This is a genomic window from Roseivirga pacifica, assembly GCF_900111145.1.
GTDB classification, from domain to species: Bacteria; Bacteroidota; Bacteroidia; order Cytophagales; family Cyclobacteriaceae; genus Roseivirga; species Roseivirga pacifica.
Genome location: NZ_FOIR01000002.1, coordinates 749,729 through 807,399 on the forward strand (window position 1 = coordinate 749,729; position 57,671 = coordinate 807,399).

At 42.5% G+C, this 57,671-nt stretch carries 53 protein-coding genes and 3 tRNA genes (2 of these 56 running past the window's edge); 48 read left to right on the forward strand and 8 right to left on the reverse strand.

Annotated features, from left to right (window positions below; all coding sequences use genetic code 11):
- Both BMW98_RS12040 and BMW98_RS12045 read left to right on the forward strand, forming a co-directional pair.
- A protein-coding gene (locus BMW98_RS12040; protein WP_090258835.1) for a DEAD/DEAH box helicase family protein crosses the window boundary here: on the forward strand, positions 1–1,776 show its 3' portion. The gene continues 756 nt to the left of window position 1, outside the view; only the last 1,776 of its 2,532 coding nucleotides appear in the window; the start codon falls outside the window, past its left edge; its stop codon occupies positions 1,774–1,776.
- Positions 1,777–2,045: 269 nt separating this feature from the next.
- The gene (locus BMW98_RS12045; protein ID WP_090258836.1) at positions 2,046–2,513 is read left to right on the forward strand and encodes a DinB family protein; all 468 of its coding nucleotides are present in this window, start codon (positions 2,046–2,048) and stop codon (positions 2,511–2,513) included.
- 102 nt (positions 2,514–2,615) lie between these two features.
- Here BMW98_RS12045 and BMW98_RS12050 read toward each other — a convergent pair whose 3' ends face one another.
- Together BMW98_RS12050 and BMW98_RS12055 are read right to left on the reverse strand one after the other, a co-directional pair.
- Positions 2,616–5,018 (reverse strand): ABC transporter permease, encoded by a 2,403-nt coding sequence (locus BMW98_RS12050; RefSeq protein WP_090258837.1) that lies wholly within the window; start codon positions 5,016–5,018, stop codon positions 2,616–2,618.
- Positions 5,019–5,040: 22 nt separating this feature from the next.
- Complete coding sequence (locus BMW98_RS12055; RefSeq protein ID WP_090258838.1) at positions 5,041–7,455, reverse strand: ABC transporter permease; 2,415 nt, start codon at positions 7,453–7,455, stop codon at positions 5,041–5,043.
- Between the two features lie 173 nt (positions 7,456–7,628).
- Here BMW98_RS12055 and BMW98_RS12060 point away from each other — a divergent pair, with 173 nt between their 5' ends.
- The 10 genes from BMW98_RS12060 (at position 7,629) to BMW98_RS12105 (ending at position 15,455) form a co-directional block, all read left to right on the forward strand.
- Entirely contained in the window at positions 7,629–8,999 is a 1,371-nt protein-coding gene (locus tag BMW98_RS12060) for a sigma-54-dependent transcriptional regulator (RefSeq protein WP_090258839.1), read from the forward strand.
- A complete protein-coding gene (locus tag BMW98_RS12065) occupies positions 8,989–10,320 on the forward strand; it encodes a sensor histidine kinase (RefSeq protein ID WP_090258840.1) in 1,332 nt (443 codons plus the stop codon). The genes BMW98_RS12060 and BMW98_RS12065 overlap by 11 nt, the downstream gene beginning before the upstream one ends.
- Before the next feature lie 66 nt (positions 10,321–10,386).
- Complete coding sequence (locus BMW98_RS12070; protein ID WP_090258841.1) at positions 10,387–10,635, forward strand: hypothetical protein; 249 nt, start codon at positions 10,387–10,389, stop codon at positions 10,633–10,635.
- On the forward strand, positions 10,635–10,940 hold the full coding sequence (locus BMW98_RS20710; protein ID WP_090258842.1) for a type II toxin-antitoxin system RelE/ParE family toxin: 306 nt from the start codon (positions 10,635–10,637) through the stop codon (positions 10,938–10,940). The genes BMW98_RS12070 and BMW98_RS20710 overlap by 1 nt, the downstream gene beginning before the upstream one ends.
- 103 nt (positions 10,941–11,043) lie before the next feature.
- A complete protein-coding gene (gene lspA / locus BMW98_RS12080; RefSeq protein ID WP_090258843.1) occupies positions 11,044–11,550 on the forward strand; it encodes a signal peptidase II in 507 nt (168 codons plus the stop codon).
- A 155-nt stretch (positions 11,551–11,705) separates the two neighbouring features.
- Positions 11,706–12,077 (forward strand): DUF6265 family protein, encoded by a 372-nt coding sequence (locus tag BMW98_RS12085; protein ID WP_262501605.1) that lies wholly within the window; start codon positions 11,706–11,708, stop codon positions 12,075–12,077.
- Between the two features lie 231 nt (positions 12,078–12,308).
- A complete protein-coding gene (locus BMW98_RS12090) occupies positions 12,309–12,929 on the forward strand; it encodes a DUF4136 domain-containing protein (protein WP_090258845.1) in 621 nt (206 codons plus the stop codon).
- An 87-nt stretch (positions 12,930–13,016) separates the two neighbouring features.
- Positions 13,017–13,382, forward strand: a complete 366-nt coding sequence (locus tag BMW98_RS12095) for a VOC family protein (protein WP_090258846.1) — start codon at positions 13,017–13,019, stop codon at positions 13,380–13,382.
- Between the two features lies 1 nt (position 13,383).
- Positions 13,384–13,842, forward strand: a complete 459-nt coding sequence (locus BMW98_RS12100; RefSeq protein WP_090258847.1) for a nuclear transport factor 2 family protein — start codon at positions 13,384–13,386, stop codon at positions 13,840–13,842.
- Positions 13,843–13,910: 68 nt separating this feature from the next.
- Positions 13,911–15,455: a M20/M25/M40 family metallo-hydrolase gene (locus BMW98_RS12105; protein ID WP_090258848.1), complete on the forward strand. Its 1,545-nt coding sequence runs from the start codon at positions 13,911–13,913 to the stop codon at positions 15,453–15,455.
- A gap of 73 nt (positions 15,456–15,528) precedes the next feature.
- Here BMW98_RS12105 and arfB read toward each other — a convergent pair whose 3' ends face one another.
- Both arfB and yaaA read right to left on the reverse strand, forming a co-directional pair.
- A complete protein-coding gene (arfB, locus tag BMW98_RS12110) occupies positions 15,529–15,951 on the reverse strand; it encodes an alternative ribosome rescue aminoacyl-tRNA hydrolase ArfB (protein ID WP_090258849.1) in 423 nt (140 codons plus the stop codon).
- 10 nt (positions 15,952–15,961) lie between these two features.
- Positions 15,962–16,738 carry a peroxide stress protein YaaA gene (gene yaaA, locus BMW98_RS12115; RefSeq protein ID WP_090258850.1) on the reverse strand — a complete coding sequence of 259 codons (777 nt, stop codon included), beginning with the start codon at positions 16,736–16,738 and terminating at the stop codon, positions 15,962–15,964.
- Positions 16,739–16,917: 179 nt separating this feature from the next.
- On the opposite strand from yaaA, the gene hrpB reads away from it, so the two are divergent.
- The 24 genes from hrpB (at position 16,918) to BMW98_RS12235 (ending at position 45,948) form a co-directional block, all read left to right on the forward strand.
- Positions 16,918–19,401, forward strand: a complete 2,484-nt coding sequence (gene hrpB, locus BMW98_RS12120) for an ATP-dependent helicase HrpB (RefSeq protein ID WP_090258851.1) — start codon at positions 16,918–16,920, stop codon at positions 19,399–19,401.
- Between the two features lie 113 nt (positions 19,402–19,514).
- Complete coding sequence (locus BMW98_RS12125) at positions 19,515–20,126, forward strand: hypothetical protein (protein ID WP_090258852.1); 612 nt, start codon at positions 19,515–19,517, stop codon at positions 20,124–20,126.
- An 88-nt stretch (positions 20,127–20,214) separates the two neighbouring features.
- Positions 20,215–21,135: a cell division protein FtsX gene (locus BMW98_RS12130; RefSeq protein WP_245733572.1), complete on the forward strand. Its 921-nt coding sequence runs from the start codon at positions 20,215–20,217 to the stop codon at positions 21,133–21,135.
- A gap of 3 nt (positions 21,136–21,138) precedes the next feature.
- A complete protein-coding gene (locus BMW98_RS12135) occupies positions 21,139–21,357 on the forward strand; it encodes a DUF3098 domain-containing protein (RefSeq protein ID WP_090258853.1) in 219 nt (72 codons plus the stop codon).
- Entirely contained in the window at positions 21,357–22,151 is a 795-nt protein-coding gene (locus tag BMW98_RS12140) for an undecaprenyl-diphosphate phosphatase (RefSeq protein WP_090258854.1), read from the forward strand. Before BMW98_RS12135 ends, BMW98_RS12140 begins: the two co-directional genes overlap by 1 nt.
- Positions 22,151–22,870, forward strand: coding sequence for a tRNA pseudouridine(55) synthase TruB (truB, locus tag BMW98_RS12145; RefSeq protein WP_090258855.1), 720 nt, complete (start codon positions 22,151–22,153; stop codon positions 22,868–22,870). Before BMW98_RS12140 ends, truB begins: the two co-directional genes overlap by 1 nt.
- Positions 22,848–23,780 carry a bifunctional riboflavin kinase/FAD synthetase gene (locus BMW98_RS12150; protein ID WP_090258856.1) on the forward strand — a complete coding sequence of 311 codons (933 nt, stop codon included), beginning with the start codon at positions 22,848–22,850 and terminating at the stop codon, positions 23,778–23,780. The genes truB and BMW98_RS12150 overlap by 23 nt, the downstream gene beginning before the upstream one ends.
- Before the next feature lie 9 nt (positions 23,781–23,789).
- The gene (locus tag BMW98_RS12155) at positions 23,790–24,488 is read left to right on the forward strand and encodes a CoA transferase subunit A (protein ID WP_090258857.1); all 699 of its coding nucleotides are present in this window, start codon (positions 23,790–23,792) and stop codon (positions 24,486–24,488) included.
- Positions 24,489–24,490: 2 nt separating this feature from the next.
- Complete coding sequence (locus BMW98_RS12160; protein ID WP_090258858.1) at positions 24,491–25,153, forward strand: 3-oxoacid CoA-transferase subunit B; 663 nt, start codon at positions 24,491–24,493, stop codon at positions 25,151–25,153.
- Between the two features lie 30 nt (positions 25,154–25,183).
- Complete coding sequence (gene gldC / locus BMW98_RS12165) at positions 25,184–25,534, forward strand: gliding motility protein GldC (RefSeq protein WP_090258859.1); 351 nt, start codon at positions 25,184–25,186, stop codon at positions 25,532–25,534.
- Between the two features lie 239 nt (positions 25,535–25,773).
- On the forward strand, positions 25,774–28,512 hold the full coding sequence (locus BMW98_RS12170; protein WP_245733574.1) for a TonB-dependent receptor: 2,739 nt from the start codon (positions 25,774–25,776) through the stop codon (positions 28,510–28,512).
- 11 nt (positions 28,513–28,523) lie between these two features.
- Positions 28,524–30,191: an SGNH/GDSL hydrolase family protein gene (locus tag BMW98_RS12175; protein ID WP_090258861.1), complete on the forward strand. Its 1,668-nt coding sequence runs from the start codon at positions 28,524–28,526 to the stop codon at positions 30,189–30,191.
- A gap of 379 nt (positions 30,192–30,570) precedes the next feature.
- The gene (locus BMW98_RS12180) at positions 30,571–31,764 is read left to right on the forward strand and encodes a DegT/DnrJ/EryC1/StrS family aminotransferase (protein WP_090258862.1); all 1,194 of its coding nucleotides are present in this window, start codon (positions 30,571–30,573) and stop codon (positions 31,762–31,764) included.
- Entirely contained in the window at positions 31,761–32,495 is a 735-nt protein-coding gene (locus BMW98_RS12185; protein WP_090258863.1) for a 3-deoxy-manno-octulosonate cytidylyltransferase, read from the forward strand. Before BMW98_RS12180 ends, BMW98_RS12185 begins: the two co-directional genes overlap by 4 nt.
- Positions 32,495–33,574, forward strand: a complete 1,080-nt coding sequence (locus tag BMW98_RS12190; RefSeq protein ID WP_245733576.1) for an iron-containing alcohol dehydrogenase family protein — start codon at positions 32,495–32,497, stop codon at positions 33,572–33,574. Before BMW98_RS12185 ends, BMW98_RS12190 begins: the two co-directional genes overlap by 1 nt.
- A gap of 6 nt (positions 33,575–33,580) precedes the next feature.
- Positions 33,581–35,422: a sialate O-acetylesterase gene (locus BMW98_RS12195; protein ID WP_090258864.1), complete on the forward strand. Its 1,842-nt coding sequence runs from the start codon at positions 33,581–33,583 to the stop codon at positions 35,420–35,422.
- Positions 35,423–35,593: 171 nt separating this feature from the next.
- Entirely contained in the window at positions 35,594–36,478 is an 885-nt protein-coding gene (locus BMW98_RS12200) for a sugar phosphate isomerase/epimerase family protein (RefSeq protein ID WP_090258865.1), read from the forward strand.
- A gap of 133 nt (positions 36,479–36,611) precedes the next feature.
- Positions 36,612–37,955 (forward strand): sugar porter family MFS transporter, encoded by a 1,344-nt coding sequence (locus BMW98_RS12205; protein ID WP_090258866.1) that lies wholly within the window; start codon positions 36,612–36,614, stop codon positions 37,953–37,955.
- Between the two features lie 7 nt (positions 37,956–37,962).
- Positions 37,963–39,519: a glycoside hydrolase family 32 protein gene (locus BMW98_RS12210; RefSeq protein WP_090258867.1), complete on the forward strand. Its 1,557-nt coding sequence runs from the start codon at positions 37,963–37,965 to the stop codon at positions 39,517–39,519.
- A gap of 84 nt (positions 39,520–39,603) precedes the next feature.
- Positions 39,604–41,559: a hypothetical protein gene (locus BMW98_RS12215; RefSeq protein WP_245733578.1), complete on the forward strand. Its 1,956-nt coding sequence runs from the start codon at positions 39,604–39,606 to the stop codon at positions 41,557–41,559.
- Positions 41,560–41,652: 93 nt separating this feature from the next.
- Positions 41,653–42,816: a YncE family protein gene (locus BMW98_RS12220; protein ID WP_090258868.1), complete on the forward strand. Its 1,164-nt coding sequence runs from the start codon at positions 41,653–41,655 to the stop codon at positions 42,814–42,816.
- Between the two features lie 78 nt (positions 42,817–42,894).
- Positions 42,895–42,967 (forward strand) — tRNA-Gln (locus BMW98_RS12225).
- Between the two features lie 229 nt (positions 42,968–43,196).
- Positions 43,197–44,819 (forward strand): M1 family metallopeptidase, encoded by a 1,623-nt coding sequence (locus BMW98_RS12230; RefSeq protein ID WP_090258869.1) that lies wholly within the window; start codon positions 43,197–43,199, stop codon positions 44,817–44,819.
- Positions 44,820–44,898: 79 nt separating this feature from the next.
- A complete protein-coding gene (locus tag BMW98_RS12235; protein WP_090258870.1) occupies positions 44,899–45,948 on the forward strand; it encodes a BamA/TamA family outer membrane protein in 1,050 nt (349 codons plus the stop codon).
- Positions 45,949–45,950: 2 nt separating this feature from the next.
- Here the strand turns inward: BMW98_RS12235 and BMW98_RS12240 are convergent, their stop codons facing one another.
- The gene (locus tag BMW98_RS12240) at positions 45,951–46,217 is read right to left on the reverse strand and encodes a DUF202 domain-containing protein (protein ID WP_090258871.1); all 267 of its coding nucleotides are present in this window, start codon (positions 46,215–46,217) and stop codon (positions 45,951–45,953) included.
- A 180-nt stretch (positions 46,218–46,397) separates the two neighbouring features.
- On the opposite strand from BMW98_RS12240, the gene BMW98_RS12245 reads away from it, so the two are divergent.
- The 9 genes from BMW98_RS12245 to BMW98_RS12275 all read left to right on the forward strand — a co-directional run bounded on the left by BMW98_RS12245 (position 46,398) and on the right by BMW98_RS12275 (position 53,399).
- A complete protein-coding gene (locus tag BMW98_RS12245) occupies positions 46,398–47,339 on the forward strand; it encodes a ribose-phosphate pyrophosphokinase (protein WP_090258872.1) in 942 nt (313 codons plus the stop codon).
- Positions 47,340–47,351: 12 nt separating this feature from the next.
- The gene (locus BMW98_RS12250; RefSeq protein ID WP_090258873.1) at positions 47,352–47,954 is read left to right on the forward strand and encodes a 50S ribosomal protein L25/general stress protein Ctc; all 603 of its coding nucleotides are present in this window, start codon (positions 47,352–47,354) and stop codon (positions 47,952–47,954) included.
- A gap of 63 nt (positions 47,955–48,017) precedes the next feature.
- Positions 48,018–48,578 (forward strand): aminoacyl-tRNA hydrolase, encoded by a 561-nt coding sequence (pth, locus tag BMW98_RS12255; protein ID WP_090258874.1) that lies wholly within the window; start codon positions 48,018–48,020, stop codon positions 48,576–48,578.
- Positions 48,579–49,113: 535 nt separating this feature from the next.
- Positions 49,114–49,183, forward strand: a tRNA-Cys gene (locus tag BMW98_RS12260).
- Between the two features lie 232 nt (positions 49,184–49,415).
- A tRNA-Tyr gene (locus BMW98_RS20475) sits at positions 49,416–49,498 on the forward strand.
- A gap of 146 nt (positions 49,499–49,644) precedes the next feature.
- The gene (locus BMW98_RS20480; protein ID WP_162844731.1) at positions 49,645–49,800 is read left to right on the forward strand and encodes a hypothetical protein; all 156 of its coding nucleotides are present in this window, start codon (positions 49,645–49,647) and stop codon (positions 49,798–49,800) included.
- A gap of 261 nt (positions 49,801–50,061) precedes the next feature.
- Entirely contained in the window at positions 50,062–51,156 is a 1,095-nt protein-coding gene (locus BMW98_RS12265) for a slipin family protein (RefSeq protein WP_090258875.1), read from the forward strand.
- A gap of 315 nt (positions 51,157–51,471) precedes the next feature.
- Positions 51,472–51,996, forward strand: coding sequence for a tetratricopeptide repeat protein (locus BMW98_RS12270; RefSeq protein ID WP_090258876.1), 525 nt, complete (start codon positions 51,472–51,474; stop codon positions 51,994–51,996).
- On the forward strand, positions 51,978–53,399 hold the full coding sequence (locus BMW98_RS12275; RefSeq protein WP_090258877.1) for an RtcB family protein: 1,422 nt from the start codon (positions 51,978–51,980) through the stop codon (positions 53,397–53,399). Before BMW98_RS12270 ends, BMW98_RS12275 begins: the two co-directional genes overlap by 19 nt.
- A 65-nt stretch (positions 53,400–53,464) precedes the next feature.
- On the opposite strand, the gene BMW98_RS12280 is transcribed toward BMW98_RS12275, so the two are convergent.
- Positions 53,465–54,871, reverse strand: a complete 1,407-nt coding sequence (locus BMW98_RS12280) for an MBL fold metallo-hydrolase (protein ID WP_090258878.1) — start codon at positions 54,869–54,871, stop codon at positions 53,465–53,467.
- A 236-nt stretch (positions 54,872–55,107) separates the two neighbouring features.
- On the opposite strand from BMW98_RS12280, the gene BMW98_RS12285 reads away from it, so the two are divergent.
- A complete protein-coding gene (locus BMW98_RS12285) occupies positions 55,108–55,422 on the forward strand; it encodes a hypothetical protein (protein WP_139177538.1) in 315 nt (104 codons plus the stop codon).
- 194 nt (positions 55,423–55,616) lie between these two features.
- Here BMW98_RS12285 and BMW98_RS12290 read toward each other — a convergent pair whose 3' ends face one another.
- Positions 55,617–55,883: a TIGR03643 family protein gene (locus tag BMW98_RS12290; RefSeq protein ID WP_090259453.1), complete on the reverse strand. Its 267-nt coding sequence runs from the start codon at positions 55,881–55,883 to the stop codon at positions 55,617–55,619.
- A gap of 69 nt (positions 55,884–55,952) precedes the next feature.
- Between BMW98_RS12290 and BMW98_RS12295 the strand changes: the two genes are divergently transcribed.
- Positions 55,953–56,519 carry a PhnA domain-containing protein gene (locus BMW98_RS12295; protein WP_090258880.1) on the forward strand — a complete coding sequence of 189 codons (567 nt, stop codon included), beginning with the start codon at positions 55,953–55,955 and terminating at the stop codon, positions 56,517–56,519.
- Position 56,520: 1 nt separating this feature from the next.
- Here the strand turns inward: BMW98_RS12295 and BMW98_RS12300 are convergent, their stop codons facing one another.
- Complete coding sequence (locus BMW98_RS12300) at positions 56,521–57,126, reverse strand: MiaE family protein (RefSeq protein WP_090258881.1); 606 nt, start codon at positions 57,124–57,126, stop codon at positions 56,521–56,523.
- Positions 57,127–57,244: 118 nt separating this feature from the next.
- Between BMW98_RS12300 and BMW98_RS12305 the strand changes: the two genes are divergently transcribed.
- Positions 57,245–57,671 carry the start of a DUF3078 domain-containing protein gene (locus BMW98_RS12305; RefSeq protein ID WP_090258882.1) on the forward strand. 476 nt of this gene lie beyond the right edge of the window, so the window shows 427 of its 903 coding nt (coding positions 1–427); its start codon is at positions 57,245–57,247; its stop codon lies beyond the right edge, outside the window.

Sequence of the window (57,671 nt, forward strand, 5' to 3'; positions counted from 1 at the left end):
ATTCGCTCGCTTTATGATGAGCAGGAACGGATTATCCAAGCCTTAATACTTAATCTTTATCGACAGGAATTAGCTACATCACACAATGTGAATCTTAAGCCTGTTATTCTCTTTAAGGCAAAGCGAACCATAGCGGAATCAGAACAGAACAAAGCCAATTTTCACAAGCTTATTGAGAACTTCTCAGAAGGTCAGATCGAAAAAATTCAGAAAACTTCAACAGTCGGTATCGTTCAAAAGGCGTTTGAGTTTTTCGAACAAAACGGAATATCAAACACGGAAATCGTAAAGCGCATCCAATCTAATTTCAGAGAAGAAAATTGTCTAAGCGCCAACAATGATAAAGAAGCGGAGAAAAACCAAATCCTACTGAATACGCTTGAAGATGAAAACAATCCGATACGAGCCATTTTTGCAGTTCAAAAGCTCAACGAAGGTTGGGACGTACTCAACCTCTTCGATATTGTTCGCCTTTATGATGGCCGTGACGGTCGTGCAGGAAACCCAGGGAAAACCACTTTATCGGAAGCTCAATTAATTGGTCGTGGAGCACGGTATTATCCATTCACCATTGAAGACGGTCAGGACAAGTTTACCCGAAAATTTGATGATGACGTTTCCAATGACTTAAAAACGTTGGAAGAACTCTACTATCACACCAAAGAAGACAGCAAATACATTTCTGAATTGAAGAAAGCCCTTGTTGATTCAGGTATTTATGAAGATGATGAGAATTTGGTGAAGAAGCAACTCACCTTGAAATTTGAGTTTAAGGAAACCGACTTTTATCGAGATGGTCAGGTTTTCTTCAATAAGAAAATACCCAAGAGTTTTGACAACGTAAAGTCATTTGCAGATTTAGGAGTAGCTAAACAAAACCATCGTCACACACTTTCATCAGGTGTTGGTAGTATGTCTCGTGGTTTTGGAGATAGTGATACTTCTTCTTCGGTAGAAGCTTCTATTAAACCAATTGATGTAAAACTTGTGGATATTCCAAAACATACAATTCGATTCGCATTAAGTCGGTTTCCGTTTTTCCATTTTGACCATTTGACCAAATTTTTCCCAAACATTGAGTCGCTATCCGACTTCATAGACGGGGAAGACTATTTAGCAGGATTAGAGATAACTTTCCGCGGAACACCTGATCGAGTAAAGACCATCAGCAATTTCGATTATTTGCAAGCTTTGAGCGGACTATTGCAAAGTATCGAATCGGAAATCAAGAATAGCTCTACCGAATACGAAGGTTCAAACTACATCAAAAAACCTGTTCACGAAGTATTCAAGGACAAAGAGATCAGAGTAAACAAATACGATGAACGTGCCAATGGACAAGAAGACTTAGTAGCAAATGAACCTTGGTATGTTTACAATGCCAACTACGGAACATCAGAAGAAAAGCAGTTCGTTGAACTCTTCTCTAGACGCTTTGAAGGACTGAATCAAAAGTTTGAGAATATCTATCTGATTCGCAACGAGCGAGAATTAAAAATCTTCGACAAGCAAGGCCGAGCCTTTGAACCTGACTTTCTATTGTTCTGTAAACAACGAGATGGCGATCAATTGACTTTTCAAGTCTTCATAGAACCAAAAGGAAACGGTTTTATCGCTAAAGACAAATGGAAAGAAGACTTTTTGGAAGAAATAAGGACTGAAAAGAAAACCATCGAAATACACACAGACAAGTATTTGATAACTGCGGTTCCGTTTTACAACTACGCGAATGAAAATGAATTCAAGACAACCTTGGAAAGCACATTAAACGAATAGAAATGTCAACACTTCAAAGCCGCTCAAGCCAACCGCACCAGCCAAAGCTTGTCAAAGAGTGTGTCTTTCCCTACGCACGAACGAAAGAAAATAAAGCACGATTGCCCAACAATGGCTATACGTAATGCGGGTTTAAGTGCTAATATGAAAGCAATTCCATTAAATAGACTAACTACTAAACGGAAAGTGAAGTGCCTTGAAATCCCGCACTACGCATAGCCGAGACCGTTGGCAATAATGTAAAAACGATATCATCGAAAACAAACAAAATGACTCAATCCGAACTCATAATTTTAAACTTTACAGAGATTAGGAGAAGAAGCATAAAACTTTGGAGTGGTCTTCCTGAGAGCTGTAATGATTGGAAACCTGATGAAAAAGCAATGACTGCCATAGAAATGGTAAGACATGTTTTGGAAGCTGACTATGGATGGAATTTGATAATCAATAATGGGAGCATTTCAAATTCTCAAACGCCCTGGAAAAACCGACCATTTATTAGCGTTACTGATGAACTTAAATTTGCTGCACCCTATAGAAATACGTTCTTAGAAAGCATTCGTCAGTTTTCGGATAAAGAATTAAACGAAAAAGAAATTATTCACCCCGGAAATGGAGAAAAAAAATTACTTGGAAAATATTTACTACGAATTGGGTATCATGAATCTGTTCATGCAGGGCAATTTCTTTCATATTTGAGAGCAATGAAAATTACTCCCCCAGCGATATGGGACTAAAAAACAAGAAACACTATGGCTAACATCGGCTATAGCAAAGGCCATTCCCCCATCCAAAACACCCTGCTGGCTATGCCAACAGGGTTTAAAAGTCAAACTATTCTACTCGCTCCTAAGAGAATTCACTGGGTTAGAGTTGGCAGCTTTTATAGAGCGGTAGCTTACCGTAATAATGGCAATCAGTAGTGTAGCCAAACCGGCTATTGCAAAGGCACCTACTCCCAAACCAACCCTATATTGAAAGTTCGCTAGCCAGCTTTGCATTACGTAATAGGCAATAGGGCAAGCCATTATGAATGCCACCAATACCTGTTTAGAAAACGAGCTAGAGAGCATATAGAACAATCGCCATTCGCTAGCGCCAAGCACTTTTCTTATGCCCAATTCCTTCACTCTGCGCTCTACCGTAAAAGATGCCAAGCCAAATAGCCCCAAACAAGCAATAAAAATACTCAGCCCTGCTCCTACCTTAAAAATCACGCTGGCTTGCTGCTCCGACTCATAATAAGTCTCCAGCATGGTGTCCAGAAAATGATACTCCATTACTGTGCGCCTATCGAATTTGGCATGCACGGCCCTAGCCTGCTCTATTACCTCGCTGGTATTGCCATTCACTTTTAAGATAAAATAATCGATAACCGAAGCGCGATTATTCCAAGCCCCTACAATCAGCGGCTCAATCTCCGCATGCAGCGACTGAAAGTTAAAGTCTTCAAACACGCCAATCACCGTGTATTTACCTTTCCCCTCACTTACTTGCAATTCTATCTGCTTGCCTACAGGGTTTTCCAGTCCAAACTCCTTTACAGCAGCCTGATTAAGTAAAATTTTTGTACTGTCAGACGCATCATTCCCTCCAAAAAATTCACCCTCGGCCAAGCTTAAGCCAAACGTGCTCAACATGGTCGGGTCAAAACTCATATAGTAAACCTCGGTAGAGTCGGTCGGTGCGCCAGCGGAATTGTACATATTCACCCCTACACGCGAAATGTTCTTCCATTCCCCAGGAATTCGCGAAGCCACAGCCACACTTTCCACTCCGGGAATTTGCGCAAACTCGTTCTTCATGGTTTTGAACACAGGACGCACATCCCCATTATTAATATCAATTACCAGCAGGTTCTCCTTATCGAAACCGAGGTTGCGTTCTTTGATGTAACTCATCTGGTTAGACACCACAAAAGTGGAGATCATCAGCACAGTGGAAAGTACAAACTGAAAAACCACTAATGCCTTGCGCACATTAAAACTACCACCTTTTACCTGCTCGCCTTTTAGCACGGCCACAGGTTTAAAGTTGGTCATAAATAGTGCTGGGTAAATGCCAGAAAGCAAGCCAATGGCCAACGTAATCAGCAGCAATGTATCGCTGTAAGTAAGCAAAGTAGCCCAGCTAAACTCGTAATTCCTGCCAGTCAAATCATTAAAAAACGGCATGGTAAGATCGGTAAGGCCGATTGAGATAAGCAGCGCTACAAATGCGATAATCAGCGATTCGGTTAAAAACTGAAAGATGAGCTGCTTGCGCACAGCGCCAACCACTTTTCTAATTCCAATTTCTTTGGCCCGAAAGACTGCTTTTGAGGTTGCCAAATTCATGTAATTCACCGCAGCAATGAGCACCAGAAATACGGCTATAAAAATGAATACCGTACTATACGTTTTATCGCTTTTAAATCTGGCTATATCCGATTCAATATGCGCAGAGTTAAAATGAATATCTTCCAATGCCTGCATTTCGAAACGAACCATTTGGGCAAAGTTTTCGGGCATTCTTTCCAAAGCCACAGCCTGTGCCTTCGCTTCAAAATCTTCCACCTTAGTACCAGGCCTTAGTAAAAGATACGATGTAGAATTAAAGTCTGTCCATGAGTTTTGAATGCGCTCCATAAACTGAGCGGGCAAAAGTTCGGTAAATAGTAAATCAGCAAAAAAGTGCGAATTATCGGGTATATCCTCCATAACAGCGGTAATCTTCACGTTTCCACCCTGAGTCTCTAAGGTCTCCCCAATCACATCATCGGTACCAAAGAGCCCAATGGCCTTTGACTGCGAAATCATTACCGATTTTGGCTCCGAAATAGCCGTCTCCTTGTCTCCCTTCAGCAGCTTAAAATCAAATACTTTGAAGAAGTCTTCCGTCACGAAGTAGAAATCTCTTTCGGTATAATTCTCTCCATTTAAGGTAAAGTTGATTTGCCCGCCATATCGGTAAAAAGTCACCTGCGTTTCTACTTCAGGCACTTCTTCGGCCAGCGTGGTGGCGTAAATCATGGGGTTAGAACCATAATACCGTGGTTCTTCCAAGTTGGTTTGAATGGTAAGCGGACGTACAATTCGCTCGGACTTCGTATGAAATTTATCAAAGCTGACTTCGTCTTTTACAAAAGTGAGCAAAAGCGTGGCTCCGGCAATTCCAATGGCCAGCCCTAGGATATTGATAAATGCGTAGCCCTTATTTTTGACCAGCGTACGCAGTGCTATTTTAAAGTAATTTTTAAACATGGTTGATTATTTGAGTTTGACCTTATTCTGTTCTTAATGTTTTGGTTGGGTTGCTTAGCGCAGCTTTAAAAGCTTGAATGCTCACTGTAGAAATGATGACCAAGAGCACTATAATACCTGCAATTAAAAAGCTACCAACCCCAATTGTTATGTGGTAAGCAAAGCCTTCGAGCCACTTGCTTATTGAAAAATACACTGCTGGAATAGCGATTAAAGTGCCCACCAAAAATATTTGTACAAACTTTTGGTTTACCAGCCATACCAGCGATTTCACCTGCGCTCCGAGCACCTTGCGAATGCCTATTTCTTTGATCTTTCGTTCAATCACATAGGCCGTCATACCATAAAGACCAAGGCACGAAATAATGATGCAGATTACGGCAAACACCTCTATGGCGGACTGTATGCGCTGTTCTTCATCGTAATAGGCGTTAATGTTGTCTTCCAAAAACATATAGCCGAACGGATAAACCGAGTCCATTTCTTCCCAAAGGTTACGGGCATAGTCCACCACTTCTGCCCCACTACCCGACTGAATTCTAACCGACATAAACCAGTTAGCGCGTGGATGAATCAGGAATAACGCAGGCTTTACCTTATTATGAATCGACTGGAACTTGAAATCTTCTACCACTCCGATAATCGCTTTTGGAGTAGATTCTGGACCATAAATCCGCACCTTTTTCCCTAGCGGATCATTCAAACCTATGGAGTTTACAAAAGCTTCATTCACTATAATTGAAGTACTATCGGTACTCAATTCGGGGTTAAATGCACGGCCATTTACAATATCCAAATCGTAAATTTCCATAAAGTCCATTTGGGTGGTAAAGTAGGTAGCCAAAGTGCCCTCATCGTTCGGCTGGCCATCTACCGTTACGTATCCGGAATTGTTGGTGTACTGAAAACCGATCACATCCATAGAAGTGGCCACGCCCAAAACATTTGGGTTCCGCATTAATTCATTCTTATAGGTTTGAAGGTTTTGGTTTACCTTATCAGAATTGTTGGGAATAATGAGCACATCTTCCTTATTAAAGCCCAAATCGAGGTTGTTAATGTAATGCGTTTGCTTTATCACCAACACCACTGCGCTAATCAGCATCATGGTGAGCATAATTTGAAAACCCACTAAAAATGAACGCACCTTATTGGTCTTAAAAAAGCTCTTTGAATGGTGTGAATTGAATGCTTCTACCGGTTTGAAAGCACTCATAATCAAGGCCGGATACAAACCAGAAAGCATGCTTACCGCCACCAATAAGCCCAGTAAAAGCTGCAAATAGAAAGGGTTTTCGAGCAATGAAATAGGCATAGTTTTGCCCATCAATAACTGAAACTGTGGCAGCAGTACATCGGTAAGCAAAACAGACAATAAAATAGCCGAAAGGCTCACCATAAAAGCCTCGCTCATAAATTGTATAATCAACTGCCTTTTGAATGCTCCAAACACTTTTCGCACGCCAATTTCCCGTCTTCTATTCAAGGCTTTGGCAGTAGCTGCATTTATGTAGTTCATGCAAGCCACTATAAGGATAAATAGGCCTATTGCCCCTAAAATGAGCGTATTCTGAAGATTGCCTTTGTTAAAATTCTCATCGAACGTAACATGGCCAGAATCGAAGTAGATATCATAAACCGACTGGAATGTATAGCTTTCGCGCTGCAAAGCTTCCAAAGTCCCTGCATCGTCTTTGTAATAGTCTAAATAATAATCCTTTACAGCCGCGGCTACTTGCTCTGGTTGGGCACCATCAGCAAGTTTAAAATACCCGTACATAGAGCCTTTAAAACCACCTCGCATCACCTCGAAACCACGGTCGTCTTTCACCTCAAATGGCAGCAAAAACTCAAAGTTAAAATGCGATTGCTTAGGATCTTCCACTACCCCAGTCACCTGCAAGGTGAACACATAATTACCCAAAAACTTCACAGTCTCGCCCATTGGGTTAGCTTCTCCAAAAATGCGCTTAGCGGCCGACTCGGTAATCACCAAACCTTTAGGGTCTGCCAAAGCAGTTTTGGCATCACCTCTTTTTAATTCGAATGAGAAATAGTCGAAGAAATCGCTTTCGGCAAACATCATATTTCTCGACTTGAACTTTACGTCTTTGTATAGAATAGCCAGTGGCCCAGAGCCATAATCGCGTAGCATAATTTTATCCTCTACCCCAGCAACATTTCCCTCGATCTGATCGAGCGTTTCTATGCTTACAATTCCGGCAGTTCGGCTGGCGCCACTACCCGTTTGTTCGTTGTAAAGAAACCTGTAACTGGCTTGCTCATGAAGTTGGTCGTAGCCCATTTCGTTGTGCAAGTACAGCGCAATGATCGAAAAACAGGTTACACCCAAAGTCAGCCCTAGAATGTTCATTGCCGCGTAAATACGGTTTCGCAATAAATTTCGGTAAGCTGTTATCAGGTAGTTTCTCCACATAAGTTCAAATTTACTCCTTTACTGTCCATTTGCATACCAAAACCACTAAACACTGAAAACCAATACATTACAATCACCCCATAGTAAAAATACACTATCCATTGTCCAGCATTAAAACAGCATTGCCCATTTTTGGGCACTTTTCAATAACTTCGGAATTCTAAACACGGGTCATGAAAGAAAAAGGTCGAATTCTCATTGTTGATGATGATAATTATGTGATGCTGTCCATTCGCATTCTGCTGGAACAGCATTATGAAGACGTGCGGGGCATCAACAACCCACAACAAATCGCATCGGCTTTAGCCGAAAACCATTACGATGTGATTATCCTCGATATGAACTTTCAGCCCGGAGTTACCTCAGGGCAGGCTGGTCTCGATTTCCTGCAACAGATCAAACAGCAATCTCCTGATACTGCCGCAGTGCTTATAACGGCTTATGGAGAAATCGACTTGGCTGTAGAAGCCGTTAAACTCGGAGCCTTCGATTTTTTGGTAAAACCATGGCAAAACGAAAAGCTTTTGAGCACTGTTAATGCGGCTTTTCAGCTCAATAGAACCGCTCAAAAAGTAACTAAGTTAGAAGGCAAGCAAGCGGTGCTCAACCAAATGCTCGATGCACCCTTTGCTAACATTATTGGCGAATCGGAAGCCATGAAAGCTGTTTTTCATCAGATAGAAAAAGTAGCCCAAACCGATGCGAACGTACTGATTACCGGAGAAAATGGTACCGGAAAAGAGTTGGTAGCCCGAGCCATACACCGCAGTTCATTCAGATCGAATGAGGTGTTTTTGAGTGTAGACATGGGCGCTATTACCGAAACTCTTTTCGAAAGCGAATTATTTGGCCATAAAAAAGGGGCATTTACGGACGCAAAAACAGACAGAGTCGGCAAGTTTGAAGCAGCCAATGGTGGTACACTTTTCTTGGATGAAATAGGGAATTTAGCCGCGTCTTTACAGGCAAAATTACTTCGTGTAATCCAAGATCAGCAAGTTGTGCGCGTGGGCGATAATGCACCGAAAACGCTTGACGTTCGACTAGTTTGTGCCACCAATGCCAACTTGAACGACCTAGTTCAATCCGGCAAGTTTAGGCAGGACCTGCTCTTTCGAATCAACACAATTGAGATTAAACTCCCAGAACTGCGAGAGCGCAAGGAAGACATTCCCCTACTGGCTGAGCATTTTTTGGCAAGGTTTAAGAATAAGTACCATAAGAAAGGCCTTTTTGTGCCGGATTATGTAATGACAAAACTCCAGAAATACGATTGGCCCGGCAATATTCGCGAGCTCCAACATGCTATGGAGCGTGCGGTAATTATGAGCGATGGCAAGCAACTGCATGTAGCCGATTTGAGCATCGGTGAAACCAACCCTGTAACGGAAGGGCCTTCGGACGATTTGAACTTAGAATCATTGGAAAAATGGGCCATTGCATCGGCAATTAAAAAGCACCAGGGCAATATTAGCAATGCTGCCAACGAACTTGGCCTGAGCCGTGGCGCCATGTACCGCAGAATGGAAAAGTATGAGCTTTAGCAACTTCAAACTTCAGGTAATACTTCGGCTCCTACTGCTAGCCACAAGCTTTTATGGGCTCATTTATTATACTTTCATCGAGGTTAACTACATCAGAGTCTTTTTCCTCGGCCTCTTTGCTCTGATTGTTTTGCTAGCACTTTTCTACTACATCAACCGAACGAATAAGGATACAGAAAACTTTATTCAGGCCATTCTGAACAACGATTTCTCGATTAAATACTCAGAGGAAACCAAAGGGAAAACCTTCAACAAGCTGTATCAATCCTTTAACCTACTCAACACCCGTTTTAAAGAACGAGCGATTAACGAAGCCTCGGAATACCGCTACATTGTTACGCTTATTGAGCAAATGCAGGTGGGCGTAATTATTTACGATGAGCAGGAACGCATCCAGCTCGTGAACGATGCTTTCAAAAAGTTTATCGATAAGCAAGAGCTAATCAACCTGCAAATTATTAAGAAGCTAGACAGCCGACTGTTCAATGCCATCACATCCATAAAAAGTGGTGAATCAACTTTGTTTGAAGGCGAAATTCAAGGGCAGAAACGACAACTTTCCATGGCGGCTTCAGAAATTAAGTTGCGCGACAAGTATTTTAAAATTGTATCATTTCAGGACATACACTCCACACTCGACCACAACGAAAATATGGCTTGGCAGAAGTTAATCAGGGTTTTAACCCATGAAATCATGAATTCTGTATCGCCAATCACTTCATTATCTAGCTCATTAAAAATGCTTGCAAAGGCAAATAATGACGGGTTATCTGCATCAGAAATGAGCACAATGGTTGAGGGTTTAGATGCCATTGAAAATCGCAGCCAAGGATTGCTGAATTTTACAAACACTTACAGAAAATTGGCGCGTGTTCCCTTGCCCAAACTACAACAAATTGATGGTCGCGATTTCTTTAAAAGAGTTGAGGCCCTTTTTATGCCATCGCTCACAGACACCCAAATTGAATGGCAACTTGATTTGCCCGAGGCCTTCGAATTGAATATCGACCCTCCACTTATTGAGCAGGTATTGATCAATCTGTTAAAGAATGCACGTGAAGCGGTCGACCCAAGTACTGGTGAAATTAGCCTCACCGTTTCTGTCGATCTCAAAATGCGTAGAACAAGCATTTCAGTTACCGATAATGGCCCCGGCATACCGGAGGAAATTCAGGACAAAATTTTTATTCCCTTCTATACCACCAAGGTTGAAGGTTCTGGCATTGGGCTAAGTTTATCGCGGCAAATAGTGAGTTTGCACAAAGGAATGCTCACTTACCAAACCAGTACAAACGGCACAAGCTTTTTGGTGAGGTTGTAATTAATGAATCAGGTTTCTCAAAATCTAAGAGTGCACTTTTAGTCCAAGAATTCTTACCTTTAAACTATGACCACGCTAGATTCATTGAGAAATAGGCTTATCGATCAGATTCTTACCACTAAGAATGAGAAGTTACTAAAGGCTATTGAGGATATTCTTCAGTCGACTAGTGCAAGTAACAACTCAGACTTAGAGCATTCCGATTTCTGGACAACTTTATCTGAAGAGGAAAAAGAAGATATCTTAAAAGGAATTGAGGAAGCAGATAATGGCGATGTTGTGGATTACAATGAATTCATCTCAAAACATAAGTAGTGAGGGAGGTTCGACTTTCAAAAAGAACCTCAAAAAAACTTGACAAGTTGCTTCATTACCTTGAAACAGCTTGGTCTTATAAAGTGAAAAGCGACTTTATTAAAAAACTTAATAAAGCTATTAATCAAATAGCAAGGTACCCAGAAAGTGCTGAAAAATCGGCTATAGTTAAAGGTCTACATAGAATGGTAGTTACAAAGCAAACAACCTTTTACTACAGGTTCAATGCCAATTCGGTTACAATCGTTACTCTCTTCGATACAAGAATGCATCCAGGCAAAATAAAAGATCAAACGAGGTTTTAGTTACTAAATCGCCCTTCATTTAATAATGATGCTCAAACCACTTTCCCCTCCACTCTTTAGGTTCTTCCCTGCTTTTAACTAGTTTTGGGGAAATTTTTTTACCATGAATAAAATCCCTCGGGTAGCACTTGTACTTATTCTAATATTCGCCAACATTGGTTGCGATCAAATTACCAAAGTAATGGCGCGTAATCAGATCGAATACAACGAAACCATTGAGGTAATTGGCAAAAACCTTATCCTTACCAAAGTGGAAAACACGGGAGCATTCCTTGGTATGGGTTCTGAAATGCACCCCACTTTAAGAGTGATATTACTCCTAATTCTTCCTGCTGTAGTAATGATCGGGCTGCTCTATTATGTGATCAAAAACAAAGAATTGAGCATGATGAGCGTTGTGGCGCTTTCCTTTATTGTAGGTGGCGGCATAGGCAATGTGTATGACCGCATTGTATATGGCTCAGTAACCGACATGATCTTTCTGGACTTTGAATTTGCACATACGGGCATCTTCAACATGGCCGATGTATCGGTTATGATAGGAACTGGCCTTATTTTACTGGAGCAGTTCATGCCAAAGAAGAAGCAAGAAGAAAAAGCCGCAGCCTAACTGTCCCTTTTGTAAATTGTGTTTCGTTATAGCATAAAATTAAACACTTACTTACCCTCATCTTTGCCTTTATAGCAAGCAGTCTTTTTGCCCAAAAAACCATTGAACTAGGTGATGCAAAGTCGCCCAAAGCAACATTAGAGCAAGTTGCTTGGATTGCTGGCTCTTGGCGTGGCGAAGCCTTTGGCGGACAGATAGAAGAAGTTTGGACGCCCCCATTTGGCGATTCAATGATGGGATCTTTCAAACTGGTGAACAATGGCAAAGTAACCTTTTACGAACTCTGCCAAATCAAAGCGCAAAACGAAACACTAATCCTTAGGTTAAAACACTTTGATGGCGATTTAATCGGCTGGGAAGAAAAGGACGAATCCATGGAGTTTCCGCTAGTTAAGCTCGAAAAAAACAAGGCCTATTTCGATCAATTTACCTTTGAACTTGTATCCGAAAACCAGCTAAATATGTATGTGGTTATTAGCGATAATGGCAAAACAGAAGAGGTTGAATTCAAGTACTTTCGGTATTAGTACTTTGCTAAAGTATTATCCACATTAGCATCAGAATAATCAGGAATACGGCAACCGCAGTAATCAACTTCGACTGTTTGGGGAACTCATATTTGCAGATGGGACAAACAGTCGACTTCTTGTCAATCATCATCGCGCAATTGGGGCATTCTTTGGTTTGAGACATTCCGGTTGAAAATTATTTTTTAAACAAATAATTGAATACTTTAAAGAAGCAAACAATCTAAACCTATGCATCAGAACACAAAACCACAAACACTAGTGTCCAGATTATTCACTTTTTCACTGGTAATGCTTTTCGCTTACTCCTGCTCTTCCACAAGCCTTATTAACTCTTGGAAAGATCCAGACTTTACTGATAATCCGAGAAACTGGGATAAAGTATTAGTAGCAGTACAAAGCAGCAGCGAAGGCCAGCGCAGGGTGGCCGAAGACAAGCTCGCATCAATGAGCGACAAGCTCTACCCTTCGTACAATATTTTCGCAAGTAAAACAGCCATTGCCAATGAGGACGTACTGAGAAGAAAGATAAGTGATGGCGAGTACGATGCCATTATGACCATGCGACTGCTGAACAAAGAACAGCAAGACTCTTATGTGCCAGGCTCATATACAGGTGGATACTGGGCTTTTCACGGCCCTTATTGGGGTGCGTATTACGACCCAGGATATTACCGAAGCGACACCTACTATTCAATTGAAACACAGGTATTTTCAATCAAAGAAAATAAACTAGTTTGGTCCGGAATAAGCTCGACTGTTAATCCAACCAAGGTGGATAAAACCATTGAAGAAATAGCGAGAAGTGTTTACAGACAAATGGTAAAAGACGGCTTTATTGAAGGTAAATAATGTGCGATTGTTGTTAAAACGTACCTATTACTATTATAAAATGCAATTAACAGAGGTTAATTGCATTTTATTTATTATTTTGTTTTCATGTCGACTCCAACCCTACTTCAAATTGAGCCGGTACTACCCAGTGCCGATGTTCAACGCGATATGGCGTGGTATCATAAATTTACCGGTTTTGAAGTACAAAGCACCGACAGAAAATACGCAGTTCTAAAACGAGGAAACCTCTTTATTCACTTACAATGGCATGCCGATACACCTGAAGATCCATTACTTGGTGGCTCGGTAATAAAAATCTTTGTAAACGATATTAAGCCCTATTTTGACGAATTTGTTACACGGGGAACTGTCGATAAAGAAAAGCTTCATATGCACACCCCTTGGGGCACCCACGAATTTGGCTTTTACGACTTAAATAAGAACGCTATCTTTATTGTGCAAGACGCATAATATGGATAGCAAAGCACTCATCACTCAATTTTACACGGCATTTCAACAACTAGACGCAGAAGCCATGGCTGCCTGCTATCACAAAGATGTGGTCTTTACAGACCCTGCTTTTGGCACCCTTAAAGGAACCCACGCTGCAAATATGTGGCGAATGTTATGCGCCAACCAGAAAGACAAAGGCCTAAAAGTTGAGTTTTCGCGCATCACCGACCATTCAGCCCATTGGGAAGCGCAATACATTTTTAGCAAAACAGAGAGAAAGGTCCATAACAAGATAGACGCCACTTTTGCGTTTAAAGACGGCCTGATTATCGAACACACCGATCAGTTCAACCTACACAAATGGGCCACTCAGGCCATGGGCATTCAAGGCTTTTTGCTAGGTGGAACCGGCTTCTTCAGAAAGAAACTTCAAGCCCAGACCAACAAGCTGCTCGCGCGTTACGAGTCCTCCTTGTGATTACACCATCGGTTAGTCTCACCATAAAAAGAGTCGCTAAATTCGGGTCGACTATAATAAAACCAATAATGAAAAAAACAACGACACTAATGGTTGTTGCTACGTTCTTCTTGCCCCTATTGGGTATTGCGCAAGATCAGAATGTAATCGACAACATGATTAAAGAGGCGAAAGAAAACTCGCAATTGAAAGAGCTTGCCTACGAGCTGTTAGACAAAAACGGTCCTCGTTTGGTGGGTACACCACAAATGAAAAACGCTCACGATTGGGCTGTAAACAAATATGCCGACTGGGGCATTGAAGCACGTAATGAGCAGTGGGGCGAATGGCAAGGCTGGGAACGTGGCATTACGCACGTTGACCTAATTGAGCCACGTGTAAAAACTTTGGAGGCTATGCAGCTTGCGTGGAGCCCAAATATGAAAAAAGCAGTAACTGCTGAGGTTACCATGATTCCTGATGTAGCCGACAAAGCAGCTTTTGAGGCTTGGTTACCAAACGTAAAAGGTAAATTCGTATTGATCGATCCGGCACAACCAACGGGTCGCCCTGACTACAACTGGGAGAAATTCGGAACCGAAGCTTCTATTGAAAAAATGCAAGCCGAAAGACGCGAGCTTTTAGGCGAATGGAATAATAGAATTAGAAGTACAGGCTACAACTCGCGTGAGTTGCCAGCAGTATTGGAAGAGGCTGGCGCTGCCGGAATCCTTATTTCAAACTGGTCGAGAGGCTTTGGTGTAAACAAAATTTTTGGAGCAAGAACTAAAAGTATTCCTACCATAGACATTGGATTGGAAGACTATGGCACGCTTTTCAGAATGGTAGAGCATGACGATAAACCAACTATTCGTGTAGAAGCTACTTCTAAAGACCTTGGTAAGGTGCCAACTTTTAACACAATTGCCGAAATCAAAGGAACCGAAAAACCAGACGAGTATATTATTCTTTCTGCCCACTTCGATTCTTGGGATGGTGGAACTGGTGCAACCGATAACGGAACAGGTACATTGGTGATGATGGAAGCCATGCGAATTCTTAAGAAGCTCTACCCTAACCCTAAGCGTACCATCTTGGTTGGTCTTTGGGGTAGCGAAGAGCAAGGCTTAAATGGTTCTAGCTCATTTGTACAAGATAACCCAGAGGTTGTTGATGGCCTACAGGCGCTTTTCAACCAAGACAACGGAACCGGTAGAGTGGTTCGTTTGAGCGGACAAGGATTTTTGCATGCATATGAGTTTTTGCAGCGATGGATGGAGCCTGTTCCTCGTGAGATCAAAGGCGAAATTGAAACTACTTTCCCTGGTACTCCGGGTGGTGGCGGATCGGATTACGCCTCTTTCGTGGCAGCTGGCGCGCCTGGCTTTAGCTTAAGCTCTCTTAGCTGGGACTACTTCTCTTATACTTGGCACACCAACCGCGACACTTATGACAAAATTGTGTTTGACGATGTGCAAAGCAACGTGATCTTAACTGCCATTTTAACTTACATGGCTTCAGAAGATCCTGAGACGTTCCCACGGGACAGAGCTGTATTGCCATTGAACCCACGTACTGGTGAGTTAAGAGAGTGGCCAAGCCCAAGAAACCCTAACAGAAACGGAGGCAACTAGTCTTACTCATCTGCCAAACATAAAAAAGCCCTACAACTTATAGCTGCAGGGCTTTTTTATGGAATAAAGACACTTAAAAATCAGGCTTTCTTCTATTCGCCTTCTTCTCTCCTAGCTTCTTTTTTCCATCAATTCGTTTTTGCACAGCCGCTTTGCTAGGCTTGGTTTTCTTACGTTTTTTGGGCTCAGTAAAAGCTTTGGTAAGTATCTGCTGAAAAAGCTTTACCGTTTCTTCCTTATTCTGCAATTGCCCTCGATGCTTCTCCGAACTGATCAACAACTCTCCTTCTGAAGTAAGTTTGTTGGCCAGTTTTTGCTGTAAGCGCGTTCGCTCTTCTTCGCTCAACACTTCGGAGCTAGTTACTGCAAACCGAAGCGTCACTCGGCTCTCTGTTTTGTTTACGTTTTGCCCACCCGGACCAGAACTGCGCGAAGTTTCAAACTTCAATTCGGTACTAAAATCTCTGCTCGCTATTTCTTGTGGGTCAAACTTCATCAACAAAAACTTAAGCCTTCAACTCCTCGCGCTTAAATACCAGCTTATTGTCAGTAGAAGATTCCTCATCGAACCAATAACCTTCGTAATCAAACCCCTTCAAGCCTGCTACATCTTCAATGCGGTTTTTAATAATGTATTGCGCCATTAGTCCCCTCGCCTTTTTCGCGAAGAAAGATATGATCTTATACTTGTCGTTTTTGCAATCTAGGAACTCCACATCTACCACATTAGCCTTTAAAGTAGGTCTATCAATGGCCTTAAAATATTCTTGAGAAGCCAGGTTCACCAAAGTTTTATCGCCCTGCTTTTTAAGTTCTCGGTTAATATGATTCACAATCTTGTCAGCCCAATAGTTATAGAGCGTATTGTAGTCATCAAAGGCCAAACGCGTACCCATTTCCAGTCTATAAGGCTGAATAATATCTAGCGGACGAAGCAAACCATAAAGGCCAGAAAGAATGCGTAAATGCTCTTGAGCGTAAAGAATGTCCTCATCTGAAAGCTCTTCCGCCTCTAGTCCCACATATACATCTCCCTTAAATGCATACACCGCCTGTTTAGATAACTTTGGTGCTCTAGCCTTTGCAAACTTATTGTATCGCTGCACATTCAGTTCCGCCAGGTTCTCACTAATATCCATCAGTTGTTGAATCTCTTCAGGCGTTTTTTCCTTTAACACACCAATCAACTCAAGTGCCTCTTTTCTAAATTTTGGGTAAGAAGCTTCTTTATCGCATGGGGTTTCAAAATCGAGCGTTTTTGCAGGAGAAAGTACTAAAAGCATAATGGTTTCTTGTTTCCACAAACATACTAACTCAAGCCCTATTTTGTTCGTGCTAATTATTGGTTCTTTCTATTTAGTATTGAAAGAAGTGTACAATAAATAGCTACACGATAAAACAGAGCGCTTCAGCATTCCGCAAACCCAAAACTATGTTTTAACTTCGCGACAAATTTGAGGCCTTGTCGTTTGATCCCTACAGCATAGATTTACCAGTTACCGAATGTATTCCTTCGGTACAAAAACATTTAGCAGCACAAAACACACTTATTGTAAACGCCCCTCCTGGCGCTGGTAAAAGTACATTATTGCCACTTGCGCTTATGGAAGAGACATGGCTGGAAGGAAAGAAAATCCTGATGCTTGAGCCACGTAGGTTGGCCGCCCGAAGTATTGCCGAGCGCATGGCCTATTTTATGGACGAAAAGGTAGGCGAAACCATCGGCTTCCGCATCCGCTTTGACAATAAAACTTCTGACAAAACCCAAATCGAAGTAGTTACAGAAGGTATTCTCACCAGAATGATCCAGAGCGACAATGCACTAGAAGGCGTTGGATTGGTCATCTTTGATGAGTTTCATGAGCGCAGCATTCATGCCGATGTAGCCCTTGCCCTTTGCCGCGAAGCACAGCAAGTACTTAGGCCTGATCTTCGGATAATGATCATGTCGGCTACGCTAAATATGCCGCAGCTCACCAGCTTGCTAAAAGCACCCGCAGTTACCAGTGAGGGGCGTCAGTATCCGGTTGACGTGAAATACGAAGGCGATACCGATATTTTCGTTTTACCCGAACTCTGCGTCAAAACCATTAAAAAAGCTGCTGACAAGCATGAAGGCGATATCCTTGTTTTCCTTCCTGGGCAGGGAGAAATACTCAAAGTAGCAGGAATGCTTAAAGGCCAGCTAAAAGACTTTGCCATTCATCCACTCTATGGCAGTTTACCGCAACGGCAGCAAACCGCAGCCATTCTACCCGATAAGAACGGTAAACGTAAAGTGGTGCTTGCCACTTCAATTGCCGAGACCAGTTTAACCATTGAAGGCATAAAAGTGGTGGTGGACAGTGGCTTTGGCCGAACCTCTAAATTCGACCCAAACTCCGGGCTTTCAAGGCTAGAAACCGTACGTATTTCGCGTGATTCGGCCGACCAACGTGCAGGTAGAGCTGGCCGTTTAAGTGAAGGTTTTTGCTATCGCATGTGGTCTGAAGTAACGCATCAGCGCTTAGCAGACAACATAGTGCCCGAAATTTTAGAGGCCGACTTAGCCAATTTAGTACTCGATATGGCGCAATGGGGCATTGTAGATGTGCAGCAAATGACTTGGCTAACGCCACCTCCCCGCGGCCCGCTACAGCAGGCCAACGACCTACTACATGAGCTAGAGGCCCTAGAAGATGGTCGGATTACGGCACATGGCAAAAGCATGCTGAAACTGCCTTGCCATCCGCGTATTGCCCACATGCTTTTACTGGCAGAAGAAAGTGACCAAATTGGCTTGGCCACCGATGTTGCTGCTTTATTGGAAGAACGAGACCCATTGGGTAAGGAAGCTGGCATAGACATTAACACCAGAATTGATGCCCTACGTGTTCACCGAAAAGAAAAGCGTGACGGGCGAAAGCTAGCGCGAATCGCCAAGATTGCAGAACAGTACCGCAGGCTCTTCGACTGGGAAGAGGAAAACGATTTTGTAGATCCGTACGAGACTGGTGTACTTTTAACATACGCTTATCCAGAACGTATTGCCTGTGCCCGCCCGGGGAACAACGCCCAATTCCAACTATCGAACGGGCGCTACGCCATGGCTGGCCACCGCGAAGATTTGGCTGCTGAGCCTTGGCTTGCCATCAGCCACATAGATGCCCGCGATGGTATGGGCAAAATATTTATGGCTTCTCCCCTAAACCCGAGAGACTTAGCACCACTGGTTAAAGAAAAAGAGGTAGTAACCTGGGACACCGAAGATGGTGGCCTTCAAGCCAACCTCAACCTGTGCATTGGCAACATTGTGTTAAAGAGTTCGCCATTGCCAGACCCTGACCCTTCGCATTTAACGGCAGCCATTATAGATGCCATTAAAAAAGAAGGTGAACAGCTACTGGATTTTAACGAGGAAGTGGAACAATGGCAAAACAGAGTCCTCTCGCTCCGCAAATGGAACCCCGACCAACAATGGCCAGAAGTAAGCACCGCCAGCTTATTACTAACTGCCAACGATTGGCTGAGTCCATACCTAAACGATGTTAAAAAGCCTGCCGACCTCAAAAAGATCAATCTAAAAGAAGTACTGCAGTACAGCCTATCGGTAGAGCAACAGCAGCAATTACCGACTCTAGCACCCGAAAAGCTAGTGGTGCCAAGCGGTTCTAAGATAAAATTGATGTACCGCGCCAATGGTGAAGCGCCTGTGTTGGCCGTTCGAATTCAAGAAGTATTTGGTCTGGCCGAAACACCAAGAATTAACAATGGCAAGCAAGCTGTGTTAATGCACCTGCTCTCCCCCGGCTTTAAACCCGTGCAGATTACAGGCGACCTAAAGAGCTTTTGGTCCGATGCGTATTTTGAAGTACGGAAAGAACTGAAAAGGCGCTATCCAAAACATGTTTGGCCAGACGACCCATGGAATGAACCCGCTATTCGCGGAGTTAAAAGGAAAAAGTGAGTAATTAAATTAATAAATTAAAATTTTTACATATTTATAATTTACTATATATTAATAATTACATAGTCTAATTTATAAATATGTTATAATTCATTCCTACCTATATTGGCAATATGAGCCACATTGACAGCTACGACCACGAGTACATTGGCCACTTAGGCTACCTCCCCATTTACCATCCTTTACAGGAAATTGAGAAGGTAAAATGGGGTGACTACGACTTTGGAGCTGATCCCACCAATTTAGTCTTAGGCGGTGGCAGTGGCGAACACCCAGGCCTAGTGCTCCATAAACTGGAATGCTTTGCGGCCAAATTTCTGCTAGAAGCCATTACGGAGAAACAGGAAACTTCACTTAGTGATGAAGATCGTGAGTATTTAGCCGATCTGGCATATCCTAATTACACCGAAGTATTTGAGTTCTGCGAATGGCGGGTAGATGAGTTTAGCAGTTTGCATGAAATGGCGAAAACCGGTGTAACTGGAGAGCCGCTGAAAGAAGACCAACGGGTTGAAGAGTGGCTGCTTTTAAGCATAGGCGAACTGATTCATTATTCGCTGCCCGAATTGAACCCAGAGAAAGAAAAGCTCGACCAAATCTTTGGCCAATTCGATTTCTACCCTTTTATGGAAAATGTAAGCATCCCTCCTCCCGGTTACCCAAAGCTACGCGGCCGCTTAGTAAAAGACGGTGAAACCGTATGGGGTGTGCATCGCTTCAATTAAGCCAAATTGTATCCACACCAAGCGCATATGCACCATTAAACAATATTAACATGTGCAGCGAGTTCTACTTTTGAATTAATTACTATTTTTGATCGAAAAACAAACACTTTTGGCAGCAGACCCGAAAAAATTTAAGAAGAAAAAGAAGCTTGGTTCATACCAATACGTAAGCGTTATTTTTAGCATTACCCTTGCCCTATTTGTAATAGGTTTGTTCGGTATTTTGGTACTTCAGGCACAGCAACTTACTGCCAACATTAAATCGAATATTGAACTGCAAGTGTACCTGAATAAAGAGGTGAGTCAAAACCAGATCAATCGCATTAAGACCGAACTTGCAGGAAGCCCTTACGCCCTTAAACTCGAGGGTGAAAAGCCTACCACCTTTATATCGAAAGAAGAAGCTGCCAAAGCATTTATTGCACAAACCGGAGAAGATTTCTCTGAGTTTTTGGGTGATAACCCTTTGCGCGATGCCATAACTTTAAGAATTGCTGAAGACTATCAGAGCAATGCCAAGCTCGACAGTTTGAGCAACCGAATTGAATCGATTAGCGGTGTTTACGAGGTTACCTATGTAGAAAACCTGGTTGACTCCATTAATAGCAACCTTACAAAAATAGGTTTGGTATTGGTAGCCATTGCGGCCATTCTCACTTTTGTGGTCATACTCCTTATCAATAACACCATCAAATTGGCACTTTTCTCTCAGCGTTTCTTAATCAGAAGCATGCAGTTAGTGGGCGCCAAAAGCAGTTTTATTCGCGGCCCTTTCCTAAAGAAATCTTTTCTGCACGGGATAATTGCCGGGCTTATTGCTTCGGCACTTCTATTTGGTTTGCTTACATTTGCCAACCAAAAAATCGAAGGACTTGAAAGCCTTCAAAGCCAACAGCTAATGCTCATTGTTTTTGGTGTTTTGGTTATTATTGGCGGTATTATGGCCTACTACAGTACGGCTCGTGCCATGAATAAATATTTAAAAATGTCGTTAGACGAACTCTATTAAGCTATGTCTGATAAAAAGAAGAACTTCGCTTTCACTAAAGAAAACTATAAATGGATGCTTATTGGCATTGGTGTTTTGTTTTTAGGATTCATCACCATGTCTTTAGATAGCACGCCACACGGACAAGGCTTTTTGGGCTTAACCCTCGGACCAATCATTATTGTAGCGGGTTTTATCATTGAGTTCTTTGCCATTTTTAAGAAGTCTAAGACAGAAGAATAATGACTCTTTTCGAAGCGATTATCCTTGGCATTGTTCAGGGCTTAACCGAATTTCTCCCAGTAAGTAGTAGTGGCCATTTAGAGCTAACCAAGGTGATTTTTGGCGATAATAGTGTGCCTGAAGAAAGCCTTATGATGACGGTGCTTCTTCACGCAGCAACAGCTTTAAGCACCATTGTTATTTTCAGAAAAGACATTTTGGAATTACTTGGTGGCCTTTTTCAGTTCAAGAACAACGAACAATTTCAGTACTCGCTTAAGATTGTTATCTCCATGGTTCCCGCAGCTGCGGTTGGCGTACTGTTCGAAGAAGAGATTGATGCACTATTTGGTGGCCAAGTACTGCTTGTAGGCTGCATGCTTTTAGTTACTGGTACCCTCCTATTTTTGGCCGACCGAGCTAAGCACACGGATAAAAGTGTTTCTACACCTAACTCATTTATTATAGGTATTGCGCAAGCCATTGCCATTTTACCCGGCATTTCGCGCTCTGGTGCAACAATTTCTACTTCGGTACTATTGGGTATCGACAGGGCCAAAGCTGCACGCTTCTCTTTTCTAATGGTTGTGCCCTTAATTTTAGGTAAAATGGCCAAAGACATTTTGAGTGGTGATTTGGCCTCTAGTACTACAGAACCAACATTACTTATCGCAGGGTTTGCCGCGGCTTTCATTTCAGGCCTTATTGCATGCCAGTGGATGATATCCTTGGTGCGCAAAAGCCAACTAAAATATTTCTCTTTTTACTGCTATGGAGTTGGTTTAGCGGCTATTATTTACGCTATTGCTAGCTAATGCTCAATTTAGATTCTGAACTTAATTCCAAAGAAAACTTTGCGGCTGGCCAAGTACTTTTGGTCGACAAGCCATTGGAGTGGACTTCTTTTGATATTGTAAAGAAGATTAGGAATGCCGTACGCATTAAAAAGGTTGGGCATGCCGGTACTTTGGATCCGCTGGCCACAGGTTTACTCATTGTTTGTACAGGAAAGAAAACCAAGTCGATTGAAGGCTTTATGGCCGATGAAAAAGAGTACACTGGCACTTTTACAATTGGTAAAACTACCCCTACGTACGATTTAGAAAGCGATGTAGAAAACGAAACGGACTTTAGTCACATTACCACGGAAGATTTAGACAAAGCCCGAGCACCTTTTACAGGTTCTTTCGACCAAGTACCGCCAATTTATTCTGCTATAAAAGTGAAAGGCACCCGCCTTTATGAGCTTGCAAGACGTGGCGAAGACATAAAATTGAAACCTCGGCCGGTAACCATTTCTGAATTTGAAATAACCAAGGTAGATTTACCCGAAGTTCACTTTCGTGTAGTATGTTCGAAAGGCACGTATATTCGAAGCCTTGCGCATGACTATGGCAAAGCGTTGGGAGTTGGAGCCCACCTATCGGCACTACGCAGAACCCGCATAGGAACTTTTAAGGTAGAAGATGCCTACACAATAGAAAAGTTGATTGACACCATAAGAGCACTCAATGAAGATTCATCTGGGAACTGAGGAAATCAAGAACATTAAGAATGCTGTAGTTACCTGTGGCACTTTTGACGGTGTTCATATTGGGCATCAGAAAATTCTTTCGAGGGTAAAAGAAGTGGCGAAGGAAATAGACGGAGAGACCGTGCTAATTACTTACTGGCCCCACCCCCGTTTGGTACTTAAACCTTGGGACAATTCACTTCAACTTCTTTCCACGTTTCCAGAAAAGGCCAATCTTTTAGAAACCCACGGTGTTGACCACCTAGTGAAAATTCCTTTCACACAGGAGTTCGCTCAAATGAACCCTGAAGACTACGTACGCATAGTACTTCACGAACGCATTGGTGCTAAAAAACTGATTATTGGCTACGATCATCGCTTTGGTAAAGACCGTGCTGGCGGCTTGCCAGAACTGCAGCAATTTGGTCCAAAATACGGTTTTGAGGTAGAGGAAATTCCTCGCCAAGACATTGACGAAATCGGTATAAGCTCTACCAAAACTAGGCGAGCCATAGAGGTTGGAGACCTTGAATTGGCATATAGTTTTCTAAACAGGCCCTACGCCCTAACCGGCTTGGTTGTTCATGGCAAAAAGAACGGTAGAAAGCTAGGCTACCCTACTGCCAATATTCAGGTAAAAGAAGGTTATAAACTTATTCCTTGCGATGGAGTTTATGCAGTAAGGGTGTGCAATAAATACCGCAAACTTGGTGGCATGTTGAACATTGGCCTGCGCCCTACTGTAAGTGGCGGCAGCAAAACCATAGAAGTTCACATTTTCGATTTTGACGAAGACATTTATAATTCGGAAATTACCATTGAGTTCATAGCGAGAATTCGCACTGAACAAAAGTTCGAATCTTTAGAAGCACTGAAGGCCCAACTTAAGGAGGACGAAAAGTCGGCCAAAGCTGCTTTAAGTAAACTATAAATACCACCTATGATAAACAAGGAAGTTAAAAATGCGGATGAAGCCATTTTTGACATTCCCGACAATGCAACGCTAATGCTTGGCGGGTTTGGTCTATGTGGCATTCCCGAAAACGCCATTTCTGCACTTATAAAAAAAGGCGTAAAAGGACTTACATGCATTTCGAACAACGCAGGAGTTGATGACTTTGGCATCGGTTTGATGCTACAAACAAGGCAAGTCAAAAAGATGATCTCCTCTTACGTTGGTGAAAATGCTGAATTTGAAAGACAACTCCTATCTGGAGAACTTGAGGTAGACTTAATTCCTCAAGGCACCTTGGCCGAACGCATTCGTGCAGGCGGAGCCGGAATCCCCGCCTTCTTTACCCCTGCCGGTTATGGCACCGAGGTAGCGGAAGGCAAAGAAGTGCGCGAGTTTCATGGCAAGCATTACTTAATGGAAGAATGGCTGAAAGCAGACTTCTCGCTAGTGAAAGCCTGGAAAGGCGACAAAGCAGGCAACCTTGTATTTAAGGGGACTGCCAGAAACTTTAACCCTATGATGGCTATGGCGGGCAAAGTAACCATTGCCGAAGTAGAAGAACTCGTAGAAGTTGGTGAATTAGACCCAAATCAAATTCACACACCAGGAATTTACGTGCAACGCATTTTCCAAGGCAACAATTACGAGAAGAGAATTGAACAGAGAACTACCAAAATCAAGTAAACATGACACTCGACAAAATAGGAATCGCGAAAAGAATCGCACAAGAAGTACAAGATGGCACATACATCAATTTAGGAATCGGAATTCCGACCTTGGTTGCCAACTTTATTCCAGACGAAATTAATGTTGTGCTTCAATCGGAAAACGGATTGTTGGGCATTGGCCCCTTCCCTGAAGAAGAAGCCGTAGATGCCGACTTGATTAATGCCGGCAAGCAAACAGTAACTACCCGAGCGGGCTCTTCCCTATTCAGTTCGGCCGAAAGCTTTGAAATGATTAGAGGTGGGCACGTAGACCTAACTATTCTGGGTGCCATGGAAGTTTCAGAAAACGGAGACATCGCCAACTGGAAAATTCCTGGCAAAATGGTAAAAGGAATGGGCGGTGCTATGGACCTGGTTGCATCAGCAGAGAATATAATTGTGGCCATGCAGCACTGCAGCCGTAGTGGCGACTCTAAACTATTGAAAGCATGTACGCTGCCCATCACGGGCATTCGCTGTGTTAAGAAGATTGTGACCGATATGGCCGTGCTAAATGTATTGCCTGAAGGCGGTTTTAAACTTATAGAGCGTGCTCCTGGTGTAAGTGTGGAAGAAATAAAGGCCGCTACTGCCGGAAAACTAGTGATTGAGGGAGAAATTCCTGAAATGACAATCGCTTAATCATTAAATTCGCGCCAAACGACAAACAGTATGAATCAATCAGACATTAATATAAGAGTACTCCTTGATGAAGAGAGCATTCCAGAGAAAATTCACTGGAGCGCAACAGATAAAGATGATGGTGCTGAAGAAGAAACAAAAGCATTCAGTCTTTCAATCTGGGATCATTTAAACCAAAACACGCTTCGCATAGACCTTTGGAACAAAGAAATGCCAATTGACGAAATGAAGCGCTTTTATATTGATAACTTGGGCGGACTAGCCCAAAGCATTCTAAATTCTACAGGAGACGAGTTTATGGCCTCTGCCATTAACCGTTTATGCGACAAATTAGTGAAACATGTAGAAGAGGAATTAAAAAACAGACCCGCTTCCGAATAAATACACAAACAAGGATTTTGGAGTAGCAAAAAAAATACTCGGCATGACGAATAAATTTCGCATCAAGCCATTGTATACTTCAAAATCCTTGTATTTTTGAGATAATCCGCGTTTTGTCGACCACATTTTTTCAGGTCACAGAACATTATTTGTTCAAACCCAAACAATAAACGATGAATTTGAAGAGCATATTAAAGAGCCTTGTTGTCGTGTTGCTAATGGTGCAATCGATTACAGTCATGGCTCAAAATCAGGTCACTATATCCGGAAGGGTGTTAGATGATGCTGATCTAACGCTCCCTGGTGTAAACATCAGGGTGAAGGGTAAAGTGGTTGGAACTATTACCGATGCTGACGGTAATTTCAATCTAACCGTAAATCAAGACCCTCCACTTACATTGATATTCTCATATGTAGGTTATACAACTCAAGAAATAGAAATCAATCAAGCAACAACTTCTGGTCTGGTTATTCGCATGGAAGAACAGGTAATGTACGGAGAAGATGTTGTGGTTTCTGCCTCTAGGGTTCAAGAAAACATCCTGACATCTCCGGTTTCTATCGAGAAAATGGACATTCTTGACATTCAGAATACCGCGGCTACTTCTTTTTATGAGGGGCTCGCCAATCTGAAAGGTGTAGATTTCAGTACGCAAAGTTTAACCTTTAAATCGGTTAACACCCGTGGTTTTGGCGCAAACGGTAACACCCGCTTTGTTCAGCTAATTGACGGTATCGATAACCAAGCTCCTGGCCTGAACTTTGCAGTAGGTAACATTGTAGGTATCAACGATTTGGATTTGGAGTCAGCGGAAATGATTCCTGGTGCAGCTTCTGCCCTATACGGTCCAAATGCCATTAATGGTATCTTACTACTTACCTCAAAAAACCCATTCGAATACCAAGGACTTAGCGTTTATGCTAAAACTGGTGTAAACCATGTGGACGAAAAATACCACGACATGTCTTTCTATCAAGACTATGGTTTCCGTTGGGCTAAGTCTTTCGATAATAAGCTTTCTTTTAAAGTAACCGGTTCTTACCTAACAGCACAAGACTGGGTTGCTGCCGACTACAGAGATCAAGGTCCTGCCACATTCGGAGTAGTTGAAAGAGGCGCAACTGAAAGAGGTAACAATAGATTTTATGATGGTGTGAACACTTATGGTGAATTCCAGATTACTCCTGGCGCCATTGCCGATATTGCCATTGCTGGCGGAAACACTTCTCTAGCGGCAGTTCGCAACCTACTACCTGACGGCCAGCTTGGCCTTTTCACTCCTGATGGCTTTACAGAATCGAGCTTTGTGGACAACACTACCGAAAGTTTTAAGCTTGGTGGTGCACTACACTACAGACTGAACGACAACCTAGAGTTGTTCGGACAATTCAACTACGGTTCTGGTAGCACAGTTTATACGGCTAACGATAGATTCGTACTAGATAACTTCTCTATTTCTACAGCAAAAGTTGAGTTGAGAGGTTCTGAATTTTATGCAAGAGCGTATACAACACAAGAAAATTCGGGTGATAGCTACGCAGCCAATACTCTAGCTTCCCTTATTAATCAGGCTACATTCTTAGAGCCTTATTTAACTGCCTTTGCTAACACCAGATTAGGTGGTGGTAATGTAGATCAGGCTCATGCTGCTGGTAGAGCTGCTGGTAGAGCTGCACAGCCTCAACCAGGTACAGCACAGTTCAACCAACTGGCTGATGCTCTAAGACAATCATCTATAGCAGATGGTGGCGCTAAATTCTTAGATAAATCTAAACTATGGCATGCAGAAGGTAGCTGGGATCTTTCTCAGCGAATTGACTGGGCTGAAGTTGTAGTGGGCGCTAACTGGAGAAGATACTCACTTAACTCTGAAGGAACGCTTTTCGCACTTGAAGACAGCGGAGACGAAATTAGCTACAACGAGTTTGGAGCTTACGCACAAGTAACCAAGCGCTTATTAGACGATAATTTGAAACTGCAAGGTTCTTTGAGATACGATAAAAACGAGTACTTCAAAGGCCAAGTTTCTCCGAGAATTTCGGCTGTAGGAACTATCGCTGGTAACCACAACCTTCGTGGTTCATTCCAGAGAGGTTTCCGTATTCCAACTACGCAAGATCAGTTTATAGACCTTGACGTGGTAAGCAGAAGATTGATTGGTAGCAACAGCCTTTTGGTTGATCGTTACAGATTCCAAACAAACACTGTTTATACCACAGAAAGTGTAGCAGCTTCTCAGCAGTCTGGTACTGATATGTTAGTGGTTGAAGACAGAGTAAGCCAAGAGTTTAAAACTGAAAAAGTAAACACTTTTGAAGTTGGTTATAAAGGCCTTTTCATGGACGGAAGACTATTGATTGACGCCTACTACTACTATAGCCAGTACAAAGACTTTATTGCCGAAATTGACTTTACACAAGCCATTCCAAATGGAATGACTAACCCTAACCCAGATGCAAATACACCTGCTCAAAGACAGCAAATCGTAAACGGAACGGTTCGTACGCAACGTTACGGTTTTGATGTGAACGCAACTGGTACTGTTGAGTCTCACGGATGGGCGCTACAAGCCGACTATCAACTACCTGGAGGCTACACTATTGGTGGTAACGTTTCTTTCAACGAGCTAATTTCTCAAGACGACCTATTGGCACAAGGCTTTAGAGCATCATACAATACGCCAAAGTATCGTTACAACATTAAGTTCGAAAACAGAAAAGTGACTGATAGATTTGGTTTCAACGTGACTTACCGTTGGCAAGAAGCATTCCTATGGGAATCAGCCATTGGAACGGGTATAGTACCTGCTTACGGTACGCTTGATGCACAAGTGAGCTACAAGGTGCCACAGTGGAAGTCGACATTGAAATTAGGTGCAAGCAACCTGTTGAACGACTATTACATCACCTCATTTGCAAACCCTAGCGTTGGTGGTATTTACTACTTCCAAATCACATTTGACGAATTCTTCAAATAAAACAGACACCCATGAAAAAGTTAAACAAATATCTACTCTCATTAATGGTAGCATCGTTGGCTTTCACGGCCTGTGATGAAGAAGACGAAATACTAGCAAAACAAGAAGCTGAAAATCCTATTCCTCCTGCATTTGTAGGAGACCCTGGGGCACTAGACTTTACCAACTATGTGGCACTGGGTAACTCCATTACCGCTGGCCTTATGGATGGGGCTTTATATACTGAAGGTCAGGTTTACTCCTTCCCTAACCTATTGGCTGCGCAATTAATGGCCAATGGCGTAAATGGTGGCGAGTTTAACCAACCGGATGCAAATTCAGCTAATGGTTATTCAGGACCAGGTGCTGATGGCACCCCTGGCACCGCAGATGACCTTGGTAGGTTTGAGCTAAGCTTGAGCCAACAAAGACCAGTACCAACTGCAGGTGAGGTACCAACGGCTTACACAGGAGACAAAGCTGCTCTGAACAATTTTGGTGTACCTGGAATGCGCGTGGTAGACGTTAACACTCCTGCACTAGTGAGCAATCCTTACTATGCAAGGTTTGCGACCAACCCTGGTGTTTCTACAGTATTGGGCGATGCTTTGGCAACCTCTCCTTCCTTCTTTACTTATTGGTTAGGCAATAACGATATCCTTGGCTACGCTGTAGGCGGTGGAGTTAATCCGGCCTCTATTACATCTCAGGGAGATTTTCAACAAGCATTAACTGAGTCTCTCGGAGGTTTGGTACAATCTGGAGCACAGGGAGCCGTAATGACCCTGCCATTGTTTGTTACACTGCCTTACTTTAATGCTGTGCCTTATAATGCAATTGCTCTTGATGCTGCAACTGTCACACAGTTAAATGCTGCTTTCAATGGCTACAATGAGGCATTGGCAGGTTTGGTACAACTTACTAATAGTGGATTGGTTCCTGGTTTGAATGTAACACAAGCAGACGCTGACCAAAGAAGCGTTGTTCATGTTGCAGGCAGCAACCCTATTTTAATGAATGATGATGACCTTACCAATTATAGCCGCCCTGGTGGTGAGTTCGATATTCTAATGGGATTAGGTTTCATTACACCACAGCAGCGTCAAGCGTTAGAACCATATGGTCAAACAAGGTTTGCAACCTCAAACGATCGTCCTGTGCTAACTTCAGCAACAGTTTTAGGAACACCTTTTATGGGCAATGCAAACGCAGTAATCGGTGTAAGTTGGCCAGCAGCTGACCAGTGGATTCTATCCGCTGCAGAAGCGCAAATCGTAGTAGGTACAAGGGCAACTTATAACGCTATCATTGCTACTGTAGTGGCGGGTATTAACCAACAGGCAGGTGGAGAAGTAATTACCCTTGTGGATGTACAACCATCATTTGCTGACATTGCAGGACTGGATCCAGCTACGGCAAGCTTCTTAGTTGACCCTAACAGTGGAAATCCATTCTTACAGGCAATGGCTGTTAACGCGGCTGCAGCTGCAGATGGTGAATTAGGAATTGAAGTTGATGGAGTTAATTTGGCACCAGATTTTAGCCCTAACGGAATTTACTCAACGGATGGAATTCACCCTAATCCTAGAGGTCACGCAATTATTGCGAACGTAATTATCGATGCACTAAATACGCAGAAATCATCGATCATCCCTTCAGTTGATGTATTGTTCTTGAGAGGTATTATAGCTACTCAATAAGTAAACATTAGCCAAAAAATATGGAAGCCACTCAAATGAGTGGCTTTTTTTATGCGCAAAAAAAGAGCCTCGAAGACTTCTTCTTCGAGGCTTACCTCAACCAAATAGATAAATAACCATCAACTTCACAAACCAACTCGGTTACATACAATAATTAAATAACCTGTGCCATTCAATACTCAATTCCTTTGCCACAAACCAATCCCGAGTAATACAAACTGATTTACAGACAGTTAAACCCACACAAACTAAATACACAATCTCAAAATTGTACCACATGCGGAATATCAATCCCATAATGGGATGAAATATTTAGCCTGTATTCTCTTTATGAGAGGTCAGCTTTTCTAGCTATTTTTGAGCAACTAAAAATTGATACATGCCAGGATTTGAGTTTTTTGGAGAAGAGGAAAGAAAAGAAGTAAACGATGTAATGGAATCGGGTGTACTTATGCGCTATGGCTTTGACCCAATGCGCAATGGTCATTGGAAAGCCAAAGAGCTGGAGCAAGCCATTACAGAAACTTTCAACGTAAAGCATGCACAACTAACCTCTAGCGGAACAACAGCACTAAGCACAGCCATGGCTGTAATGGGTGTTGGCTATGGTGACGAAGTGATCATGCCAACCTTTACTTTTGTGGCGAGCTTTGAGGCGATTATTGCTGCCGGGGCCGTTCCTGTATTAGTAGATATTGACGAAACACTTTGCTTGGATCCGAAAGCGGTTGAAGCAGCCATTACACCTAAAACAAAAATGGTAATGCCGGTGCATATGTGCGGCTCTATGGCGCAGCTAGATGAATTGAAAGCCATTTGCGACAAACACAACCTACTGCTTTTAGAAGATGCCTGCCAAGCCATTGGCGGTTCTTTTAATGGACAAATGCTAGGCACAATTGGCCATGGTGGCACATTCTCTTTCGACTTTGTAAAAACCATTACTTGTGGCGAAGGCGGTGCTTTTCTTACCAATGATGAAAAGTACTACATCAATGCTGATCATTACACCGATCATGGACACGACCATGTAGGCAACGATCGCGGAGCTGAAAGCCACCCTTTCTTAGGTTATAACTTCAGAATTTCTGAGTTGCACGCAGCGGTTGGTTTAGGTCAAATCAAAAAGTTAGACAAGATTCTTGCTACGCAGAAAAAACATAACGCCATTATTAAAGAAGCTCTTGAAAAAATTGAGGGTATCACTTTCCGCAAGATCCCGGATCCGGAAGGCGATAATGCATCGTTCCTTTCATTCTTTTTACCTACGGAAGAGCTAACACGTGCTGCTCACAAAGCACTTTTAGCAAATGGATTGGGTGGAAACTTCTATTGGTACGATAATAACTGGCACTATATCAAAAAGTGGGATCACCTGAAAAATGGCACTTCCCTCTTCCCTATTAACCCAGCGCTTAAAGAAGCTTTGGAGCAACAAGACTTCAACAACTTCAAGCAGTCTGATGATATTATGGGCAGAACAATTTCTTCGCTAATCAATCTCAACTGGACAGAAGAGCAAGCAAAAGAAAGAGCTCAAAAAATGGCAGAAACAATCCAATCGGTACTATGAAGGTAGTTGCGCTAATTCCTGCTCGCTACGATGCCACGCGCTTCCCTGGCAAACTAATGGCCAAACTGGGCAGCAAATCGGTCATCTTAAGAACCTATGAAGCTGTAATAAAAACTGGCTTATTTCAAGAAGTATACGTGGTGACGGATTCTGACATTATTTACAATGAAATCATAGGCAACAATGGCCAAGCAATAAAAAGTCAAAAGGAACACGAGTGTGGAAGCGATCGTATTGCCGAGGCGGCAGAGCAAATTGAGGCAGACATAATAGTAAACGTACAAGGCGATGAGCCATTTACTAAAAAAGAGCCTTTAGAAAAGCTATTAGCGGTTTTTGAAGGACCAGATGTAGCTTCGATAGACTTAGCTTCGTTAATGCAGGTTTTGAATAAAGTGAACCAGATTGAAGACCCTAACTATGTAAAAGTTGTGGTTGACAATGATGATAACGCATTGTTCTTTTCACGTTCGCCAATCCCATATCCTCGCAACAAAGCTGCTAATACAAAATATTACGAGCACATTGGTGTTTATGCTTTCAGAAAACAGGCACTCATTGACTTTTACCATACTCCAATGACTATTCTGGAAGACACTGAAAAAATAGAATGCCTGCGCTATTTAGAAACAGGCAAAAAAATCAAAATGGTAGAAACTGAATACATGGGTATTGAAATTGATACACCTGAAGATTTAGAAAATGCCAAAACATTTATTGAAGAAGATTAATGACAGCATTTAAGAACTTCCCAATGGTTAAAATGGTCGTTTACGGCCGTGGATCATTTGCACAAACTGCAGAAATTCTGGCACCACAGCGCAAGGCTGATGCCCCATTTATATTTATTGTTGACGATTTCTTTCAAGGGAAAGCTGAACTGATCAACAGAATTCCACTTGAAGGAAAAGATAAAATTGTTTTTGCCAGCACTGCTGACGAGCCTAAAACCAAGCAAGTTGACGCTATTGCCAAAGAATTGAAAGATGAATTCGGCACCGTATCTGGCGTAATTGGCATTGGTGGTGGCAGCATGTTGGACCTGGCCAAAGCCGTTGCACTGATGATGACTAACCCTGGCTCATCGGCTGACTACCAAGGTTGGGATTTGGTGAAGGTACCTGGCGCCTACCACGTGGGTATCCCTACCCTTTCGGGCACTGGTGCCGAGGTTTCTAGAACCACCGTACTTACCGGCCCTGAGCGTAAACTGGGAATGAACTCAGACTACACACCTTTCGATCAAATCATTCTTGACCCAGAATTGATCAAAGGTGCGCCTAAGAATCAGCGATTCTATACTGGAATGGACTGTTACATCCACTGTATCGAGTCATTAACAGGTACTTACCTCAATACTTTCTCGCAGTCTTATGGTGAAAAGGCACTAGAGCTTTGCGAAGAAATTTTCCTTAAGAAAGACGTTTGGGACGATGACTCCGATGATAAGCTAATGATGGCATCTTACCATGGAGGAATGTCTATTGCCTATTCACAAGTAGGCGTTGCTCATGCAGTTTCATATGGTTTAGGCTTCTTGCTAGGCACAAAACATGGCATTGGTAACTGCATTGTTTTCGATCACTTGGAAGAGTTTTATCCTGACGGTGTAAGAGACTTCAAAGCAATGGTTGACAAACACGAAATCCATATTCCGAAAGGTATTTGCGCCAACCTAACCGATGAGCAATTCGACAAAATGATTGATGTAGCAATGTTTATGGCGCCACTTTGGGAAAATGCACTCGGCAAAAACTGGAAGGACACAATTACGCGCAAAAAGCTTCGCGAGATGTACGAAAAGATGTAATCTCTTTTGAGTAGACAACTACAATATATTCTAAAACGAAGGCTAATATTAACTTTATTAGCCTTCGTCTCTTTAGTATCTACTCACTTACACGCACAAGAAACCAACGACATCCTTCTGACTAAGGCACCAAAGAATAATCAATTATACCCAAGAGACATTAGCACTAACCTTGGAACCGTTGTTTTTGAAGGAACACTGGATGAGACAATATCTTTCGACTCTTTAGTATTAAAACACACCACGACAACGGGAGCAAGTGAAGCTATAAAATTGACCAATAGCCCGAATAGAGCTTTCAGTCACTCCACTAAAATTGAAGCCGAATTAGTAGACCACACATTCGAAATACTCAGCTATTCTGCTGGTGTTCCACAACTTCACTATAAGGCAATAGATGTAGTTGCAGGTGATGCATATCTAATTTACGGCCAGAGTAATGCCCGAGCGCTCAATTCAACAAACAACGTAAACCACTTTTTGAGAACTTACGGAAAGAAGAAAAAGGAGGATAGTGAGATCAACAAATGGCATGCAACTTATGATGATAGATCAGAGGGTACTTACACTGGAATTCCTATTGGAACATGGGGACAAGAACTGGCAACTCACATAATTGAGCGGGAGAAAATTCCCGTTTTAGTAATTAATGGAGCAATTGGTGGCTTAACTATACAAGAATTGTTGCCAAACGACAACCCCAATGCCATTGCTACGGAACATTACTACAATTTTTTACAAAGAATTAAGGAAGCGAACCTCCTCAACAATGTAAGAGCTATGCTTTGGTGGCAAGGCGAATCAGACGGTTTTTCATGGGCTTGCAGGCCTGTTAATGACTACACAAACCTTTTCAATGAAATGAAAAAAGAATGGCTTGAGGACTTTGGACCTACTGAGCACACCTTTATGTTTCAACCTCAGGCCTGTGGGGGCTTTGGTATAACACCAGAGTGCATGATTCAGGTACAGGAAGCTCAAAGACAAATTGCATTACAAAACCCTAATTACACACTCATCCCCACTGGGCATTTGGAGATGGGTTCGGACAATTGTCACTTTACAGAAGAAGCATATATCACTGCGGGAGTTGAGCTTTCAAAGCTCACTCTTCAACAGTTATACAACCACCCTATTGAGTTTTCAGTGAATAAAATTGATGCAGCATATTATTCAGATTGCAGTAAACAAACCATCATTGTCGACTTCAATGAAACAACTACATCTGAGCTCAATAAAGAATTCATTAAAGATTTGCGTTTAGAAGGCGACAGCACCTTAAGCATCCAAGATATATCGCTAACTAACAATCAATTAACGGTTAATCTATCCCGTTCGGTTAATGACAGTATCATAGGTCTAAGTTTTTTATCCCACTATTATTCTGGCACATCCCTAATTGAACTAGACGGGAGAAGTATACCTCAATTTTACAATCTACCCATTGAATTGCCAGATATTGACAAAGACGGTTACTCATGTCTTTATGATTGTGATGACCACAACCCAGAAGTTAACCCTACTGGGAAAGATGTTTCAATAAATGGAATTGATGAAGATTGTGACGGTTATGACGGCCCCTATCCCTCTCTTGAGGTGGAACTAGACTTTAAAACCAACGTAACTCCTAACCCAACCCACCAATTCATATCAATTTCTTTTGGCCTAATCTCGCGCTATACATTAACCCTATCTGATATTAATGGCACTCTTTTAAGTACTCATCAATTGGAAGAAACAAGTGAAACAACTCTCGACCTAAATCACATCAAGCCCGGTCAATATTTTTTAAAAACCTATAATCACGACCTTGGTGTGAGTATCGTGAAGAGAATCCTTAAGAACTAACACACACTCCTTTCATACAGCAAACTTTTAGTTCAACTCTCCCCATAATTTATATATTTACGATATCAATGTGTCAGTTAAACGCAATGAGCATTGATTTTAAACCGTTTAAAGGTTGTTTGTACTTCAAACTGATCTTTTTTATTAGTTTACCTCCAAGAGTAAAATAACATGAACCGTAGAAAATTTTTATCACAATCGGCTTTAGCTTCGGCCGGATTATTGGCGGCACCCTCCCTGTTTGCCAATTCAATGGAAGCAAAAATCAAGTCTTTTGGCTTTCAGGTTTACACCTTGCGAGACGTGATTTACAAAGACATGGAAGGAACGCTCAGTACCATGAAAAAGGCTGGCTACGACTATGCGGAATTCTTTGACTTTGCAGAAGGAAAGCTACTTCAGAAACCTGTGAAGGAAGCTAAGGCGATAATCGACAAAACAAAGATTAAGCCTCGAAGTATTCACGTTATGACCGGGGCTATGGCTCCTGAGCAAAAAGGAACTATTCTAAACGACTGGCAAATGTCTGTTGACGCGGCAGCTGAGCTTGGCGCTGAATACCTTATTTGCGCCTATCTAATGGATTTTGAGCGTGAAACAATCGACCAGTACAAGGCCTTGGCAGAAAAGTTCAATGAAGCTGGTGAGGCTTGTAAAAAAGCTGGCATCCAGTTTTGCTACCACAATCACGATTTTGAATTCCAAAAAATCGATGGGCAACTGCCATATGATATTCTATTAAAAGAAACAGATCCAGACCTTATGAAAATGGAATTGGATATTTATTGGGCCAAGTACATCAATGTTGATCCAATCAAACTTTTCCAAGCAGACAAAGGCAGGTATCCGCTTTGGCATGTAAAAGACCTTTCTGCAAAGCAAGACCGCTTAATGACGGAGGTTGGAAATGGAACAATCGACTGGGCCGAAATTTTCAGCCATGCAAACGATGCCGGAATGAAAGGCTTCTTTGTTGAGCAAGACAGAAACTTTGCAAGCGACTCTGTTTCTTCGCTTCAAACGAGTATCAACTACCTTAAGAAACTGAAGTATTAAGGTTTTTAATCAGAGAATTAAAGAGCACTCAAAAGGTGCTCTTTTTTTATGCACCTACCTGCCGACCAAAAGAATGCAAACGTTTCTAAAGATTTAGAGCAGAACTAATTATATTCCTGTTCAATCGATTTGCATGAATAGTAATAAAATCCGCTACTGGTCTATTACAGTAGCCTTAGCTGGCTTTCTGTTTGGCTTCGACACAGTGGTTATCTCCGGAGCTAACCAACCAATTAAAGAACTTTGGAACACCACCCCGTTTTTTCACGGCACCTTCATTATGTCCATGGCATTGTGGGGCACCGTAATTGGTGCCCTATTTGGTGGCATACCAAGTGACAAATTCGGTCGAAAGAAAACCCTTTTTTGGATCGGTGTGTTATACTTTGCTTCGGCAATAGGATCTGCCCTTGCTCCTGACCCATACACGTTTAGCTTTTTCCGTTTTATTGGTGGTTTGGGTGTAGGTGCATCTTCCGTAGCCGCTCCAACATACATTTCCGAAATATCTTCTGCCAATAACCGGGGCAAACTCGTAGCCCTTTACCAATTCATGATCGTTTTCGGAATCCTTATTGCCTTTATAAGCAACTATGCGCTGGCGGGTGTTGGCGGAACAAACGACTGGCGTTACATGCTGGGGATTGAAGGTTTACCTGCCCTAGCCTATTCCGTTATGGTTTTGGGTGTATCTGAAAGTCCGCGATGGTTGGCTTTAAAGAAAAAGGACCATGCGGCAGCCCTCCAAGTCTTACAATCAGTAGCCCCAGCAACTGCACAGCATAAGCTGCGCGAAATAGAAGAAGATATCGAACCGCAAGGGCAGCATGCCGGCCTTTTCTCTAAAAAATATAGCAGACCTATTATGCTCGCCTTTCTGATTGCCTTTTTCAATCAACTATCAGGCATAAACTTTATACTCTACTACGCCCCAGAACTGCTCGAAAAAGCTGGCTTTGCAGGGAGTGAGTCACTTTCCAGCTCAATATCTATTGGTGGAATAAACCTTATTTTCACTATGCTGGGTATGTTTTTAATTGATAAGCTAGGTAGAAGACAGTTGATGTACATTGGTTCATTTGGCTACCTTATTGGGCTTTCGGGAACGGCCATATGCTTTATGCAAGGCAGTTCACCTACCGTGCTCCTGTCCTTTATCTTAGTTTTTATTGCCTCTCATGCAATTGGTCAAGGGGCTGTTATTTGGGTGTTTATTTCAGAGGTTTTCCCAAATCAGGTACGTGCGTTTGGCCAGTCATTCGGCTCCTTTATCCACTGGATATTTGCTGCCATTATCACGCTAATCACACCTATTTTCATAGATAAAGATCAAGGCATTTTTGGCGATAATCCGTGGCCTGTTTTTGCATTCTTTGCCTTTATGATGTTCTTACAATTGTTATTCGTTTGGCGAATTATGCCTGAAACCAAAGGCAAAACGCTTGAGGAATTAGAAAAAGAATTGATTAGAGAATAATAAAGCCATGAAAAAGATCGGACTCAGCATAGTTACCCTTTGTCTGTTATTTGCCTGTACTTCTCCCAAACAAGAACTAGCAAAAGCACAACATTACAATGAGCCTTACAGACCACAAATTCATTTTTCTCCTGAGACCAACTGGATGAACGACCCAAACGGCATGGTCTTATATGATGGTGAGTATCATTTGTTCTATCAATACTACCCCGATAGTACGGTTTGGGGGCCAATGCACTGGGGACATGCGGTAAGCACCAATATGGTGCATTGGGAGCATCTCCCAATTGCCCTTTACCCCGATGAGCTAGGCTATATCTTTTCAGGCAGCGCAGTAATCGACTGGAACAACACCACCGGATTTCAAAAAGATGGCGAACATCCACCCATGGTGGCCATGTTTACACATCATTTGGCTGAAGGTGAAAAGGCCGGACGAGATGATTACCAAGTGCAGAGTTTGGCCTACAGCCTAGACAAAGGAAGAACCTGGGCCAAATATGAGGGTAACCCTGTGATTCCGAACCCTGGTATAAAAGACTTTCGCGACCCTAAGGCTTTTTGGCATGAAGAAACCCAACGCTGGATCGTAATATTTGCTGCCTTAGACAGGGTACGCATTTACAGTTCCGCCAACCTCATAGACTGGACATTTGAGAGTAGCTTTGGCGAAACCTATGGCGGCCATGGTGGCGTATGGGAATGCCCCGATTTGTTCAAACTAAAAGTAGAAGGCACCGATGAAGAAAAGTGGGTAATGCTATTGAGTATTAATCCTGGTGGAGCGAATGGCGGTTCTGCTACCCAATACTTTATTGGCGATTTTGACGGCCACAGTTTTACAGCTGAACAGCCTGAAGAAGCCATAAAATGGCTCGACCACGGGAAGGACAACTATGCTGGGGTTACCTGGGCCGATATTCCCGAAACTGATGGCAGAAGACTGTTTATAGGCTGGATGAGCAACTGGGAATATGGCCAAGTAGTGCCAACTGAAAAGTGGCGCAGTGCCATGACTTTGCCAAGAAGCCTTCACCTTATCAAGAAAGAAAACGATTATGTTGTTGCTTCAAGACCGGTAAAAGAACTCGAATCGATTGAGGAGAAAACCGTTCAAATATTAGAAAACAACACCGTGGTAGCCGAAGAAGTTGAAACACTTGGCATCCCCATAAAAACCGAAGTGGTTTTCGACTTGAAAAATGCCACTGCCGATAAGTTCGGAGTAGAACTTATTAATGGCTTAGGAGAGAAATACCTGATTGGATACGACAGAGCAAGAGAACAGTTCTTCAGCGATAGAACCGCTTCTGGTAAAACAGATTTTGAAGAACGCTTTGCAAAAAACTTACATCCCTCACCCTATTCTACCAATGCAGATGACCTGAATTTGACGATTTACATCGATAAATCTTCTGTAGAGGTATTTGTAAATGATGGCGAATTTGTAATGACCAACTCGGTTTTCCCTAATGAAGACTTTAACCAGGCAGCTATATTTATGACTGGCGGAGATATTACAGTGAAGTCTTTGAGCAACACCAAACTAAAATCAATTTGGTAAACCGCTAACGTTTTTCTTGTTGCCAATTCGCATAGGTTTAGCTAGATTCCAAATCCTTAAAATACTTTAGCTAAATCTTAATCTATGAAAAAGCTCATTCTTGGCTGTTTAATCATGTTTTCTGCGGTTTCGCTAATGGCTCAAAAAGCCATTGTGGTAGAACCCGAAAATGTGGTTTTAGAAGTTGGCCAAACACAAAAACTCAACGTTTACCTTACAGAAAACGGTAAAAAGATCGATGCCCCTGTTAACCTCACCTACTCAAGGCGCTATCGCAGAAGTATGGCCATTGATTCACTCAACCAAGTGACGGCCTACCAACCCGGCACCTTCGATATTATTGCCATAGGCAATGGCGTACGAAAGGAATTTCAGATCGTAATCAAAACCCCTCCAATTGCTGAGGTAAAGATCGAATCTATTCCTAATCAAGTTTATGCAGGCACACCAGTAACGCTTAAATACGAAGTGCTAGATAAAGCAGGAATGACTAGAGAAGATGTACCTGTAACCTTCCAATCGAAAAACACCGATATAGCCACGGTTAACAAATATGGCATTATCAACACCAACAAAGCGGGCAAAGTAGCCATTACCGCAACTGCCGAAGGAGTCACCAACACCATCAACCTAAACGTGGTAACCAATCCAATCGCGAAAATTGAGCTTAGTGCTGATGGCGACCAAGCACGTACTGGCGATGTTTTCCATTTTACAGCAAAAGCATTCGACAAAAAAGGAAATGAAGTTACCGATGCGCCTATCTACTATTCTTTTAGTGGAGTTTCCGACAATGTAAGCCAAAGTGCATCGGGACTGATAAAGCAAGATGGCCGATTCGTGGCCGATGAAGCAGGAACTTACACCATTACAGCTTCTTGCGGTGTGGCTTCAGCCTCTAAAACCCTGAGCATTGCTGCCAGAGAAGTGAGCCGCAAGATCGAGCTTGTTGGACAAGGCTCTGTAAACGACAAACACACTTCTGACCTGTGGATTTGGGAAGGTGTTGACGGAAGAGATTATGCCGTAACAGGTACTTGGGGAGCCGATGGCACCGCATACTTTTGGGACGTAACCAATCCTGCCAATATTTTCAAAATCGATTCGGTACAAGTTGATGCACGTACTGTAAATGATGTAAAAATTTCTGAAGATGGCACCATTTGCGTAATTAGTAGAGAAGGTGCTTCTAACCGTAAAAACGGCTTGGTAATTATCGATGTAAAGAACCCTCGCGATGCGAAAATCATTTCTACATTCGATGAAAACCTAACCGGAGGTGTACACAACGTATTCATTTCGAAAGGCCATGTTTATGCATTAAGTGCAGGCCAAAAATACTATGTAATCAATATTGAAGACCCTAAAAACCCATATGCAGTTTCTAAGTTCGAACTAGATACTCCAGGACACTCTATTCACGATGTTTGGGTGGAAGATGGTATCGCCTATTCTTCAAACTGGGCTGATGGTATTCAACTGGTTGATGTAGGAAATGGAATTGCTGGCGGATCGCCTGATAACCCTAAAAAGATCTCTAGCTACGCCTATCCTAACAAAGCAAATCACGCCTCGTTCCCGTTCAGAAGCCCTTCTACTGGCAAATTCTACGTAATTGGCGGTGATGAGATTTTCCCATATGGTTTAAATATGAAAGGCCCGAACATGGCTGGTGGTTATTTACACGTAGTAGACTTTACCGACCTGGACAATCCAGAGGAAGTTGCCCGTTTTGAAGTGCCATATGCTGGTTCTCACAATTACTGGATTGAAGATGAAATTCTTTATGTGGCTTTCTATAATGGCGGTGTGCGTGTAGTTGACCTAAGTGGTGAGCTTATGGGCGACTTAAGAAAACAAGGTCGTGAAATCGCTTGGATTATCCCGAACGACCCGAACGGTTATGTACCAAACGCTCCGTTTACATGGGGTGCACAACTCCACAAAGGTCATATTTTCTATTCCGACTGGAATAGTGGCTTATGGTCGGCCAAATTGGAGCCTGAAAAACCAAAAGAGACACAAATTAAAGCCAAGTAATAGCGCTTGTTGATCTGAGGTGGTGAATGATCATAACTTCATCACCTCATTTCTTCCTCATGTAAAACTAATTCACTCTATAACGCTAAAGAAATGAGAAAGGCATCGTTGTTTTTAATGGCATTGGCCTTAAGCTTTACCGCTTTTGCGCAAGACTATTACATCTACGTTACGGCCGAATCGGAAGATGAAGTAGCCGTAATTAAGTTTGATGGCCAAAAAGCGGAGAACATCAAAAACATTCCCGTAGGTGTTTGGCCTGCCGAAATTGAAGGCCCGCACGGCATTACCGTTGGCCCTGAAGGCAAATACTGGTACCTGAGTTTAGCACACGGTAATCCTTACGGAACACTCTACAAGTTCGAAACCGGAACAGATGAAGTGGTTGGTACTGCGCAATTGGGCCTCTTCCCTGCCTCCATGCAGGTTTCTCCGGCCACAGGGCTTCTTTACTGCGTAAACTTCAACCTGCACGGTGACATGGTGCCAAGCACAGTTTCAGTAGTAGATGTAGCCAGCATGACGGAACTAGACCAAATTACTACTGGTGCTATGCCGCATGGCAGCAGACTTTCTGCCAACGGCATGAAACACTACTCTGTAGCCATGATGTCGGGCGAACTGTTTGAAATTGACGCCATTAACCTAGAAGTTTCCAATACACTTGATCTTGATGAGGCTTCCAAAATGCTTGAAATGGACCATTCAAAGATGGATCATGCGGCCATGGGACACGAAAAAGAGGAGGAACCAATGGATCATTCTAAAATGGATCACAGCAAAATGAACCATGGTGCTATGGGCGGCATGAAACACTCAGCATTCAAACCTACATGGGTTAGCCCACACCCTAGCAAAAACCTAGTATATGTGGCTGGGAATGGCGCTGACGAAGTACTGGAGATTAACACGGACACTTGGAAGCCGCTTAGAAAATTTAAAACAGATAAAGGCCCCTACAATATAGACCTATCGCCTGATGGTAAGTTTATGGTAGTATCTTACAAAACGGCAGCTAAAACCGGTATATGGAATTTGACCACTGGCGAAGAAGTAGCCCGATTAGACAACAGCCAAAAAGTAACACACGGTGTAGCTGTTTCTCCTGACTCAAAATACGCTTTTGTATCGGTTGAGGGAATTGGTGGCGACCCAGGAAAAGTAGATGTAATTGACTTACAAACACTTAAAGTGGTGAGCACTGCAAATCTTGGAAAGCAAGCCGGAGGGATAGCTTTTTGGAAAATTGAGGAGTGAGAAATTTTTCTGATTTTTTTCCTGAAAAGGTTTTTAAATAAGAAAACGACTACTACTTTTGTACTCCCAATTCAAGGATGGTCTATGGTGTAACTGGCAACACGTCTGATTTTGGTTCAGAAGAGTCTAGGTTCGAGCCCTAGTAGACCAACAAAAAGCTTCACAGAAATGTGGAGCTTTTTTTATGCCTTTTCAAGTGCTATCTCCTTCACCAACTTACCATCGATGGCTTCGAGGATGTCTGTAAAACCAGTTTGTAACTGACAAGACTAAAACCTTATATCATTCATCCTTGAAAGCTAAATAGACTTCAGCTCCATTTAGGCTATTCTGTCTTTTACCACAAACCCTTTCTGCCTATCTTCCACAAAATTTAAAGCATGCGTTTTCAACTACTTTTTGCCTTACTCTTCGTTTCCATCTCTTCAATCGCTCAAGAATTTACGCGCCAAGATTCACTACGTGGTAGCATCACCCCCGAGCGCGCTTGGTGGGACCTAACCTATTACCATCTACAAGTAGAAGTTGTACCTGAGAACAAATGGATTGCCGGCAACAACACCATTCGTTACAAAGTTTTGGAGCAGCATAATGTAATGCAGGTTGACTTGCAACCACCACTCACCATTACCAAAGTAACTCAAAACGGCACTGAACTTTCATTCAAATCGGAAGGCAATGCACATTTCGTGACTTTAAAAGAGCCCCAAACTGTTGGTGCTGTAAACGAAATTGTGGTGCACTACGAAGGCAAGCCCAAAGAAGCCGTTCGCGCTCCTTGGGACGGTGGCTTTAGCTGGAAGAAAGACGCAGATGGCAACGACTTTATCGCCACCTCCAATCAGGGCTTAGGCGCATCGGTTTGGTGGCCCAACAAAGACCATATGTACGATGAAGTGGACAGCATGGACATTAGTGTAGAGGTGCCCGAACACCTATCGGATGTTTCGAACGGCAGATTGATTGGCACTGAACGCAACCGAAAAAAGAAAACCAAAACCTTTCACTGGCAGGTTAAAAACCCTATCAACAATTATGGAGTGAACCTAAACATTGGCAACTATGTAAGCTGGAAAGAGACATATGCTGGCGAAAAAGGCGATTTAGACATTACTTACTGGGCACTAAAAGTAGACGAAGAAAAAGCACGCAAACAGTTTACTGAAGTACCAAGAATGCTGGATGCATTCGAGCATTGGTTTGGCCCCTACCCTTTTTATGAAGACGGTTACCAGTTGGTGCAAGCGCCTTATTTAGGCATGGAGCACCAAAGCTCTGTAACTTACGGCAACCGCTTTGAAAACGGTTACCTCGGCCGCGACCTAAGCACAACGGGCTGGGGCTTAAAATTCGACTTCATTATCGTCCATGAATCAGGTCATGAGTGGTTTGCTAACAACATCACCCATAAGGACCATGCGGATATGTGGATTCATGAAAGCTTTACCAATTACTCAGAAAGCCTATTTTTAGACTATCATTTCGGTAAGGCAGCCGGCCAAGAGTATGTGCGAGGCACCAGAACTTCCATTGGCAACAACAAACCAATGATTGGCCCATATGGAGTAAACTATAGTGGCTACCCAGGCGATGTTTATTACAAAGGCGGCAACATGCTCAACACTCTTAGAACCATCGTAAATAATGACGAACAATGGCGTGGCATGCTGAGGGCCTTGGGTGAAAAGTTCTACCATCAAACTGTTACTTCCGAAGCATTGGAAAACTACATGGCCGAATTCTTAGGACTAGAACTAAATGCCTTCTTCGATCAATACCTTCGCGACAGGCGTTTGGCAACACTGGAATATTACTTCAAAGATGGCAAGCTTTACTACCGTTGGATCAACACTATCTCATCTTTCGATATGCCAGTAGATGTTGAAGTTAATGGAAAGAGCATGCGCATTGAGCCTCGTAGTCAATGGAATAGTATTCCCGTGGACGGAACAACGCTTATTGTAGAGCCCAATTATTACATTGCGGTTCTCAAAAGCAGATAAAGCAAAACCATTCTTCTAAAAATACCCAAGCGGATTACTTTATTTAGAAGAGGCAACTTATATTGAGTAAAAAACCACAATGCACATCTGTAGGCTTGCCTCTTCAATAATACTTCTCCTTGCTATTCCCACCGGCCTTTTAGCTCAAACCGAAACGCCAAAAGAAGACAAAAACTTAGAGTTTAAGCCAGTTCCTTACATCAACTACAGCAGAACAGGTGGTTTTTTTATTGGGGCCGTTCCAATGGCCATGTTCCGAGCCAATAAAAACGACACCATCTCCCCAAAGTCAATGGCAGGCTTGGCAGGCGTTTACTCCACTGAAGGCAATTGGGCCAGCGTTGTTTTTAGCAAAATATTCTTGAATGAAGACAGGTGGCGCTTTACCGGTGGTGGCGGTGTAGGTATGAACGGTTTTCAGTTTTATATGGACGATATAAGCGAGTTTGTGGATTACACCACAGATATTGACTTTTTAATGGTAAAGGCCGAAAGAAGAATCTACAAAGACCTGTTTGCCGGCCTGCGATACGCTTATAGAAAAACAGAGACCAATACCGCTATATCCCCAGACCCTGACGAAACAACCTTCAACTCATTGGCCATTTCGTTCTCAAACGATGAGCGCGATAATGTATACTACCCTTTTAGCGGAAGCATTTTAGACATTAACTTCAACACCACACCCGAATTTTTCGACAATGAATTTGTAACCCAAAAAATTGAAATCAACTTCAATAAATTCCTAGCCATTAAAGAAACAGATGTATTGGCGCTACGCGGAAAACTAGGTATAGGCATTGGAAATCTCGCTTTCGAGCAACAATTCATTGTCGGTCAACTAGACATTAGAGGTTATACTGAGGGCAAATACCGAGGCAACAATATCGCCACTTTGCAAGGCGAATACCGATGGAACTTTAGGGAAAGAATGGGAATTGTTGGCTTTGCTGGCTTGGCTACCATTTGGGAAAGCATTAATACGGCCGATAATGGCAAACTACTACCAGGAGTTGGAGCCGGCTTTCGCTTTACAGCATTTCCGGATAATCACCTGAATATTGGATTAGACGCTGCCGTTGGGGATGGCGACTGGGGTATTTATTTCAGAATTGGTGAATCCTTCTAAATTCACACTCCTGTGTAATAGTGTTTTCTGAGTTGCTTGCGTACATGTAAAAACCTAAGCAACCCTGTTATGAGCAAAACAGGAGCAATTACAACCAGCATGTACCCCACTGTCATTATTTCCTCCAATGCACTGATTTTTAAAATGGCAAAACCCGAACTCAAGAATACGATAAAGGTCCTGAAGTAAGCTAAAAAGGTACGCTCGTTCGCTAAACGGGTTCTTTCCATCGCCAGTTCGTCCGTTCTACCCAATGTCTGTTTTTCCATATCAATCCATTAACTAAGCGCAATTTAACAAGGGAACAGCTTAACTTTGTAGCCCAAGTTACACTTGGTTTGACCGAAACTGTTTGCAAGTCTAAATTTCAACAACTTAAATAATAAATATTTAAGGGTCAGTCTCGATTTTATTTATTAAATTCCTACCTTTGCGACTCAAAATTCGGCATGGTGAAAAACAAACCACAGGAACACAAAATTTTTGCAGGAAACGGTTCAGCAGAACTAGGTAAAAAGATTGGAGAATTCTTCGGTCAAGGCTTAGGCGGAATTAAACTTCAGAAATTCTCTGATGGTGAAATGGCACCTTACTATACTGAGTCAATCAGAGGTGCAAATGTTTTTCTAATTCAATCAACTCACGCTCCTAGCGACAACCTGTTTGAGCTTTGTTTAATGATTGATGCCGCTAAAAGAGCAAGTGCCTATAAGGTAATTGCTGTTTTGCCTTACTTCGGTTATGCCCGTCAAGACAGAAAAGATAAGCCAAGAATAGCCATTGGAGCCAAACTAGTAGCCAATATTTTGACTGCCGCTGGTGCCGATAGAATCATGACTTGTGACTTGCACGCTGGCCAAATTCAGGGCTTTTTCGATATACCGGTAGATCACTTGGACGGTTCGGCTATTTTTGTGCCTTACCTAAGAGCGCTTAATCTGGATAACCTACTTTTCGCTTCGCCAGATGTTGGAGGAGTAAAAAGAACCAGATCTTTTGCGCAGCATTTCAACGCAGAAATGGTGGTTATCGATAAGCACAGAAAAAGACCAAACGAAGTTGCCGAAATGCGAATTATCGGTAATGTAGAGGGCAAAAACGTAGTTTTGGTAGATGATCTTGTTGATACAGGGGGAACGCTATGCAAGGCTGCAAAAATTATTATGGAAGAAGGCGCCACCTCTGTACGTGCGGTGTGTACTCACCCAGTACTTTCAGGAAAAGCCTACGAAAACATTGAAAACTCTGTGCTTGAGGAGCTCGTAGTAACAGACACAATTCCTTTAGCGCAAGAATCTGAAAAAATCCGTGTATTAACTGTGGCTGAATTGTTTTCAAAAGCCATTAAGAACATCACTACGGATGGATCAATAAGTCAACTATTTATTTAAACATATATTAAAATGAGAGAAGTAGAGATTATAGGGTTTAAAAGAGCAAATCTCGGAAAGGCAGAGGCGAGCAAACTAAGAGCAGAAGGAAACGTTCCAGGCGTACTTTACGGTGGTGACGAGCAAGTGCACTTCTACGCTCCTGCTATCCAATTCAGACCTGTATTGTACACTCCAGAAGCATGTTTCATCAAATTAAACATCGAAGGAACTGAATACAGAGCCATCGTTCAAGAGTCTCAGTGGCACCCAGTTAGTGAAATGTTGTTGCACGTTGATTTGCTTCAACTATTTGCTGGTAAGCCTATTAAAATGGACATTCCGGTAAAAGCAACTGGTAACGCAATAGGTGTTAAGAATGGTGGTACTTTGATCGTGAAGAACCCAAGATTGAGAGTACTTGCATTGCCTAAGAACATGCCAGAAGTAATCGAAATTGATGTTACTAACTTGAGAATTGGTAAAGCTATCAAAGTTGGAGAGCTTCCTACTCAAGATTTCGAATTCTTGACAAGCCCACTTGTAACCGTTGTTAACGTAGCTATTCCAAGAGCACTTAGAGGTAAATCTGCCGAAGAGCTTGAAGCTGCTGAAGATGAAGCTGGCGAAGAGTAATTCAAAAACGACATTCGTTATAAATCCTACCCCGAAACGGGTAGGATTTTTTATTTTCGCAGCATGAAGTATTTAGTGGTAGGACTTGGAAACATTGGAGCAGAATACGAGCTCACCAGACACAACATTGGATTTTTAACCCTCGATAGACTTGCCGACCAAAAAGGCGTAACTTTTGAAATGGGTCGCCTGGCCTATCATGCCGAATGCAAACACAAGGGCCGCACCATCCACCTAATTAAACCCACTACATACATGAACCTTAGTGGTAAGGCTATGAAATACTGGATGCAAGAGCTAAAAATACCGAAAGAAAATGTGCTAGTAATTGTAGACGACCTTGCCCTACCCTTCGGGAAATTACGCATGCGTGCCAAAGGATCTAGTGCCGGACACAACGGACTTAAAAACATTGAAGACCTAACCGGTGGACAGAACTACCCACGCCTTAAGTTTGGCATTGGCGATGACTTTGGCAAAGGACAGCAGGTAGACTATGTGTTGAGCAAGTTCACCCAACAAGAGTTTGACGAGCTTCCTTTTGCAATGGACAAGGCAATCGAAATGATTTATGGTTTCTGTACCATTGGCATAACCCGCACAATGAATGAGCACAATGATTAATTAATTGCTTAAGCGGTTACTCAACTTAATAGTGATATTGAATTTTTTTGAAAATTTTTCACTCAATATAATTACCTGATTTACAGATGATTAATTATTATATATAAAGCATCAAAAATTACCATCTGAAACACAGGCACTTGCAAATTCAAAATCCTTTTCAGTACATTTGCAGCCATAACAACGAAATGAAAAAGCAAAACTTACATAGCGAAGCAGTTCTACCACAGGTAACAATAGCTTATGACCTATGTGATGATTGCAGTTCGGGGAAGTAATAACTTTCGATAAGAAATTTTACAACCCGGACTTTTAGTTCGGGTTTTTTGTTTTAAAAAATTAAGAAACGCAGAAGATGACAATTCGCTTAGAAGACATATGGCTATCACCCCTAGGGTATAAAAATCAGATTGATTTTATGGCTGATGAACTATGTCTTTTGCAAAATAAGACCGGGAAGCATATGACTTGACAATACCGTACATAAGCGCGGCATTGAAAAGCCCGGTCTGCATTAGACCGGGCTTTTTTTATTGTCGGATAGCCAAGAGGTAAGGCATCAGTCTGCAAAACTGACACCATCGGTTCGAATCCGATTCCCGACTCAAAGTGAAGGATATCCACTCTCCTCCTTTCAGGAGGAGTGCCCGAAGGGCGAGATAGTGCAAGAAGCTAAAGGAGAGGCAGAACGAGTGTCTCCTCAACTTGGAGAAGGGTTAAAGCCCCTAAATAGCCTTTCGTTCGGGCTATGATGTTTGAAAAAGCTCCAATGTAAATAGCGGGTCATTGAACCCAACAATTGGTTGATCGCCAACTGAAAGGGACAATGACCTCAATGGAAATGCGATAACGATGGAGAGTTATGCTGGTCTGTAAAACCAGTGCCATTGGCTCAGTAGGTTCGAATCCTACCATTTCCACGGAATATAATCCTCAGGTATAAGGCCTGATGAGGGTTTCAGTAAAGCCCCATAGTGCCGAACTAGTAAGTCTCGGTATGCTACTTAGCTTGAGGACATATTCCCATGCTTGTCGGAGGTTCGAATCCTCCCTACCCCACAATTGAATGAGAAATGGGGTAGTAGCTCAGTTGGTAGAGCACCATGCTTTTAACATGGTAAATGGATTAGGTTTCCATTTTCAGAAGTTCATCGGGTCTTCTTTAAAAACCGATGCCAATACTGAAAGGAATGTTCAGCTTGCCCCTCGCCTACTTCGGTAGATGAGGAAAGTTTTGAAAAAGCCAAGGTGGTTTAGGATATCGCCCGATGCAAGATTTGACTTCTGTTGTCACAAGAAGATGTTGCGAACTTCGGTTCAAAGCAAATTCCCCTGACTCTGGAACTCACTTCTGAATTCAGACTCAATAGACACCTCGCTTTCGATAGATGGCAAACTGTTCAACCTTTCATAAAACGAAACTATTTGGCCAATAGCGATAAATAAATGTTTAACCGAGGGAAACCTCACAACCATTGTAAAAATGAAAAGAATACGAATCAACGATGGAAAAGTCGGTTTGGTTTTCAGAAATGGAGATTACCGCAAAGTGATCACCGCAGGTACTACTTGGTTATCGCTAGCGGACACTGTAATGGTTTACAACCTTACCGATCAGTTCTACTCTTCTAAAAACTTAAACATCCTTTTGCGGGATGAAGAATTGGCTGCAATGCTTGAAGTAGTAGATGTGAGAGACAATGAGGTTGTCATTCAATATGCTGACGGCAAGTTCAAACAAGTTTTGACTGTAGGAAAGTATGCTTTCTGGAAAGGTTTGGTGGAATACTCTTTCACCAGAGTAGACCTGAGCGATTTCAACATCACTCAAGACATTAGCAAAGCTGTACTTACCAGCACCGATTTGCTAAGATACATCAGAGTTTACGTAGTTGAATCTTACGAAAAAGGACTCTTGATGATAGATGGAAAGTTGGAAAAAGCGCTTGATAAAGGCACTTACTACTTCTGGAAAAACACCACAGCCATCAATGTTTTGAAGGCTGATATGAGGAAGCTTCAAATGGAAGTTTCTGGTCAGGAAATTCTCACCAAAGACAAAGCTGGTTTGAGAATCAACTTCTACTGCCAATACAAAGTGGTTGATATTGAGAAATTCCTTATCGACAACAAAGATGCTGAAAAACAGCTCTATGTATTGATGCAGTTGGCTTTGAGGGAATACATTGGCAACTATACGCTTGACGAATTATTAGAGCAAAAATCTGCGATTGCAGAATATGTACTGGAAGTTCTGAAGAGCAAAGCCGAAACTCTGGGAATTGAAATCAGGGATAGTGGTGTCAAGGACATCATACTTTCCGGTGAATTGAGAAACATCATGAACCAAGTTTTGGTGGCGCAAAAACAAGCACAAGCCAACGTGATTACCAGACGTGAAGAAACAGCTTCTACCAGAAGCTTGTTGAACACCGCCAAATTGATGGAAGACAACGACATGTTGTTCAAGTTGAAGGAGATGGAATACGTTGAACGAATCGCTGATAAGATCAACAACATCTCTCTTTCTGGCGGTAACCAGGTGGTAGATCAACTGAAAGAGGTTTTCTCTAGATAGTTGGTCTACCTGCAACTCTAATGGTATGTCATCCCCGCGTAGGCGGGGATCTCCAAATGATTTATGAGATTCCCGTTCCTGTCTGACGACAGGCAGGTTCACGGGAATGACGTCCAAAGAGAGGGTAAAACGAATATGAAACAATTACATAAAAACTGAGGGATGCTCTCGCCATGTACCTCTTGCACCGTCACCCTGAATTTATTTCAGGGTCTAATGGAATGAGTATCAACCCAAACGGATTCTGAAACAAGTTCAGAATGACGAGGCGTAAACGTTTAAAGTCAAAAGCTTGGGCATTCCTCTCAAACGAAAATGGACATTTACGAAGAATACATAGAAAGTATTATTCAGATGGCGGATCAAGCTATAGATAATGGCCAAGACGATGAAGCCAAAAGATGGTTTGAGAGAGGATTGTGTGAAGAACCTGGTAGTGCCAAACTTCATTTTAGAATGGCTTGCCTACTTCAATACGGCCTTGATGATAAAGCGAGAGCTGAACAGCATTATTTGCTGGCAATAAAATTTAAGCCAGATTACCGAAGTGCTTATGTTAATCTCGCTCAACTCTATCTGGATAATGAGAAATACGTTGGTCTGGAAAACCTTATGCATAAAGCCATGAAGGTTGAAGGCTTCAACAAAACCTTTGCTTATGAAAACCTAGGCAAAGTGGCCGAAGCCCAAGGTCAGTTCAACAAGGCCATTGCACATTACCGAAAAGGTATGATGCAAGCCCTTGAGAACTTCGATGTGGACGATTTGAAAGACCACATCAAGCGAAATAAGTATAAACGATTGAAGAAACGTTGGAAATTATGGCAACGAGAAAATTAACTGGGAAAGACCTGAGAAAGCTCGGATTCCCTGAAGGCAGAGCCATTGGCGAAGCCATAAAGGCTATGGAAGAGCACTTCAAAGGCAAATCCATACTTCATAAAAAAGCCATGTTGAAAAAGGTGGTCGGAAACCCTGGTCTTTACTTAAAACATGAGGTCTGGGGCCCTGTGGCGATGGCGCTGATTATCAAAACTGAACACAATGAAACACTGGCTTTGAGGGAAAAACGCATACCATATAATATATATGGAGCAGAGGGCATTGAGCAAGGGGCTATCAACCAAATGGAGATCGCTATGAAATTGCCAGTGACTAAATACGGAGCACTAATGCCAGATGCACATCATGGCTACGGACTGCCAATTGGTGGTGTTCTAGCTACAGAAAATGCTGTGATTCCTTATGGAGTTGGCGTAGACATTGGCTGCAGAATGTGCATGACCATGTATGACATCCCTCCTGCTTTTATCCATCAGAACACTGATGAATTGAAAGCTATGTTAATAGATAACACCAAATTCGGTCAGGCGGTATTTAAAAGACCAAAAGACCATGAGGTGTTAGACAGGAGTCTTTTTAATGAAATCAATGTATTGAAATCATTGAAAGACAGAGCCTGGAAGCAAATTGGTTCTTCAGGAGGCGGTAACCACTTTGTGGAGTTTGGTATTACCGAGATCCATTCGGAGATCAATGAATTCAACCTGCCTGTTGGCAAGTATCTATCGGTACTCTCCCACTCGGGATCGAGGGGACTTGGTGCGAATATCGCAAGGCATTACACCAAGCTGGCCATGGATATGACCAAATTACCGGGAGAAGCCAAACATCTGGCCTGGTTGGATTTAGATACCGAAGCGGGTCAGGAATATTGGCAAGCCATGAATCTGGCAGGTGATTATGCTTCGGCATGCCATCACCAAATCCACGATAGGCTCGCTGCTGCATTGGGTGAACAGCCACTGGCACTGATCGAAAACCACCACAACTTTGCCTGGAAAGAGCAAGGTGCGGATGGAAAGGAAATCATTGTACATAGAAAAGGTGCTACACCAGCAGGCGAAGGTGTTTTAGGAATCATTCCGGGATCGATGACTTCACCGGGCTTTATTGTGAAAGGCAAAGGGAATGTGGAATCTATCAATTCGGCTTCGCATGGAGCCGGAAGGGTGCTTTCCAGAACCAGGGCCAAGCAAACGCTTTCTAAAAAGGAAGTGAAGAAGCACATCAAAAAGGCCGGAGTCACATTGATCGGTTCTGGTTTGGACGAGGCACCTCAGGTGTATAAAAACATCCATGAGGTAATGGCACAGCAAACCGACTTGGTGGATGTACTCGGTACTTTCGAACCAAAAATCGTCCGTATGTGTGGCGATGAAAGGTTTGGAGAGGTTGACTAATCAAAAGCCCCTTGCGCGTATCGCAGGGGGCTTTTTCCATCAACTCTGTCAGTTAATCAACATCACTAAAGCATAGTGACTTGCTCTTTGAACTCCGTAGTTGGCAGGTCCGTATCTTCAACCAAGGCCTTAAAGCCTCCTATTATGTTCACAACTTTAAAGCCCCTAGCTTTGAGGATGGAGCTAGCAATCATAGAGCGGTAACCACCCGCACAGTGCACGTACCACTTCTCACCCTTTGGTAGCTCATCTATATGCTCGTTTATAAAGTCTAGCGGAAAGTTTTTGGCACCTTCAATGTGTTGCGACTTAAACTCGCTTTCTTTCCTTACATCCAATACGTTAGCACCTTTACTATATAGCTTTTCAAACTCCTGAGCACTCACCTGCTCCACACTTTGCACCGGCTCTCCTGCATCTTTCCATGCATCAATTCCTCCTTCTAAAAAACCAATCGCATTATCATAACCTACTCTACTCAAGCGCACCACTACTTCTTCTTCCCTACCATGGTCTGCTAAAAAAACAATTGGAGTTTTAAGGTCAGTTACCAAGGCACCAACCCACGGAGCAAAGTTGTCGTCCAAACCAATAAACCATGCATTCGGAACATGTGCTTCTGCAAATGCCTCCTTCGGCCGTGCATCAATCACCAATGCTTTGTTTTTATGAATGCTCTGTTTAAACTCCTTTGCCGACAATGGAATAACACCATGAGCAAGCACTTCATCTATGCTTTCGTAGCCCATTTTGTTCATTACCGCATTCTTAGGGAAATATTGTGGAGGTGTAACTAGGTCTGAAGTCACTTCTTTTACAAACTCTTCCTTAGTCATATCGTGGCGCAAAGCATAGTTAAAGCGCTTCTGATTACCCAGCGTATCCACGGTTTCGGCACTCATATTTTTACCACAAGCCGAACCCTGCCCGTGACCAGGGTATACAATCACATCATCAGCAAGCGGCATAATCTTATCTCTTAACGAGTCGAATAAATGACCTGCTAGGTCTTCACGCGACAAGTCGGTTTTTACCGCCAAATCAGGCCGGCCAACATCGCCCAAAAACAAAGTATCGCCAGTAAATATTGCGTAGTCTTTACCGCTTTCATTAATCAGCAAAAAAGTAGACGACTCCATTGTGTGGCCAGGCGTGTGTAGCACCTTAATTTTAACACCACCCAAATAAAGAATTTCACCATCAGCGGCTACATGAGCCTCAAAATTCGGCTGAGCCGTTGGCCCGTAAACTATTGTAGCCCCAGTCTTTTGTGCTAAATCTATGTGTCCCGAAACAAAATCGGCATGAAAATGCGTTTCCAGCACATACTTAATTTTGGCGCCATTTTGCTCGGCCATATCTATATAAGGCTGCACTTCCCTCAACGGATCAATAATGGCGGCTTCTCCCCCACTTTCAATGTAATAAGCCGCTTCGGCCAAACATTGGGTGTAAATCTGATCTATTTTCATTTTGCAAGAATTTTCGAAGTGATACCCAAATTTCTCACCTCTTACGCTCGCAAAGCGTAACTTATGTTACCGTATTAACTGATAAAAGTCAGTGTTTTTTAAAAGTGCAATTCATAACTAAAAACAACCCACCATAACCATTTAAAACGTGTTCATGGATAGTTTAAGATAATTTTACATTTATAGGTTTGGTATTCGTTATATGGCTAGTACATTTATTCCGATTACAACAAACCTTGAAGAAACGCCAAGTACTATATTGTCTTTCTATCGCTTTGGCGGCTTGCACAGTGCTCTTGCTATGCAGCTCTACCGACTCATATAAGTCGCGAAACTTTAAGGCAGATATTGAGCAAACCATAGAGTCGGAAACGGTTGATCACTCAAGTTTTGATGACGATTTCTCTAACGGGGCGCTTGCATCTTATTCCAGCATACAAAGGCTTAATCACCACGCTTCCGCTGCTAACAAAGCGTTAGATAGCAAATTGAACAACAGTCAAGGCCATAAGCTTTTCCTTATCTACCAGCAGCTAAAGCTGCACATTTAATCAATTTACTCTCAACTAGTTATATACTAACCCCAAAGCTCTGAGGGTTAACTATATAGCACGCATTGGTTTGTATAAAAAACTATTGTAGCGCTGCGTAACCGCTAAATAGTTACATGAATATCTCTCTAGTTTAGTTAAGTTTCAGAGTCGGAGGCACGCAAATACGTTGTGTGGATTCCGGCTCTGTTCTTTTACCGCTTGCTTATGCGGTTGTTAGATATGTTGCGCTGTCTTGTCGACTTAAACCGCAAAGTTTCTTGCCTGTTTGAATGCTTTGTTTTTCTGCCTTGCACCCGTTTTCTCCACATTTTAAAAGAAGAAGATTTCATTGCTCTCCTCATCAGTTTTATCACCTCACCCTCGCCTACTCCAAACTGTGCCGCTATGGCATCAAAAGGCGTTCTATCCTCCCACGCCATTTCGATTAACCGGTCCATTTCTCTTTCTGAAAATTCCATGCAGCTAAAAGCTTCTGTTTCCACAATTGTTCACTAGTTTTTCTAGTTTTGCAGCCAAACACCAAGCATATGAGCATCGAAAACAGCTTAGCAGAAAGAAGCAATCACTCTTGTGAATTATGTGGCAGTACCGAAAACCCATCTACCTATGTGGTTAGCCCCAAAACTGACCTTACCATGGATACAGCTGCTTTTCTATGTCAAAACTGCCAAAGTCAAATCGAAGGAAATGCGACCATTGATGCCAATCATTGGAGGTGTTTAAACGACAGCATGTGGAGCCAAGAACCACCTGTGCAGGTATTGGCATGGCGCATGCTCACAAAGTTAAAACCCGAAGGATGGCCAGTTGACCTACTCGATATGCTCTACCTTGATGATGAAACATTGGCTTGGGCAAAAGCTGGGCTTGAAGCGGAAAATGCGCCAAAACCAACCGATAGCAACGGAGTGGAATTGCAAAGCGGTGATAGCGTGGTATTGATAAAGGACCTGAACGTAAAAGGTGCTGGTTTTACCGCTAAAAGAGGAACAGCTGTACGTAATATTTCGCTAGTGGCAGACGACCCTGAGCACATTTTAGGCAAAGTAAACGGCCAGTCCATATACATCTTGACTAAGTATGTAAAGAAATAGCTTAGTGCATTCTATCGCCACGCACTTCTAGCGTACTGATAATCTTAGCCTCTTCTTCTAAAAATTCTTGCCAGCGATTCATCACGTATTCTTCTGGCATATACTCTTTGGCCAATGCTAAAAAGTTGCGGTAATGCCCTGCCTCAGACACCATTAATTCAAAGTAGAACTTCTTTAGTTCTTCATCGGCAATATTCAAATGCAAATTCTTGAAACGCTCGCAGCTGCGTGCTTCAATAAGGGCATTTAGCAAAAGCTTATCTACCAGTCGCTCCTCAGGCTTCCCTCCCTTAATTAAAATTTGCTGAATTCTAATTACATATTCATCCTTACGCGGTTTACCCAACTTCATTCCACGCTTTTTCAGCTGCTCTAAAACTCGCTCAAAGTGGCTCCACTCTTCGGCTACAACAGGAGTCATCACATCAACAAGCGCTTCTTTATCAGGATATTGCACAATAAGCGAAATACACGAGGTAGCAGCCTTTTGCTCGCAATAAGCATGATCTACTAAAATGTCCTCAATGTTCATTTCGGCAATATTTGCCCAACGCGGGTCAGTCGGTAATTTTAAACCAAGTGTGTAGTTCTTCAGTTCTAACTCCATGGCTCAAAATTAGTCCATTACGCCAAGATTGTAAACGTTGCCACATTATAAATGGCCAGCCATTTGGCAGAATCATAAAATAAGAACATTTTTGACTAGCATTATATCTAACAAAACTATGAAGAAACTCATATTGCTTTGCCTAACACTGGCTTTTTCCACAACGCTTTTCGGCCAAAACGCTGATACTGTAAGCATTAAAAAAGAAGGTTCACTAGGATTTAACTTCTCAAATGTTGGGCTTTCCAACTGGGCTGCCGGTGGTGAAAACTCTATTGCACTTGGAACTGTCTATTTTACCAAGGTTACACGCACTAAAGGCAAAGCAACCTGGATGAATCAATTCGATTTTGCTCTTGGTGGGGCAAAAGTTGGCGATCAAGATTTTAGAAAAACGGATGATAAATTAATTCTAGCCTCGCGTTACGCGCATGAATTTGCACCTAAATGGTCTTACAGTATCATCGGAATTTTCAGAACTCAGCTCTTGGAGGGTAATCGCTTTGACGAAGACCCAAACAACCCTGGCGAAGAAATTTCAACCA

Excerpts from the sequence above, each read along its gene's own strand:
- BMW98_RS12265 (WP_090258875.1), top strand. The coding sequence starts at position 50,062 with ATGAAAAGAATACGAATCAACGATGGAAAAGTCGGTTTGGTTTTCAGA.
- gldC (WP_090258859.1), top strand. The coding sequence starts at position 25,184 with ATGAATCAATCAGACATTAATATAAGAGTACTCCTTGATGAAGAGAGC.
- BMW98_RS12300 (WP_090258881.1), bottom strand. The coding sequence starts at position 57,126 with ATGGAGTTAGAACTGAAGAACTACACACTTGGTTTAAAATTACCGACT.
- BMW98_RS12180 (WP_090258862.1), top strand. The coding sequence starts at position 30,571 with ATGCCAGGATTTGAGTTTTTTGGAGAAGAGGAAAGAAAAGAAGTAAAC.
- BMW98_RS12240 (WP_090258871.1), bottom strand. The coding sequence starts at position 46,217 with ATGGAAAAACAGACATTGGGTAGAACGGACGAACTGGCGATGGAAAGA.
- BMW98_RS12140 (WP_090258854.1), top strand. The coding sequence starts at position 21,357 with ATGACTCTTTTCGAAGCGATTATCCTTGGCATTGTTCAGGGCTTAACC.
- BMW98_RS12095 (WP_090258846.1), top strand. The coding sequence starts at position 13,017 with ATGTCGACTCCAACCCTACTTCAAATTGAGCCGGTACTACCCAGTGCC.
- BMW98_RS12215 (WP_245733578.1), top strand. The coding sequence starts at position 39,604 with ATGAAAAAGCTCATTCTTGGCTGTTTAATCATGTTTTCTGCGGTTTCG.
- BMW98_RS12175 (WP_090258861.1), top strand. The coding sequence starts at position 28,524 with ATGAAAAAGTTAAACAAATATCTACTCTCATTAATGGTAGCATCGTTG.
- BMW98_RS12295 (WP_090258880.1), top strand. The coding sequence starts at position 55,953 with ATGAGCATCGAAAACAGCTTAGCAGAAAGAAGCAATCACTCTTGTGAA.
- BMW98_RS12170 (WP_245733574.1), top strand. The coding sequence starts at position 25,774 with ATGGCTCAAAATCAGGTCACTATATCCGGAAGGGTGTTAGATGATGCT.
- BMW98_RS12070 (WP_090258841.1), top strand. The coding sequence starts at position 10,387 with ATGACCACGCTAGATTCATTGAGAAATAGGCTTATCGATCAGATTCTT.
- BMW98_RS12045 (WP_090258836.1), top strand. The coding sequence starts at position 2,046 with ATGACTCAATCCGAACTCATAATTTTAAACTTTACAGAGATTAGGAGA.
- BMW98_RS12235 (WP_090258870.1), top strand. The coding sequence starts at position 44,899 with ATGCACATCTGTAGGCTTGCCTCTTCAATAATACTTCTCCTTGCTATT.
- BMW98_RS12065 (WP_090258840.1), top strand. The coding sequence starts at position 8,989 with ATGAGCTTTAGCAACTTCAAACTTCAGGTAATACTTCGGCTCCTACTG.
- BMW98_RS12270 (WP_090258876.1), top strand. The coding sequence starts at position 51,472 with ATGGACATTTACGAAGAATACATAGAAAGTATTATTCAGATGGCGGAT.
- BMW98_RS20480 (WP_162844731.1), top strand. The coding sequence starts at position 49,645 with ATGAGAAATGGGGTAGTAGCTCAGTTGGTAGAGCACCATGCTTTTAAC.
- truB (WP_090258855.1), top strand. The coding sequence starts at position 22,151 with ATGCTCAATTTAGATTCTGAACTTAATTCCAAAGAAAACTTTGCGGCT.
- BMW98_RS12275 (WP_090258877.1), top strand. The coding sequence starts at position 51,978 with ATGGCAACGAGAAAATTAACTGGGAAAGACCTGAGAAAGCTCGGATTC.
- BMW98_RS12245 (WP_090258872.1), top strand. The coding sequence starts at position 46,398 with ATGGTGAAAAACAAACCACAGGAACACAAAATTTTTGCAGGAAACGGT.
- BMW98_RS12050 (WP_090258837.1), bottom strand. The coding sequence starts at position 5,018 with ATGTTTAAAAATTACTTTAAAATAGCACTGCGTACGCTGGTCAAAAAT.
- BMW98_RS12190 (WP_245733576.1), top strand. The coding sequence starts at position 32,495 with ATGACAGCATTTAAGAACTTCCCAATGGTTAAAATGGTCGTTTACGGC.
- BMW98_RS12280 (WP_090258878.1), bottom strand. The coding sequence starts at position 54,871 with ATGAAAATAGATCAGATTTACACCCAATGTTTGGCCGAAGCGGCTTAT.
- BMW98_RS12135 (WP_090258853.1), top strand. The coding sequence starts at position 21,139 with ATGTCTGATAAAAAGAAGAACTTCGCTTTCACTAAAGAAAACTATAAA.
- BMW98_RS12100 (WP_090258847.1), top strand. The coding sequence starts at position 13,384 with ATGGATAGCAAAGCACTCATCACTCAATTTTACACGGCATTTCAACAA.
- BMW98_RS12155 (WP_090258857.1), top strand. The coding sequence starts at position 23,790 with ATGATAAACAAGGAAGTTAAAAATGCGGATGAAGCCATTTTTGACATT.
- BMW98_RS12200 (WP_090258865.1), top strand. The coding sequence starts at position 35,594 with ATGAACCGTAGAAAATTTTTATCACAATCGGCTTTAGCTTCGGCCGGA.
- BMW98_RS12230 (WP_090258869.1), top strand. The coding sequence starts at position 43,197 with ATGCGTTTTCAACTACTTTTTGCCTTACTCTTCGTTTCCATCTCTTCA.
- BMW98_RS12105 (WP_090258848.1), top strand. The coding sequence starts at position 13,911 with ATGAAAAAAACAACGACACTAATGGTTGTTGCTACGTTCTTCTTGCCC.
- BMW98_RS12150 (WP_090258856.1), top strand. The coding sequence starts at position 22,848 with ATGAAGATTCATCTGGGAACTGAGGAAATCAAGAACATTAAGAATGCT.
- BMW98_RS12055 (WP_090258838.1), bottom strand. The coding sequence starts at position 7,455 with ATGTGGAGAAACTACCTGATAACAGCTTACCGAAATTTATTGCGAAAC.
- yaaA (WP_090258850.1), bottom strand. The coding sequence starts at position 16,738 with ATGCTTTTAGTACTTTCTCCTGCAAAAACGCTCGATTTTGAAACCCCA.
- pth (WP_090258874.1), top strand. The coding sequence starts at position 48,018 with ATGAAGTATTTAGTGGTAGGACTTGGAAACATTGGAGCAGAATACGAG.
- BMW98_RS12160 (WP_090258858.1), top strand. The coding sequence starts at position 24,491 with ATGACACTCGACAAAATAGGAATCGCGAAAAGAATCGCACAAGAAGTA.
- BMW98_RS12090 (WP_090258845.1), top strand. The coding sequence starts at position 12,309 with ATGCATCAGAACACAAAACCACAAACACTAGTGTCCAGATTATTCACT.
- BMW98_RS12290 (WP_090259453.1), bottom strand. The coding sequence starts at position 55,883 with ATGGAATTTTCAGAAAGAGAAATGGACCGGTTAATCGAAATGGCGTGG.
- BMW98_RS12250 (WP_090258873.1), top strand. The coding sequence starts at position 47,352 with ATGAGAGAAGTAGAGATTATAGGGTTTAAAAGAGCAAATCTCGGAAAG.
- lspA (WP_090258843.1), top strand. The coding sequence starts at position 11,044 with ATGAATAAAATCCCTCGGGTAGCACTTGTACTTATTCTAATATTCGCC.
- BMW98_RS12220 (WP_090258868.1), top strand. The coding sequence starts at position 41,653 with ATGAGAAAGGCATCGTTGTTTTTAATGGCATTGGCCTTAAGCTTTACC.
- BMW98_RS12185 (WP_090258863.1), top strand. The coding sequence starts at position 31,761 with ATGAAGGTAGTTGCGCTAATTCCTGCTCGCTACGATGCCACGCGCTTC.
- BMW98_RS12125 (WP_090258852.1), top strand. The coding sequence starts at position 19,515 with ATGAGCCACATTGACAGCTACGACCACGAGTACATTGGCCACTTAGGC.
- arfB (WP_090258849.1), bottom strand. The coding sequence starts at position 15,951 with ATGAAGTTTGACCCACAAGAAATAGCGAGCAGAGATTTTAGTACCGAA.
- BMW98_RS12060 (WP_090258839.1), top strand. The coding sequence starts at position 7,629 with ATGAAAGAAAAAGGTCGAATTCTCATTGTTGATGATGATAATTATGTG.
- BMW98_RS12210 (WP_090258867.1), top strand. The coding sequence starts at position 37,963 with ATGAAAAAGATCGGACTCAGCATAGTTACCCTTTGTCTGTTATTTGCC.
- BMW98_RS12205 (WP_090258866.1), top strand. The coding sequence starts at position 36,612 with ATGAATAGTAATAAAATCCGCTACTGGTCTATTACAGTAGCCTTAGCT.